General features: G+C 62.9%; 40 protein-coding genes. 9 read left to right on the forward strand and 31 right to left on the reverse strand.

From position 1 onward, the window contains the following. Positions 1–258: 258 nt before the first annotated feature. The 20 genes from PY257_RS09575 to PY257_RS09670 form a co-directional block, all read right to left on the reverse strand. Positions 259–783: a phosphoribosyltransferase gene (locus PY257_RS09575; RefSeq protein WP_275741149.1), complete on the reverse strand. Its 525-nt coding sequence runs from the start codon at positions 781–783 to the stop codon at positions 259–261. A gap of 242 nt (positions 784–1025) precedes the next feature. Next, on the reverse strand, positions 1026–2369 hold the full coding sequence (locus PY257_RS09580) for an adenylosuccinate synthase (protein WP_275741150.1): 1344 nt from the start codon (positions 2367–2369) through the stop codon (positions 1026–1028). A 17-nt stretch (positions 2370–2386) separates the two neighbouring features. After that, the gene (locus PY257_RS09585; protein ID WP_275741151.1) at positions 2387–3535 is read right to left on the reverse strand and encodes an ATP phosphoribosyltransferase regulatory subunit; all 1149 of its coding nucleotides are present in this window, start codon (positions 3533–3535) and stop codon (positions 2387–2389) included. Between the two features lie 66 nt (positions 3536–3601). Further along, positions 3602–3793, reverse strand: coding sequence for a DUF2065 domain-containing protein (locus tag PY257_RS09590; RefSeq protein WP_275741189.1), 192 nt, complete (start codon positions 3791–3793; stop codon positions 3602–3604). A gap of 2 nt (positions 3794–3795) precedes the next feature. Continuing rightward, positions 3796–4698 carry a protease modulator HflC gene (hflC, locus tag PY257_RS09595; RefSeq protein WP_275741152.1) on the reverse strand — a complete coding sequence of 301 codons (903 nt, stop codon included), beginning with the start codon at positions 4696–4698 and terminating at the stop codon, positions 3796–3798. Positions 4699–4707: 9 nt separating this feature from the next. Continuing rightward, a complete protein-coding gene (hflK, locus tag PY257_RS09600) occupies positions 4708–6096 on the reverse strand; it encodes an FtsH protease activity modulator HflK (RefSeq protein ID WP_275741153.1) in 1389 nt (462 codons plus the stop codon). 44 nt (positions 6097–6140) lie between these two features. Beyond that, entirely contained in the window at positions 6141–7325 is a 1185-nt protein-coding gene (gene hflX, locus PY257_RS09605) for a GTPase HflX (protein ID WP_472924721.1), read from the reverse strand. A 70-nt stretch (positions 7326–7395) separates the two neighbouring features. Next, a complete protein-coding gene (hfq, locus tag PY257_RS09610; RefSeq protein ID WP_275741154.1) occupies positions 7396–7647 on the reverse strand; it encodes an RNA chaperone Hfq in 252 nt (83 codons plus the stop codon). Positions 7648–7771: 124 nt separating this feature from the next. Next, a complete protein-coding gene (gene der, locus PY257_RS09615) occupies positions 7772–9121 on the reverse strand; it encodes a ribosome biogenesis GTPase Der (protein WP_275741155.1) in 1350 nt (449 codons plus the stop codon). A gap of 37 nt (positions 9122–9158) precedes the next feature. Then, positions 9159–10298, reverse strand: coding sequence for an outer membrane protein assembly factor BamB (gene bamB, locus PY257_RS09620; protein WP_275741193.1), 1140 nt, complete (start codon positions 10296–10298; stop codon positions 9159–9161). 20 nt (positions 10299–10318) lie between these two features. Then, positions 10319–10987 (reverse strand): YfgM family protein, encoded by a 669-nt coding sequence (locus tag PY257_RS09625; RefSeq protein WP_275741156.1) that lies wholly within the window; start codon positions 10985–10987, stop codon positions 10319–10321. A 7-nt stretch (positions 10988–10994) separates the two neighbouring features. Beyond that, positions 10995–12314, reverse strand: a complete 1320-nt coding sequence (gene hisS / locus PY257_RS09630; RefSeq protein WP_275741157.1) for a histidine--tRNA ligase — start codon at positions 12312–12314, stop codon at positions 10995–10997. A 52-nt stretch (positions 12315–12366) separates the two neighbouring features. Then, the gene (gene ispG / locus PY257_RS09635; RefSeq protein ID WP_275741195.1) at positions 12367–13629 is read right to left on the reverse strand and encodes a flavodoxin-dependent (E)-4-hydroxy-3-methylbut-2-enyl-diphosphate synthase; all 1263 of its coding nucleotides are present in this window, start codon (positions 13627–13629) and stop codon (positions 12367–12369) included. Positions 13630–13646: 17 nt separating this feature from the next. After that, positions 13647–14615 (reverse strand): helix-turn-helix domain-containing protein, encoded by a 969-nt coding sequence (locus PY257_RS09640; protein ID WP_275741158.1) that lies wholly within the window; start codon positions 14613–14615, stop codon positions 13647–13649. Positions 14616–14619: 4 nt separating this feature from the next. Further along, positions 14620–15450 (reverse strand): type IV pilus biogenesis/stability protein PilW, encoded by an 831-nt coding sequence (gene pilW, locus PY257_RS09645; protein ID WP_275741197.1) that lies wholly within the window; start codon positions 15448–15450, stop codon positions 14620–14622. 2 nt (positions 15451–15452) lie between these two features. After that, positions 15453–16604 (reverse strand): dual-specificity RNA methyltransferase RlmN, encoded by a 1152-nt coding sequence (rlmN, locus tag PY257_RS09650; RefSeq protein ID WP_275741159.1) that lies wholly within the window; start codon positions 16602–16604, stop codon positions 15453–15455. 80 nt (positions 16605–16684) lie between these two features. Next, entirely contained in the window at positions 16685–17110 is a 426-nt protein-coding gene (ndk, locus tag PY257_RS09655; RefSeq protein WP_275741160.1) for a nucleoside-diphosphate kinase, read from the reverse strand. Positions 17111–17239: 129 nt separating this feature from the next. Next, positions 17240–18535, reverse strand: a complete 1296-nt coding sequence (locus PY257_RS09660) for a pseudouridine synthase (RefSeq protein WP_275741161.1) — start codon at positions 18533–18535, stop codon at positions 17240–17242. Then, positions 18532–19230, reverse strand: coding sequence for an SMC-Scp complex subunit ScpB (gene scpB / locus PY257_RS09665; protein ID WP_275741162.1), 699 nt, complete (start codon positions 19228–19230; stop codon positions 18532–18534). Before scpB ends, PY257_RS09660 begins: the two co-directional genes overlap by 4 nt. Positions 19231–19369: 139 nt before the next feature. Continuing rightward, on the reverse strand, positions 19370–20350 hold the full coding sequence (locus PY257_RS09670) for an RluA family pseudouridine synthase (protein WP_275741163.1): 981 nt from the start codon (positions 20348–20350) through the stop codon (positions 19370–19372). Positions 20351–20421: 71 nt separating this feature from the next. On the opposite strand from PY257_RS09670, the gene PY257_RS09675 reads away from it, so the two are divergent. Next, entirely contained in the window at positions 20422–21228 is an 807-nt protein-coding gene (locus PY257_RS09675; RefSeq protein WP_275741198.1) for an outer membrane protein assembly factor BamD, read from the forward strand. On the opposite strand, the gene PY257_RS09680 is transcribed toward PY257_RS09675, so the two are convergent. Next, positions 21191–23236: a DNA repair helicase YoaA gene (locus tag PY257_RS09680; RefSeq protein ID WP_275741164.1), complete on the reverse strand. Its 2046-nt coding sequence runs from the start codon at positions 23234–23236 to the stop codon at positions 21191–21193. The two genes, PY257_RS09675 and PY257_RS09680, sit on opposite strands and share 38 nt — an antisense overlap. Before the next feature lie 176 nt (positions 23237–23412). Here PY257_RS09680 and PY257_RS09685 point away from each other — a divergent pair, with 176 nt between their 5' ends. Next, positions 23413–24258, forward strand: coding sequence for a PP2C family protein-serine/threonine phosphatase (locus tag PY257_RS09685; protein WP_275741165.1), 846 nt, complete (start codon positions 23413–23415; stop codon positions 24256–24258). 12 nt (positions 24259–24270) lie between these two features. On the opposite strand, the gene PY257_RS09690 is transcribed toward PY257_RS09685, so the two are convergent. The 5 genes from PY257_RS09690 to PY257_RS09710 all read right to left on the reverse strand — a co-directional run bounded on the left by PY257_RS09690 (position 24271) and on the right by PY257_RS09710 (position 31793). Then, a complete protein-coding gene (locus PY257_RS09690; RefSeq protein ID WP_275741166.1) occupies positions 24271–24951 on the reverse strand; it encodes a hypothetical protein in 681 nt (226 codons plus the stop codon). Then, positions 24948–26051: a cell division protein ZapE gene (zapE, locus tag PY257_RS09695; RefSeq protein ID WP_275741167.1), complete on the reverse strand. Its 1104-nt coding sequence runs from the start codon at positions 26049–26051 to the stop codon at positions 24948–24950. Before zapE ends, PY257_RS09690 begins: the two co-directional genes overlap by 4 nt. A 70-nt stretch (positions 26052–26121) precedes the next feature. Then, positions 26122–27555, reverse strand: a complete 1434-nt coding sequence (gene lpdA, locus PY257_RS09700; protein ID WP_275741168.1) for a dihydrolipoyl dehydrogenase — start codon at positions 27553–27555, stop codon at positions 26122–26124. A 10-nt stretch (positions 27556–27565) separates the two neighbouring features. Beyond that, entirely contained in the window at positions 27566–28840 is a 1275-nt protein-coding gene (gene odhB / locus PY257_RS09705; protein ID WP_275741169.1) for a 2-oxoglutarate dehydrogenase complex dihydrolipoyllysine-residue succinyltransferase, read from the reverse strand. A gap of 61 nt (positions 28841–28901) precedes the next feature. After that, complete coding sequence (locus PY257_RS09710) at positions 28902–31793, reverse strand: 2-oxoglutarate dehydrogenase E1 component (protein WP_275741170.1); 2892 nt, start codon at positions 31791–31793, stop codon at positions 28902–28904. Between the two features lie 260 nt (positions 31794–32053). Between PY257_RS09710 and pilB the strand changes: the two genes are divergently transcribed. The 6 genes from pilB to PY257_RS09740 are packed head-to-tail and all read left to right on the forward strand — an operon-like array spanning position 32054 to position 37494. Then, on the forward strand, positions 32054–33790 hold the full coding sequence (pilB, locus tag PY257_RS09715; RefSeq protein ID WP_275741171.1) for a type IV-A pilus assembly ATPase PilB: 1737 nt from the start codon (positions 32054–32056) through the stop codon (positions 33788–33790). A 23-nt stretch (positions 33791–33813) separates the two neighbouring features. Continuing rightward, positions 33814–35031 carry a type II secretion system F family protein gene (locus tag PY257_RS09720; protein WP_275741172.1) on the forward strand — a complete coding sequence of 406 codons (1218 nt, stop codon included), beginning with the start codon at positions 33814–33816 and terminating at the stop codon, positions 35029–35031. Then, entirely contained in the window at positions 35031–35888 is an 858-nt protein-coding gene (locus tag PY257_RS09725) for a prepilin peptidase (protein ID WP_275741173.1), read from the forward strand. The genes PY257_RS09720 and PY257_RS09725 overlap by 1 nt, the downstream gene beginning before the upstream one ends. A gap of 25 nt (positions 35889–35913) precedes the next feature. Next, complete coding sequence (gene coaE, locus PY257_RS09730) at positions 35914–36504, forward strand: dephospho-CoA kinase (protein WP_275741200.1); 591 nt, start codon at positions 35914–35916, stop codon at positions 36502–36504. Positions 36505–36512: 8 nt separating this feature from the next. Then, entirely contained in the window at positions 36513–37271 is a 759-nt protein-coding gene (gene zapD / locus PY257_RS09735; RefSeq protein ID WP_275741174.1) for a cell division protein ZapD, read from the forward strand. Positions 37272–37278: 7 nt separating this feature from the next. Further along, the gene (locus PY257_RS09740) at positions 37279–37494 is read left to right on the forward strand and encodes a DNA gyrase inhibitor YacG (RefSeq protein ID WP_275741175.1); all 216 of its coding nucleotides are present in this window, start codon (positions 37279–37281) and stop codon (positions 37492–37494) included. 28 nt (positions 37495–37522) lie between these two features. On the opposite strand, the gene PY257_RS09745 is transcribed toward PY257_RS09740, so the two are convergent. The 5 genes from PY257_RS09745 to PY257_RS09765 form a co-directional block, all read right to left on the reverse strand. Further along, positions 37523–37972 (reverse strand): NUDIX domain-containing protein, encoded by a 450-nt coding sequence (locus tag PY257_RS09745; protein ID WP_275741177.1) that lies wholly within the window; start codon positions 37970–37972, stop codon positions 37523–37525. Beyond that, the gene (locus tag PY257_RS09750) at positions 37965–38837 is read right to left on the reverse strand and encodes an ATP-binding protein (protein ID WP_275741179.1); all 873 of its coding nucleotides are present in this window, start codon (positions 38835–38837) and stop codon (positions 37965–37967) included. The genes PY257_RS09745 and PY257_RS09750 overlap by 8 nt, the downstream gene beginning before the upstream one ends. Positions 38838–38847: 10 nt before the next feature. After that, positions 38848–40077 (reverse strand): bifunctional glutamate N-acetyltransferase/amino-acid acetyltransferase ArgJ, encoded by a 1230-nt coding sequence (gene argJ / locus PY257_RS09755; protein WP_275741181.1) that lies wholly within the window; start codon positions 40075–40077, stop codon positions 38848–38850. 70 nt (positions 40078–40147) lie between these two features. Next, entirely contained in the window at positions 40148–42904 is a 2757-nt protein-coding gene (secA, locus tag PY257_RS09760) for a preprotein translocase subunit SecA (RefSeq protein WP_275741183.1), read from the reverse strand. Between the two features lie 140 nt (positions 42905–43044). After that, on the reverse strand, positions 43045–44004 hold the full coding sequence (locus PY257_RS09765) for a M23 family metallopeptidase (RefSeq protein ID WP_275741185.1): 960 nt from the start codon (positions 44002–44004) through the stop codon (positions 43045–43047). Between the two features lie 31 nt (positions 44005–44035). Here PY257_RS09765 and PY257_RS09770 point away from each other — a divergent pair, with 31 nt between their 5' ends. Further along, complete coding sequence (locus tag PY257_RS09770) at positions 44036–44359, forward strand: DciA family protein (protein WP_275741187.1); 324 nt, start codon at positions 44036–44038, stop codon at positions 44357–44359. The last annotated feature ends 99 nt before the right edge of the window (positions 44360–44458 follow it).

Consider the following 44458-nt stretch of genomic DNA (forward strand, 5'->3'; position numbering starts at 1 on the left):
GGTGGCAATGCGACTCTGTCTGCAACTTGTGGGCCAATTATCCTATCGATTCATGGTGACTGACTAGTAGCTATCGCGAGGATTTGCAACACCGCCATGCGTCAAAAGGCGCGGTTTTATGTGCTGCTTAGCGTTGAACAGTGCACTAGAAGCCGATCGTCGAATCCGTGATCGAGCGGCGCCGCGGGCATGGCCGCAGGGGAGCGGCGGCACCAGGGGCTGAGGCAAGGGCCCGGCAGGCAGCACAGCCTCAGCCTCTCAGATCTTCCACTTTTCGAGCAGTTTTTCAGGCCGCAGGCTGTCGTAGCCCTCGAAGGGCTGGTGGATCCAGGGGTTGGTGGGCAGGAACTCGACCGAGTACTCGGGCGTGAAGACGGAGACGCCCTTGGTCCAGATCACCGCGCTGCGCAGCTCGGTGATGGGTTTGTACTGGGTCCTGAGGTTGTGGATCACGGCCTGCAGCGTATGGCCCGAGTCGGCCAGGTCGTCCACCAGCAGCACGCGGCCCGCAATTTCGCCTTGCGGCGTGGTAATGAAGCGAGCGATGTCTAGGTGGCCGCGCACCGTGCCGGCCTCGGCACGGTAGGAGCTGGTGGACATGATGGCCAGCGGCTTGTCGAAGATGCGCGAGAGAATGTCGCCGGGCCGCATGCCGCCGCGTGCCAGGCACAGGATGGTGTCGAATTCCCAGCCCGACTGGTGCACCTTGAGCGCCAGCTTCTCGATGAGGTTGTGGTACTCGTCGTAGCTCACGTAGAGGTGCTTGCCGTCTTCGGTCAACATGCGTTCTGCTCCTGAAATAATAGCTGCCAGCGCTTTATCTACCTGCGCTAGTGCAGTGTTCGATGCTTGGCGGCACCAATAAAAGCGATGCGTTTTGGCGCAGGGCAAGGCGCAAACCACAGCGATAGCCGTAGCTATCGCGAGGATTTGCAACGCCGCCATGCGTCAAAAGGCGCGGTTTTATGTGCTGCTTGGCGTTGAACACTGCGCTAGAGGCCGATTTTGCTTGTAAGAATCTGGGCTCACCCGGCCAGGAACGGATGGCGCGTCATGATGGTGTGGTCGCGGTCCGGGCTGGTGGAGACGAGGTCGATCGGCACGCCCGTGACCTGCTCGATGCGCTGCAGGTAGAGGCGCGCGTTGACGGGCAGTTCATCGTAGTGCGTGACGCCCACGGTGGACTCGCTCCATCCTTCCAGCGTTTCATAGACCGGTTTGCAGCGCGCGATCTCGTCGGCGCCCATGGGCAGGATGTCGGTCTGCTCGCCGTCGAGTTCGTAGCCCACGCAGAGTTGCAGTTCCGCCAGGCCATCGAGCACGTCGAGCTTGGTGATGCACAAGCCCGACAGGCCGTTGACCTGCGCGCTGCGCTTGAGCAGCGCGGCGTCGAACCAGCCGCAGCGGCGGCTGCGGCCCGTGGTCACGCCCTTCTCTGCGCCCACGGTGGAGAGGTGGTAGCCCACGGTGCCGGGCGTCTGCCAGTCCAGCTCGGTGGGGAACGGCCCGCCGCCCACGCGCGTGCAGTAGGCCTTGGTGATACCCAGGATGTAGTGCAGCATGCCCGGGCCCACGCCCGCACCCGCAGCGGCGTTGCCGGCCACGCAGTTGCTGGAGGTGACGTAGGGGTAGGTGCCGTGGTCCACGTCCAGCAGCGTGCCCTGGGCGCCTTCGAACAGCAGGTTGGCGCCGTTGCGGTGCGCGTCGTTGAGCTCGCGCGAGACGTCGGCCATCATGGGCTTGAGCAGCGCGGCCTGGTGCATGGCCTCGTCGTAGACGGGCTGGAATTCGATGGCGGGCGCGTGCAGATAGCCGGTGAGGATGAAGTTGTGCAGTTCCAGCAGTTCGCGCAGCTTGGCGGCGAAGCTCTCAGGGTGCTTCAGATCCTGCACGCGCAGGGCGCGGCGGGCGATCTTGTCTTCATAGGCCGGGCCGATGCCGCGGCCCGTGGTGCCGATCTTCTCGATGCCGCCCTTTTCGCGCGCGGCCTCGCGTGCGATGTCCAGCGCGGCGTGGAACGGCAGGATCAGCGGGCAGGCCTCGCTGATGCGCAGGCGCGAACGCACTTCGATGCCGGCCGCTTCCAGCCCGGCGATCTCCTCGAACAGCTTGGGCACCGACAGCACCACGCCGTTGCCGATGTAGCACTTGACGCCGGGGCGCATGATACCGCTGGGGATCAGGTGCAGCGCCGTGCGCACGCCATTGATGACCAGCGTGTGCCCCGCGTTGTGGCCGCCCTGGAAGCGCACCACGCCCTGCGCGCTTTCGGTGAGCCAATCCACGAGCTTGCCCTTGCCTTCGTCGCCCCACTGGGTGCCAACGACGACCACGTTGCGGCCTGCTACCTGCGAGCTAGTCTTTTTCATCTGGGTATCGGAGAAGTTCAAATGGGTTGTACGAGCCACTGCCCGTCGCGGCTGACGAGCTCGCGGTCGCAGTGGAATTCATCGATTTCGCTGTCGTGGCCCGGCAGCATGCGGACCACGGTTTCGCCCGCGCGGCGCAGCGCGACGATGGCCGCGCGCAGGTCCGCCGCATCGTTCCAGGGCGCGCGGATGGCCGCACGCAGTGGGCGCGGCGGCACCACGCCGACGATCTGGCGCAGGTCCAGGCTGAAGCCCACGGCCGGGCGGTTGCGCCCGAACACCGCACCTACCTCGTCGTAGCGGCCCCCGCGCACCAGTGCGTCGTTGGCGTGCGGGGCATAGACTGCGAAGCGCGCACCGCTGTAGTAGGCATAGCCGCGCAGGTCGGCCAGGTCGAACGACACCTTGACGTCCTGCAGGTGGCGCGCGAGCCATTCGAGCTGGTCGAGCGCGCCGTGCAACTCGTGCGAGGGCGGCAGGCTGCGGCGCGCCTCGGCCAGCACCTGCGCATCGCCGTAGAGCCGCAGCAGGGTCTGCAGGCCCTCACGCGAGGTGGAGGGGAAGCTGCGCGTGAGCGCTGCCAGCTCGCTCGCGTCCTTGGCCGCCAGCGCAGCATGCACGCGGCCCAGTTGATCGGCATCCGCCAGCACCCCCGCGAGCAGCGAGCGCACGATGCGTGCATGGCCCAGGTCGATGATGATGCCCTCGACCTGCGCGGCGGCCAGGCAGTCGCGCGCCAGGGCCAACGCCTCGAGGTCGGCTTCGAGGCCGGCATGGCCATAGATTTCGGCGCCGAACTGCAGTGGCTCGCGCGTGGCGTGCGGGCGGTCGGGCAGCGCATGCAGTACCGGGCCGCAGTAGCACAGGCGCGCCACGCCCTGGCGGTTGAGCAGGTGGGCATCGATGCGGGCAACCTGCGGCGTGGTGTCGGCACGCAGGCCCATCATGCGGCCCGAGAGCCGGTCCACGAGTTTGAAGGTTTGCAGGTCGAGCGCTTCGCCGGTGCCGGTGAGCAGGGATTCGAGATGTTCGAGCAGCGGCGGCATGACCAGCTCGTAGCCGTAGCCGCGCGCCGTGTCGAGCAGGTCGCGGCGCAGTTCTTCGATATGCCGGGCCTCGGAGGGCAGCACATCGGCAATGTGATCCGGCAGTACCCAGGCAGACATGGAAAAGGGCGTGCTGTTAAAAAAGCGATTCTACCGGCTTGCAAAACCGCGGCCAGGCGCCGCGGCTCAGGCCAGCAGGGCCAGAAGCAGCAGCCCGAACACAATGGACAGCAACCCGACGAAGCGGATCTGGCCGTCACGCAACTGCAGGATCTGCAGGAAGACGCGGCGCCATGCCGCGGGCGACAAGAACGGCAGCGACCCCTCGATCACGAGGACCAGGGCCAGCGCCGTCCAGAAGACGTCGCTGCTGTCCAGGTTCACTTGCGGGCAGGCGCAGCGGGCACGGCAGCGCCGCGCAGGCTCTTGAAGAAATCGGACGAGCCCGGGTCCACCACCATCACGTCGCTCTTCTTGTTGAAGCTGGACTTGTAGGCTTCGAGGCTGCGGTAGAACTGGGCGAACTGCGGGTCGCGGCCGAAGGCATTGGCGTATTCGCGCGCTGCCTCGGCATCACCGTCGCCCTTGATCTTCTGCGCGTCGCGGTAGGCGTTGGCGATGATCACCTCGCGCTGGCGGTCGGCGTCGGCACGAATCTTTTCGCCTTCTGCCGCGCCAGTGGAGCGCAGTTCGTTGGCCACGCGCTTGCGCTCGGCCTCCATGCGGCGGTAGACCGCCTCGGTGATCGCCTCGACGTAATCGACGCGCGTGATGCGCACGTCCACCACATCCACGCCCCAGGGCTTGCCGCCCTGGACGGCCTCCTGCACCTCGCGCTTCACGTCGGCCATCAACGCCTCGCGCTTGGTGGAGATCAGTTCCTTGACCGTGCGGCGGTTGATTTCTTCCTGGAAGGCGTTGCGCACCACGCGGTTGAGCTGCAGGGCGCCAGCGCCTTCGTCAAGGCCCACGTTGCGGATGTACTGGGACGGATCGGTGATGCGCCAGCGCACGAACCAGTCGATGACGACGCGCTGCTTTTCCGCCGTCAGCATCGACTCCGTGTCGGTGCTGTCGAGCGTGAGCAGGCGCTTGTCGATGTACGACACGGTCTGGAACGGCGGCGGCAGCTTGAAGTTGAGGCCGGGCTCGGTCACGACCTCCTTGATCTGGCCGAGCGCATACACGACGCCGAACTGGCGTTGGTCCACGACGAACAGCGTGGAGCTCAGGAGCGCCAGCAGTACCAGCAGCGAAGAGAGGATGAAGCCTATTCTGTTCACACGAAGCTCCTAGCGCGATTCACGGTCGCGGGTGCGTCCGGTATCGCGCGTACGCGCGTCCCCCGAAGGGTAGGCGGAGGATGGCAGGGGCGGGATGATCGATGACGAAGCCGCGCCAGGCTGCACGTTGCCGGCATCGGTGGACGACGCAGGAAGCGTTTGCGCCTGTTGCTGCATGATCTTGTCGAGCGGCAGGTACAGCAGGTTGGAGCCTTGCCGCACGTCGACCAGCACCTTGGTCACGCTGCTGTAGATCTGCTGCATCGCGTCGGTGTACATGCGGTCGCGCGTGACCTGCGGCGCCTTCTGGTATTCCGCCAGCACGGAGCTGAAGCGTTGCGCGTCGCCGTCGGCCTGGGCCACGATGCGCGCCTTGTAGGCGTTGGCCTCTTCCGTGAGCCGCGATGCCGTACCGGCGGCTCGGGGCACGACGTCGTTGGCATAGGCTTGCGCCTCGTTCTTGGAGCGCTCGCGCTCCTGGACTGCCTTAAGAACGTCGTCGAATGCCGCCTTCACCTGCTCGGGCGGATTCACGCCGCCCTGCTGCAGATTGATGCCCACGACTTCGATGCCGACCTTGTAGCGATCGAGGATGGTCTGCATCAGGGCTCGCACACGCGGCGCGATCTGGTCGCGCTCCTCGGCCAGCACCGAGTCCATCTTCATCTTGCCCACGACCTCGCGCACGGCGGTTTCGGCGGCCTGCACCACGGCATCCGACGGGCTCTTGCTTTCGAACAGGTAGGCGCGCGCGTCGTTCAGGCGGTACTGCACGGCAAACTTGATCTCGACGATGTTTTCGTCCTCGGTCAGCATGGCCGACTCGCGCAGCCCCGTGGACTTGACGACCGAGTCGCGGCCGATGTCCACCGAACGCAGTTGCGTGACATAGACCAGTTCGTGGCGCTGGATGGGGTAAGGCAAGCGCCAGTTGAAGCCCGCGCCCACGGTCGACTTGTACTTGCCGAACTCGGTGATGACCGCCTGCTGGCCTTCCTGCACGATGAAGAAACCCGTGCCGAGCCAGATCAACACCGCAATGGCGGCGATCAGGCCGATGCCGTAGCCCGCGCTTTTCATGCCGCCGGGCGGGAAGCCACCGCCGGGTGCCCCACCCGCCGGACCACCGCGCCCGCCGGGCCGCTTGCCGAAAAGCCCGCCGAGCTTGCGGTTGAGGTCGCGCCACAATTCGTCCAGATCGGGCGGCTGCCCGCCCGGACCGCTATTGCGGCCACGCGGGTCGGGCTGCTGGGGCGGCTCCCCTTCGGAGCGCTGGCCGCTACCAGGGGTAGGGGTGTTGTCATCACTGCGCCCCCAGCGCGGATCGTTCAGATTGAACATGCCCCGAAGCCGCCGTGGGAGCACAGCCCACCGATGGGCCGGTAAATGCAGGTTCATGCGCTTTTGGTCTCTTTGGATTGGTTGCCGGGGATTGTGCCCAATCAGGACAGCACCTCGCCCAATTCAGCAGTATGCCCAAGGGGCATATCCGCCTGCGGCGCAATATGCATGGCCTGCGCAGCCAGGGCTTCCCGCAGCGCACCCAGGCCGTCGCCCGTGCGCGCGCTCACGAAAACCCGCGACACGGGCTGGCCATCGAGGTCATACGCGTCCCGCAGCACGAGCGGGCGCTGTGCCTCGGGCATTGCGTCGAGCTTGTTGAACACCAGCATTTGCGGCACGCGTGCGGCCCCGATCTCCGACAGCACGCGCTGGACTTCAGCGATCTGCTCGGGAAACGAGGGATTGGAGGCATCCACCACATGCAGCAGCAGGTCGGCATCCACCGCCTCCTGCAGCGTAGCCTGGAAGGCATCCACCAGCATGTGCGGCAGGTCGCGAATAAAGCCCACGGTGTCCGACAGTGACACCTTGCGCCCGTATCCCGCAGCATCGCCCAGGTAGAGTTGCCGCGTGGTGGTATCGAGCGTGGCGAACAACTGGTCCGCCGCGTAGGCCCGCGCCTTCACCAGCGCATTGAACAAGGTCGACTTGCCGGCGTTGGTGTAGCCCACCAGCGAGATGTTGAAGGTTTCCCGGCGCTCGCGCTGGCGGCGCTGGGTGCCGCGCTGCCGCCGAACCTTCCCTAGCCGCTCCTTGGTGCGCCGAATGGCATCGCCGATCATGCGGCGGTCCAGTTCGATCTGCGTTTCGCCAGGACCGCCGCGCGTGCCGATGCCGCCACGCTGGCGCTCCAGGTGGGACCAGCGGCGGACCAGCCGCGTGCTCAGGTACTGCAGCCGCGCCAGCTCCACCTGCAGTTTGCCATCGTGGCTGCGCGCGCGCTGCGCGAAGATTTCGAGAATCAGCAGCGTGCGGTCGTTCACCGGCAACTCCAGGTGGCGTTCCAGGTTGCGCTGCTGCGCGGGGCTCAGCGACTGGTCGAACAAGACCTCGACGGCGCCGTGCATCTGCGCCAGCGTGCGGATCTCGTCGGCCTTGCCGCTGCCCACGAACAGGGCGGCATCCGGGGCGCGACGCTTGCAGGTCAGGCGTGCCACCGGCTGCAGGCCTGCAGTCTGGGCCAGAAGGCCCAGCTCTTCCAGATCGGCATCGAAATGGGGCAGACCGAAGTCGACCCCGACAAGCACCACGGGTGCAGGAAGGGAAATATCGGACGAACTCAAATCGGGGAAACCAGGTGAGGCGCTACGCCCGAATACCTCGTCAGCATGCCGACGGGCTGCGCGGATGTAATCAGGCGCCGCCCTCTGCGTCGGTCGCGTCGGCGGTGGAGAAACTCACCGCGCGGCCAGGCACAATTGTGGAAATGGCGTGCTTGTAAACCATCTGCGTGACGGTGTTGCGCAGCAGGACGACATACTGGTCGAAGGATTCGATCTGCCCTTGCAGCTTGATGCCATTGACGAGGTAGATGGAGACCGGGACATGCTCGCGGCGCAGGGCGTTGAGGAAGGGGTCTTGAAGAAGCTGGCCTTTATTGCTCACGATATTCTCCGTGTTCAAGAAATGTTGTTGTAAAGCGTCACCTTACCACAGGCCGCCGGCGGCGCAATCGAACTGGCGGGCAAAGTCCTTAAAGAACGGCGGGGCGAAACACCCCCAACAGTGGCTACTGTCCGCCCTTGTCGGCATAAGGGTTGTGGGATGTCTTCATTTCGATGCGCAGGGGTGTGCCGACCAGGTTGAATTCCTTGCGGAAACGCGCCTCCAGGAAGCGCTTGTAGGCGTCAGTGACATGCTCGAGCGAATTGCCATGGATGACAATGACCGGAGGATTCATGCCGCCCTGATGTGCATACCGCATCTTCGGCCGGAACATGCCCCCGCGCTGGGGTGCCTGGAACTGCACCGACTCCAGCAGCAGGCGTGTGAGCACCGGCGTGGACATCTTGCACATGGCGGACTTGTAGGCCTGCACGATCGAGAGCCACAGCGGCCCCAGCCCCAGCCGCTTGCGCGCCGAGATGAAATGCAGCGGCGCGAACTTCAGGAAAGCCAGGCGGGTTTCAATCGCCCGCTCGACCAACTGGCGCTGGTATGCGTCGACGGCATCCCACTTGTTGATGCCGATGACGACCGCGCGTCCGCTTTCCAGGATGTACCCGGCGATGTGGGCGTCCTGGTCCGTCACGCCCTGGGTCGCATCAAGCAGGAGCAGCACGACATGGGCCGATTCGATGGCCTGCAGGGTCTTGACAACGGAGAACTTCTCGATCGCCTCGAACACGCGGCCCTTGCGGCGCAACCCCGCCGTGTCGATCAGTTCGAAGCGCTGGCCGTTGCGCTCAAAAGGCACACTGATGGCGTCGCGCGTAGTGCCCGGCATGTCGAAGGCCACGAGCCGTTCCTCGCCCAGCCAGGTATTGATGAGCGTGGACTTGCCCACATTGGGGCGGCCCGCGACGGCAAGCTTGATGGCGCCGCGCTCCGCGCCGTCGATTTCAACGTCATCCTCGGGCTCGGGCAGGTTCAGTGCCTGCAGGGCCAGTTCCACCAGGCTGCGGATGCCCTGGCCGTGGGCTGCCGAAATGGGATGGACATCGCCGAGCCCCAGTTCGTAGAACTCGCCCAACTGGGCTGCGTCGCGCATGCCCTCCGCCTTGTTGGCCACGATCAGGCAGGGCTTGCCAAGGCGCCGCAAGTAGTTCGCGATGTCATGGTCCTGCGCGGAAAGTCCGCCGCGCACGTCGACGATGAAAAGCACCACGTCCGACTCCGCCACGGCCTGCTGGGTCTGCCTGGCCATTTCGCGGTAGATGCCGGCGTCGGCATCGGGTTCGAAACCGCCGGTATCGATGACGATGTATTCGTGCTTGCCCTGGCGACCATTGCCATAGTGGCGGTCACGCGTGAGCCCTGCGAAATCGGCCACGATGGCATCGCGCGACTTGGTCAGGCGATTGAACAATGTCGACTTCCCGACATTGGGACGACCCACGAGGGCGATGACGGGTTTCATGGCGATGGGCGGCGCATTTCCAGCGACGGCTCGGGCTTCATCCCGGGCGGAACCCGTAGACATTGCCGTTGCGCGTTACCACCACCAGCGTATCGTCGGCTGTCACGGGCGCAGAGGCAATAGGCGAGCCATCCGTGGTCAAGCGATTGAGCGGCGCGCCATCCTCGCGCGACAGCAGATGAACCAGGCCGGCGTTGTCACCGATCACGACCGAGCGCCCCAGCAGCAGCGGCGCGGTCAACTGGCGGTACTGCAGACGCTCGGAGGACCACGCACGCTCGCCATCGGTGCGCCGCCATGCCACCACGGTGCCATTGTTCTCCGTGCCGAAAACCATGGCGGCATCGCCGTCGATGCCGCTGAAGCCATTGGCCGGCTTGGTCCAGAGCATCATCCCGCGCGACGTGTCGACACAGCCGATCGCCGCCTGGAACGCCCGGGCGCAGACACTCGAGCCGACACGACTGACTGGGGCGACCAAATCGACCAGGCGCTCGACATCGTTGGTTCCGCGCGGACTGGCAATCGGCACTTCCCAGCGCACGGTTCCATTGCCGGGGTTCAAACCCGCCAAGCGGCCCGAAAGCCCCGTCACCAGCGTATCGCGCACGGCCATCAGCACACCAGCCTGACGCAGCACCAAGGGCTCGCCCGGTCGTTGCTGGCTCCACAAACGCCGCCCGGTCTGCCCGTCGAAGGCGCTGACAGAACGGTCCGCCGTCAGCACGAAGACGCGGTTGCCTGCGACCAGCGGCGCCGCATACGCCTGCGCCGGCAGTTTTGCGCGCCACAGCTCGCGTCCAGCCTCGACGGCGACGACATCATTGCCACGCGTGACGACCGCCCCGATCTTCCCATCGCTGCCCACACCCGCTGCGATCGGTGCGCCTACGTTCAGGCGCCAGAGATCGCGCCCAGTGCGGGCATCGACCGCGGCCATGGTGCCATCGCTGGATGCCAGGAACACCACCGGGCCGTTGACATGCACTTCCAAGGGGAATTGGACTTCGCCGCCGATACGGGACGACCATGCCTGGCGAATGCCAAAGATGGGAACGTTGGCACCCAGTTCGGCCGGCTTGGGCTTGGACGCGCCACCGAACAATGAGCACCCGGCAAGCGACAGTACCAGCATCGCCACCGCGAAGCGTGCAGTGGCATTTCCCCAGGCGTTCAAAGTCGAAAAGGACGGCTTTCTCACGATTGGGCTCCCGGAATTGCGGCCTGCGGATCGACGCCCAGCGCGTTGAGCTTGACTTCGACGAGGCGACGGTATTCGAGGCGGTCATCCAGGTCCTTGTAGGCCTGCGTGAATGACTGGATGGCCTCGGCCTGCTTGCCTTGCAGCAGATAGATGTCGCCCTTGCGGTCGGCCACCAGGGGCGCGAACGAAGCGGGCACGCTGCCGCCCAGTTGGGCCAGGGCCTGGTCGTAAGCCTGCTGTTGGATCAGCACGCCAGCCAGACGCAGCCGGGCCAGCGCCGCCAGCCCGTCGTCCCCCGACTTCTCCGCCACCCAGCCCAGCGTAGCCTTGGCAGCGTCGAGTTGGCCCTTCTCGAAAAGAACCTTGCCAGCCAGCAGGCCGGCTTGGTATGCGTAGGCAGTGCTCGGGTATTTGTCCTTGATGTCGCCGAAAGCCTGTTCAAGGCGCGCAGTGTCGCCAGCCTTGGCCGCCGTGTCGATCGCGTCGAAGAGGGCAGATGCCTGCACGGCCTGCCGGTTCTGCCAGAACTGGTAGCCGTTCCATGCTGCAAGGGCGCCGAAAGCCAGCACAAGCAGCGCGGTGATCAGCGTGCCATAGGTATTCCAGAAATGCTTGAGCTGGTCGATCTGCTCTTGTTCTTCAAGGTCTAGATGTTGTGCCATGGCGTAATCAGTTGGAAGCGGGCGATTGTAGGGTGGCGGCCCAAGACCCGACATCCGCCAGCGGGTATGTGGTCTGCACGCCGCTGCCGTCGCGCAGCGCTTTGACGGACACTTCGCTGCGCAGCAGTTCGTCGGGGCCGAAGATCAGGCCGAAGGCAGCGCCACTGGCATCGGCCTTCTTGAACTGCGACTTCATGCTGCCCATGCCTTCCGCTCCCGCCGCGTGCATCTGCACGCGCACACCAGCCTCGCGTAGGCGCTGCAGTACCTGGAGCACCACGGGCATGGCCACCGCGTCGGGCACGATGGCATACGCATCGGGCGTCGGCAGGGGGACGGGGGCACCGAGTTCCTTGACCAGTTCGAGCACGCGCTCGACGCCCAGGGCCCAGCCCACTGCCGGCGCGGGCTTGCCGCCGATCTGTTCGATGAGATAGTCGTAGCGCCCGCCAGCGCATATCGTGCCCTGGGCGCCGAGCCGGTCGGTGACGAACTCGAAGACCGTGAGGTTGTAGTAGTCCAGGCCGCGGACCAGCCGCGGGTTGACGGTCCACGGCACGCCATTCGCATCAAGGATGGCTTTCAGCGCATCGAAGTGCGCCAGGGACTCCTGCCCCAGGAAGTCGATGAGCCGCGGCGCGCTCTCCACCACCATCTTCATCGCGGGGTTCTTGGTATCCAGGATGCGCAGCGGATTGCTGTGCAGGCGCCTGCGCGCCTCCTCGTCGAGCAACGCCGCATGTTGCTCGAAGTGCGCGATCAATCGGGCGCGGTGCTGCGCACGCTCGGCAGGCTGGCCGAGGCTGTTGATTTCGAGCCGCCAGTCGGCCAAGCCCAGCCGCTTCCATAGAGCCACCGCGAGCAGGATAAGTTCGGCATCGACATCAGGCCCGGCGAAACCGAGAGCTTCCGCACCGATCTGGTGAAACTGGCGGTAGCGGCCCCGCTGCGGCTTCTCGTGACGGAACATGGGGCCCATGTACCACAGGCGCTTGCCTCCGTCGTAGAGCAGATTGTGCTCGGTCACCGCGCGTACCACGCTGGCCGTGTTTTCGGGGCGAAGCGTAAGGTGTTCGCCATTGAGCCTGTCCTCGAAGGAATACATCTCCTTCTCGACGATGTCGGTCACCTCGCCGATACCACGCACGAAGAGCTGCGTATGTTCCACGATGGGGGTACGTACGTTGCGGTAAGCATAGGCCGCCATCAACTCCCGCACGATCGCTTCCAGCCACTCCCAGCGGTAGGACTCGGCGGGAAGTACGTCGTTCATCCCCTTGACCGCAGCCAGCTTCTCCTGCCGGGCAGCGTCTTTCTCTATCGTCATAGTGTTCTCATGATGAGGAAGCAGCGGCGGCGCGCGGGACGCCCCTCGCCGCTCAAGCCGTCTCGCTGCCGAAACGCTTCTGGATGTATTGCTCGACAAGCTGGTGAAATTCGGCGGCGATATTGTCGCCGCGCAGCGTCAGGGCCTTTTCGCCGTCGATGAACACCGGGGCTGCAGGCGCCTCGCCCGTGCCGGGCAGGCTGATGCCAATGTCGGCATGCTTGCTTTCCCCTGGCCCATTGACGATGCACCCCATCACGGCGACCTTGATTTTTTCCACACCAGGGTACTTGCCACGCCATATGGGCATCTGCATGCGCAGGTAATCGTCGATCTGCTTGGCCAGTTCCTGGAACGTGGTGCTCGTCGTGCGCCCGCACCCCGGGCAGGCCGTGACGCTGGGCACGAAAATCCGCAGGCCCAGCGCCTGGAGGATTTCGGAGGCGATCACCACCTCCTGCGTGCGGGCTTCGCCCGGCTGCGGGGTAAGCGATACGCGGATGGTGTCGCCTATGCCTTCCTGCAAGAGAATGGACAGCGCCACGCTAGATGCGACCGTACCCTTGGTGCCCATGCCCGCCTCGGTCAGTCCCAGGTGCAGGGCATAATCACCGCGGCGCGCCAGTTCACGGTAGACCGAGATCAGATCCTGCACGCCGCTCATCTTGCACGACAGGATGATCTGCCGCTCTTCCATGCCCATCTCCTCCGCGCGCTGCGCCGATGACAGGGCCGAGGTGATCAGTGCTTCGTACATGACCTGCCTGGCATCCCATGGCGCAGCACGGCGGCTGTTGGCATCCATGAGCCCGGCGAGCAGTTCCTGGTCCAGGCTGCCCCAGTTGACGCCGATGCGGATCGGCTTGCGCCAGCGCATGGCCGCCTCGATCATCTGACCGAACTGCCGGTCGTGCTTGTCGCCCTTGCCCACGTTGCCGGGATTGATGCGGTACTTGGACAGCGCCTCGGCACACGCGGGGTGTTCGCTGAGCAGCCGGTGGCCGTTGTAGTGAAAGTCGCCCACCAACGGCACATCGATGCCCATGCGGTCGAGCTGGTCGCGGATATGTGGCACTGCTTCTGCGGCCTCTGGCGTGTTCACGGTGATACGCACCAGTTCCGAGCCCGCCTGCGCCAGTTCTTTGACCTGGATGGCGGTACCGATCACGTCCACGGTATCGGTGTTCGTCATGGACTGCAAGCGTATCGGCGCATCCCCCCCCACCGTCACCGTACGCGCCCCCCATGCCACCGATGCCTGCCGGCTGCGCCGCGGACGGGGCGATGCAGCCTCGACGGGCTGCTGCGGGAACATGGACTGATTCTCCACTTTCACTTCACCTCGAAACGGGCTACGTTCTCGCGCATCACGGGCGCCAGATCGAACGCCTTGCCGCGCACCTGCACATCGGTTACATCCGCGCGACCGATAGTCACAGCCAATGGCGGTGCAACAGCCACGTCTGCGCTTTCTCCCGCACCCAGGGTACGTTGCAAGGCCACCGCACCCGTACCGTCGACGACCTTGATCCAGGAATCCGCGCGCGCCTTGAAAGAAAGCGTCGGCGCCGCGGCAGCGGCACCGGCATTCGCGGCGCTATCGATCTTGGCCGGCGTCGCACTGTCTGTCGTTTCAACTCGCCCATCCGCAACAGCAGGCGATGCAGCCCTGGCGACCTGGTGCGCTTCAGGCATCGGCGGCGAGACGTCTGCAGGAGAGGCTGCAACAACTGCAGGCGGTACTGGCGCCGCTTCGCCCGCCACGCTGCCCTCTGAAGCACTGGCGCCCGGTGCAGCAGGCTTTTCCACGGTCGTTCCGCCAAGCAGCGTCTGCGCAGCGCCGCTGGTAACCGTCAATTCAGGCTTGACGTACGGCCACACAACCAGAACGGCCACACCTATGAGCAAAAACAGCACCGCCCACACCATAGGTTTGGACGACGGTTCAGCCAAGGCGCTTTTGGAAAGCATCTTGTCGGACTTGAAGGGTGCGTTGAGGCCTGCATAGTCGGAGGAAAGGCGCGGCACTGGCGTCTGCGGCAAGAGTTCCAGTATGGGGCGCCCATCGATCTTCAGCGTGCGGGCCACGCTGGAGGCCAATGCGCGGACGAAAACGGCATCCGCCGATTGCGCAAGCCGATCATGCTCAAGAGCCTCCAGTTTGGAAACCGGCACCTTGAGCGCAACGGCAAGCGCGGCAATGTGCACTCCTGCAGCTTCCCGGGCCTGTTTCAGCAACTGCCCTGCCGTCGCCGCACCCGGAGCCAAGGCAGCCGCCGAGGAAGACCAGGACTCGGACACGGAATCATTCATCGAAGGCCCCACGGTCAAAAGACGCCAATTCCTTGGAATCAGGAAAGCGCTTGCGCAATTGATCGACTAATTGCTGCATGGCAACGCGATCACCCACACTGCGCTCCACCTTGACACCCAGCCAAAGCGTCTCCGCGTTCGCATATTCGCTGTTGTTGATCCGCCGGATATAGAACTGGGCCCGCGCGTTCTCCTGGCGCTCGAAAAGCAGCAGCGCCAGATTGTAGCCCGTAATGGGATTGCCGGCATCAAGCTCATAGGCTTTGGACAACGTGCGCTCGGCTTCGGCCCGCAAACCGGCGCGCATCTGGCACAGACCCTGCGTCATGAGGGTCTTGGGCCGCGACCCGTATGTCGGATTGGACAACGCACGCTGGAAGAACTGGTCTGCCTCGCTGTAGCGTTTCTGCTCGCACAGCAGCCAGCCGTAGTTGTGCTCCGCGTCCGCATCGGATGCGTTCAACGCGATGGCGCGCTTGAACCCCTCCTCTGCAGAAGGAAAGTCGCCCAATCGCATATAGACTAGGCCACGGAGGTTGTAGGCCTCGCCATAGCTCGGGTCGATGGCCAGCGACTGCTTCACCTCGTCCAATGCCACTGAAGTCTGGCCATGGTCGAAATAGCTCGATGCCAGCTCCAGACGGATGCGGGCGCGCCTGCGCACATCGGGCTCGTCCGAAGGTGTCACGATCTGCGACTGCGGCGCCGGGCCTTGCTGCGTCGTCACGGCGCATCCCGCCAGAAACACTCCACATGGCAATGCGCTCAGGAAGAGCAATGCCCACTTGCCCGAGCATTCCCAACACCTGGGGAACCACACCATATTCACGCCCCTTTGATTTCGGTTGTGACTGCCACAGGCCGGAGCCTCACGCTCCGCTGCTGCGCCATGCGCTCGACAACCCGCGTGCGGTCTTTGACGTCGCCGGCCAATTGCCCGCACGCCGCATCGATATCGTCGCCGCGCGTCTTGCGAATCGTCGTCACGATACCAGCATCGCCGAGGATTCTTGCGAAAGCCGCAACGCGATCAAGGGGTGAACGGCTCAGGCCCGAAGCGGGAAATGGATTGAAAGGGATCAGGTTGAACTTGCACCAGACACCCTGGCCCGCATGGGCGCGAACCAGCGCGATGAGCTGCTGCGCGTGCTCGATGGAGTCGTTGACGCCATCGAGCATGCAGTACTCCAAAGTGACGAAGTCGCGCGGCGCATGAACGAGGTAGCGGTTGCAGGCGTCGAGCAGTTCCGCCAGCGGGTACTTGCGGTTCAGCGGCACGAGTTGGTCGCGCAACACATCATTGGGTGCATGCAGCGACACCGCAAGGGCTACGGGGCAATCCTGCGCCAGCCGGTCCATCATGGGCACCACCCCTGATGTGGAGACCGTCACCCTTCGCCGCGACAGGCCGTAGCCATGGTCGTCGAGCATGCTGCGCAAGGCCGGCACGAGCGCGCCGTAGTTCTGCAGCGGCTCGCCCATGCCCATCATCACCACGTTGGAGATGACGCGTTCGTCTCGTCCCAGATGCTGGCGCAGGAAATGCTCCGCGAACCAGAGTTGCGCGATGATTTCACCGGTGGACAAATTGCGGCTGAAACCCTGGTGGCCCGTCGAACAGAACCGGCACCCCACCGCGCAGCCCGCCTGCGAGGACACGCACAAGGTGCCCCGGTCGTCTTCAGGGATGAACACCGTTTCGACGGCATTGCCATCACCCACGTCGAACAGCCACTTCATCGTGCCGTCACCCGAGGCGTGCTGCGAGATGACAGGCAGCCCGCGTATGAAGGCCGTTGTTTTCAGCTTCTTGCGCAACGATTTGGCAAGATCGCTCATCGCGTCGAATTCACTGGCGCCGCGCTGATGAATCCATCGGAAAAGCTGCGTCGCACGGAAGCGCTTCTCGCCCAACTGCTCGCAGAAGGCTGCGAGCCGCTCAAGATCGAAGTCAAGCAAATTGACGAGCTGGGACATGCCGCCTCCGTGCTGTGCCTTGCGCCCTTTTCCCTCTCAGCCCGCACTGCTGCGCAGCAGCCGTCCGAAGGGAACGGGCCTCAGCGCGAATAGACGTCCAGAGCAGGAAAGAAAAACGCCACCTCGACCGCCGCCGTCTCAGTCGCGTCGGAGCCGTGGACAGCATTGGCGTCGATGCTGTCGGCGAAATCGGCGCGGATAGTGCCGGCAGCAGCCTTCTTGGGGTCGGTCGCCCCCATCAGTTCGCGGTTCTTCAAAATGGCGTTCTCGCCTTCGAGCACCTGCACGAACACCGGGCCGGAGATCATGAAATCGACGAGATCCTTGAAGAAAGGCCGCTCCTTGTGCACCGCATAGAACTGCTCGGCCTCCAGGCGCGAAAGCTGCACCATGCGCGCCGCGGCGACCTTCAGTCCTGCAGCCTCGAAACGGGAAACTATCTGACCGATCACGTTCTTGGCGACGGCGTCTGGCTTGATGATGGAGAGCGTGCGTTCGATTGCCATGGTGGATCTTCCTCAACTTTTTGGATGAATACGGAACTTGCGCCCTGTGGGAGCAAAGTCTTTGATTTTATCTTGAATGCATGGCCGCTTTACGGCTTGCCCGAGATGCCCGGGCCAGCAAGCAGGCGCTTACCGTCCCCAACCGCCCCGCCGGGTGCCATTGCGCCGCGCGCCGCCACCCTGGCCATTCTGGCGCTGGCGCGAAACCCCATCCGCACCGATATAGCCCAGCGAGGTCTTCATGGGGTCGGGCTGCCCACCATTGGGCTGCCTGCCCATGCTGTCACGCTTTGCATCGCCTGCCGGTTTGCCCCCCCGGGGAGGCTGTCCGTTGCCCGCAGGGGCCCCGCGAGGACTGCGGCTGCTACGGTGGTCATCGCCCATCGTCTCCTGGAAGCGGCCTGCATCCAGGCCAACCGCCTGCATGAGCGCACGGATCTCGCGCTCGTTCAACTCGATCCAGAAGCCGCGCCGCAAACCGCGCGGCAGCGCCATTGCCCCATAGCGTATGCGGATCAGACGACTCACTGCATGTCCGACAGCTTCGAGCATGCGCCGCACTTCGCGATTGCGCCCTTCGGAGATCGTCACGCGATACCAGCAGTTCGCACCCTCCCCACCGCCGTCTTCGATGGAGCCGAACTGTGCCATGCCGTCGTCGAGCGCGATGCCGTCGAGCAGGCGCTGCTTTTCCTCGTTGCTGAGCGCTCCCAGGACGCGCACCGCATATTCGCGCTCCAGGCCGAACCGCGGATGCATCAGGGTATTGGCAAGTTCACCGGAACTGGTGAGCAACAGCAGGCCTTCGGTATTGAGGTCGAGCCGACCGACCGACTGCCACTTTCCTTGCGGCAGGCGCGGCAGCTTGCGGAACACGGTCGGACGGTTCTGCGGGTCGTCGTGTGTAACAACCTCGCCAGCCGGCTTGTGGTAAGCGATCACGCGCGGCGGCGGCGGTGCGATGCGCAACCGGATCGGCTTGCCGTTGACTTTGACCTGGTCGCCGAACTGGATGCGCTGGCCGATATGCGCAGGCTCGTTGTTGACGGAGATGCGGCCCTCGATGATGAGTTGCTCCATCTCGAGCCGCGAACCCAGGCCGGCCTGTGCCAATACCTTGTGCAGCTTCGGCGTTTCGGTTTGCGGCGCCAGCACGCGCTTGGGCCGAGCAGTGGCATCGGCACTGGTTTCATCGGCATCGAACCGGCCCGACACCACGTCGACAAACCTCGTGGGGGGCGAAGCATCTGGAGGAGAATCGACCAACGCATCGTCCGGGCCTTGCGCATCCGGATTCGAAAGCAATGGCACAGCCGGAGCGCCCTTGGCCTGCAACTTGTGCTTACGAGGCGCGTCCACCGAGGGTATCGGCTCCGGATCGGTCCCATCAAGGGGCACTGCATTGTCTGTCGTGGATTCGTTCATGAATGGATTCCGTCATCGGCGTGTCCGGCGCCGTCGGTCGTTGATGCGGGAAGGTCTGCAACCGCATCGCCCGGACGCGCCTCCTCAGAAAGCACAGCCGCTTCAGCCATGGGCAGACCCTGCTGCGCTTCGTCGGCAACGGGGAGTTCCTCCTGCAGCACATCGAGCAAGGCACCTTGTTGCGCAGGACTATCCAGTTCGGGCAATTGCTCCAGCGATTGGAGCCCCAGATCGTCTAGGAACTGGCGCGTGGTGGCGAACAGGGCCGGCCGGCCCACCGTCTCGCGGTGGCCGATCACCTCGACCCAGCCGCGGTCCTCCAATTGCTTGACGATCAGGCTGTTGACCGTCACGCCACGGATGTCCTCAATGTCGCCCCGCGTCACCGGCTGGCGGTAGGCGATGATGGCCAGGGTCTCCAGCGTGGCCCGCGTATAGCGCGGCGGCTTCTCGGGATGCAGCCGGTCGAGGTACTCGCGCATCTCGGGCCGGCTCTGGAAGCGCCAGCCCGATGCCACCTGAACCAGTTCCACGCCGCGCAGCGTCCACTCCTGCTGCAGTGCAGCCAGCATGTCCTTTATGGTGTCGGCACCCAGCGCATCGTCGAAAAGCACGCGCAAATCCCGCAGCGGCATGGGCTGGGCTGCGCAGATCAATGCGGTTTCAAGGACGCGCTTTGCGTCCGCGGTGTTCATGGTCGATGACTCGTAAAGAAGCGCCGCTGGCGCGGTACGGCACGGTGGAGTAGCTCGAAGAGTACGGCGCGGGAGGCGGAAAACGCCTTGCGCGGAACCGGCGCAACCAAGCGGAAGCCGGCAAAACCGGTTTGCTCAGTCAGCCGTCATGGCCATTGTAGCGCACGCCCCATGCCGCCAAGGCATTGGCAAAGTCCTGCGGCAAGGCAGACGCGAAAACCTGCGGCGCACCGGACACCGGATGCGTGAATGCCAGCCGGTATGCATGCAGCGCCTGCCGCTGCATACCTGCCAGCGCAGCGCCGCCGTACAGCGCGTCGGCCAGCAGTGGATGTCCTATGTGCGCCATGTGCACCCGTATCTGGTGGGTACGACCCGTGTGCAGCGTGCAGCGCACCCAGCACCCCTGCGCGGCGTTCTCCATCAGCTCGATATCGGTGCGGGCAGCCTTACCCGCATGCCGCAGCGGGTCGACCACGGCCATGCGCAGCCGGTTGCGCGGGTCGCGCCCGATCGCAGCGTCGACCCTGCGCTGGACCGGCCCGGTCCACGGGCGGTGCGCCAGCGCCATGTATTGGCGACCCACCGTGCGCTCGCCGATCATGCGTACCAGCGCATCCATGGTGACGCGGTCGCGCGCCACCACCATGAGGCCACTGGTGTCCTTGTCCAGCCGGTGCACGATGCCCCCGCGCGGCAGTAGCGCGGCACGGGCATCGCGCGCCAGAAGCGCATTGAGCAGTGTGCCGCTCCAGTTGCCTGGCGCCGGGTGGACGACCAACCCAGCCGGCTTGTCGACGACCAGCAAATGGTCGTCCTCGAACACCACGGAAAGCGGTATCGGCTCAGGGCGGAAAGCCTGGCTTTGCGGCGTGGGCCGCAGCGAGACCGCCACCTCGTCGCCGAGCTTGATCCGCACCGCACTCTTGGACACAACGGCGCCGTTTAAGCACACAGCCCCTTCCTCGATCAGTTTCTGCAAATAGCTGCGCGAAAATTCGGGCACCGTATCGCCAAGAGCCCGGTCCAGGCGCTGGCCATGCTGGCCTTCGCCCATGGCGACGACCCGCCGCTCCTCGTCTGTGTCCGGGGGGCCGTCGTCCTCGGGGAATGCATCCATGGCAGCATGTAACTGCATCGCAGGGGGCGTCGATATAATCGTCCGGCTCGTTTTCAAGAAGGTTGTCCGTGATGCTTCGCGCGAAATTATCGGCATTGTCCACCGTGGTCGTAGCATGCGCCGCAGTGCTCTTGGGCGGCTGCTCCACCACCGATGTGGACAAGACCGCCAACTGGAGCCCGAACCGTATCTACTCGGAAGCCAAGGACGAACTGAGCAACGGCTCCTACGACAAGGCCGTTCCATTGTTCGAAAAGCTCGAAGGCCGCGCTGCCGGCACGCCGCTGGCCCAGCAGGCACAGCTCGAAAAGGCCTATGCGCAATACAAGGGCGGCGAAAAGGCGCAGGCGATCGCCACGCTGGATCGTTTCCTGAAGCTGCATCCAGCCAGCCCGGCCGTGGACTATGCGCTCTACCTCAAAGGGGTCGTCAACTTCAACGACGACCTGGGCTTGTTCTCTGCGTTGTCGCGCCAGGATCTGTCGGAGCGCGACCAAAAGGCTGCGCAAGAATCCTACGAGGCATTCCGCGAGCTGACGAACCGTTTCCCTGAATCCCGTTACACACCCGATGCCCGCCAGCGCATGGTCTACATCGTGAATTCGCTGGCGCAGTACGACGTGCATGTGGCGCGCTACTACTACCGGCGCGGGGCCTACGTGGCGGCCATCAGCCGGGCGCAGTCGGCGCTGGCGGAGTACCGCGACGTGCCGGCGCTCGAAGAGGCGCTCTACATCCTGATCCAGTCCTACGATGCGCTCGGCATGGCGCAGTTGCGCGACGACGCGCGCCGCGTCATGGATGCCAGCTACCCCCAGAGCCAGTACCTGACCCGCGGGTTCAGGGCCAATTCGGATCCGTGGTGGAAGCTCTGGTGAGCATATCCAGCGCCGCGTCGCTTTCCTCCTCGGTCTGAATCCGCCGCATGGGCGGTAGCGCCGACAGCAGGCGCTGCCCATAGCCCATCGTCAGCAGCCGGGTATCGCCGATCACCAGCATGCCGCTGTCGGTTTCGCGCCGTATCAGCCGGCCAGCGCCCTGTTTCAGCGCCACGGCGGCTTCTGGCAACGCATAGTCGCGAAAAGCGCTGCGGCCTGCCTGCTCCAGCCGCTGGGAGCGCGCCTCTACCAATGGATCGCCCGGCGGGGGGAACGGCAATTTGTCGATGACGACCAGTTGCAGCACCTTGCCTGGCACGTCGAAGCCTTCCCAAAAAGAGGCCGATGCCACGAGCACGCACCCGGGCCGACCTTGCGTAGCACCTTCGCGGAAGCGCTCCATCAGCCGGCGCTTGGGCCACTGGCCTTGCAGCAGCACATCGACACCCCCTTCCCGGAAGGCATCCTGCAGATAGTCACCCATCGTGCGCAGCGCCTTCAGCGTGGTCGTGAGCACCAGCGTACGCCCCCCCAGGCGCCGCACCGCGACGGCAATCCAGCGGGCCAGCGCCTGGCTGTGGCCAGGGTCTGAGGGGAGCGGCAGGCCGCGCGGAATATAGAGGCTCGCCTGTCGGGCATAGTCGAAGGGACTTTCCACGCGCAGTATCTGCGCCTGGGTCAGGCCACAGGGTTCGGTGAACCAGCGCAGTTGCGCATCGCCTCCCAGCGTGGCCGAAGTGAATATCCACGACTTGCCGTCACCCTCGGCGCTGCCAGCATCCGTCGAAGACGCAGCGCTGTCGGACGGCAGCCGCAATAGGCGCTCGTGCATGGCCTGCGCGATGTCCAGCGGCGACTCGACAATCCGCAATTGCGGATTGCCGACATCCAGCCACCGCACGGCATCCGTAGCGCATGGGCCCGCAAAGCGCGCGAGCTTCGCCAGCAGTTCACGCGCCCGCTCGCGCAGGCGCACGAAGTCCGGCGCCAACTCCGATACCGTGTCCAGCGCAACCTGCACATGCTCCAGCGATTCCTGCAGGGCCTGCAGGGCCGTGTGCCACGCGTCGGCATCCACGTCGTCGGGTACCGCGCCGGTCCACCGCAGCTTGGCGCCATTCGAGGCCCGCCCGACGGCCAGCCGCAGGTCGCGCGCAGCCCGGTCACATTCTGCCGCCAGCGCATTCCATGGCGCCAGGCCGCGTGCGAGTTGCAGGCCCGCGCCGAGCAGGTCGCGCGCAAAGTCCAGCAACTGTCCCGTGGTCAGTTGCGCACCGAGAAACTGCACGCCGGTTTCATTGATCTGGTGGGCCTCGTCGAACACCACGACGCGCACACTTGGCAGCAGTTCGGCCATGCCGGACTCGCGCACGGCCAGGTCCGCGAAAAAGAGATGGTGGTTGATGACCACCACGTCAGCGGCCAGGGCCTCGCGCCGCGCGAGGTTGACGTGGCACTGGCGAAACCGTGGGCATTGGGAGCCCACGCAGTTCTCGCGCGTGGAGGTCACCCAAGGAATCACGGGCGAGCGTTCGTCCAGCCCTGGCAGTTCGGCCAGGTCGCCGGTGCGCGTGGTGCGCGACCATTCTTCGATCCTGGCGAGAGCGCGCAGGACGGCGGTCTCAGGCACACCCATGGCCTGGCGCGCGGCTTCCATGCGGTGCAGGCATAGATAGCTGCCGCGCCCCTTGAGAAGCGCCGTGCGTACCGGCATGCCCAATACCTGAACCAGTTGAGGCAGGTCGCGCGCAAAGAGTTGGTCCTGCAACGCCTTGGTCGCCGTGGACAACAGCACGCGCTCGCCGCTCAGCAAGGCAGGAACGAGATACGCGAAGGTCTTGCCGACACCCGTGCCTGCCTCGACGACCAGGGCACCCCCTTGCTCGATGGTGCGCGCAACCGCCTGCGCCATATCCGTCTGTCCCTGCCGGGGCATGAAATGGACATCGGCACGCGCCAGCGGGCCATCGGCGGCGAAGGCCGCACACACCGCGGCTTCGAGTGTCATGCGGCCCGCCCGGCCCGGCATGCAAAGCGGCAGTGAAAGTCCTGACGCCTGCGTGCGGGCGAATGAAACAGAGATGTCAGGAAAAAAGCCACGATAAGTAAACGCGCTGAGCGTATGTTCGCACCCATAATACGGCCTTCTCCCCTCCATCCAATCGAAGCAGCCGAGCGGCCCGCATGACTCTCGCTTACCGACTCATCGCATCGACGGGAATCCACAAAGGTGACCGTGACTACCAGCAGGACCAAGTGGCCCTGCTCAGCCATCCGCGCATCAATGGCTGCGTGCTTGCCATAGTGGCCGACGGCATGGGAGGCCGCAGCGGAGGGCGCAAGGCATCCGACCAGGTCATGCTGACCGCGCGCCAGTTGTTCGACCGCTACGACCCGGCCACCGACGACGGCTCCAGCATGCTGGAGCAGATCGTCAAGGAATCCCACATGGTCATCAAGCTCACGGCGATTTCGTCGGAGCAGGAGCCGCACAGCACCATCGCGGCGTTTCTCATCAACCCCCTGGGCGACTGCCACTGGGCCCATGTGGGTGATTCGCGCATCTATCATTTCCACGGCGACAAGATGGTGCGCCGCACCAGCGACCATTCCTACGTGCAGGCGCTGGTAGACCGGGGCGAGATCACGCCCGAGCAGGCGCTCACCCATCCGCGCTCCAACATCCTGATCGGCTGCCTGGGCACCGAGGAAGATCCGCCCATCGCCATGCACCTGATCCCGCAGCTCCAGGCGGGCGACACGCTGCTGGCCTGCAGCGATGGGGTCTGGCATTATTTCAGCCCCGAGGAAATGGCCTCGGTCGTCAGTTCGCTGACGCCGCGCGAGGCGACGGAGTTCCTGATCGAGAAAGCCCGCTCGCGCAGCCGCGGCGGCGGCGACAACCTGTCGCTGGCGATCGTCCACATCGAAGCCATGCCCGACACCCGAAACAAGCCGCCCCATGGCGCGGCGCCCGGCGCACCGCCTCCAGCCGCCGGCGGCCAGCCTTCGGGCAGCGCCGCGTCCTGAGCGGCCGCCGCATCACGGCGGCGCGGGCAGGGGTGGCACCGCTTGGTCGCTTTTTTGGCGCTTTTCGCGGTTGCGCGCATTCTGCGCACGACGTTCTTGCGCGGCGCGTAGTTTTTCCTCATAACGCTGGCGCTGCACAGGCGCATTCGCGGCCTTCTCGGCGCGTGCAGCCTGCTCCTTTTGCTGCGCCTCGATGCGGTGCTGTTGCTGCCCGGCGCGCGCTGCGGCGTCCTGTTCGCGCACCGTGGTACGTTCGGCGGGATCCACGCGCGCAGGCGGTTGTTTCGGTCGCTCTGCGGCAGCGCGCTCTTGCCGTTCCTGCTGCTCGCGCATGCGCTGATCGACCAAGCCTCGCTGGGCGGCACCCTTCTCGCGCCGCTCCTCGTCGTTGAGCGACAGCTCCTGCCGGCGCAGGTCCGCCAGCACACTGCGGTGGCGCGCACGCGCATCGGCCAGGCAGTCGTTGACCGCGAACTTGCCATAGCAGGCGGCCTCTTCCGCCGCCTGCTGCGCCTGCACCGCCTGGCGCTCCTGCACGATGCGGCGGCGCTCGACGGCCCGGGCCGCCGCCACGTTGGCGGCAGGGGCCGCGACAGGCGTATCGACAGCGGAGGATGGCTGGGGCTGGGGCTGCGCCTCCACCGCCGCTGCGCAGACCAGACTCATCAGCAGGAAGGCGGCACGGGTGCTCATGTGAGGCGCGTGTCCACGGTACGCCGCTCCAGTGCAAGGAACTCCTTGGACTGCATTTCGGTGAGGCGCGACACGGTGCGCGGAAACTCGTGGGCCAGCGGCCCTTCGGTGTAAAGCTCTTCCGGCGGCACGGCTGCCGACATGATGAGCTTGACGCGCCGGTCGTAGAGCACGTCGATGAGCCAGGTGAAACGGCGCGCCTCCGATGCCCTGCGCACCGGCATGTGCGGCACGTCGGACAGCAGCAGCGTGTGAAACTGGCTGGCGATCTCGAGATAGTCGTTCTGCGAACGCGGGCCGCCGCACAGCGTGCGGAAGTCGAACCAGATCACGCCGCCGGCCTTGCGGCGCGCGCGGATTTCCCGCGCCTCGATGTGCAGCACCGGATCTTCGTCCTGCGTCTCGGCCAGCCGATCGAAGGCCGCAGCCATCTCGGCATCGGCCTGCGGGCCCAGCGGCGTGTGGTAGAGCTTGACCTGCTCCAGCGTGCGCTGGCGGTAGTCGGTGCCGTTGTCGACGTTGACCACTTCCAGCCGCTCCTTGAGCAAGGCGATGGCGGGCAGGATGCGGTCGCGGTGCAGACCGTCGGGGTACAGATCGTCGGGGGCGAAATTGGAGGTGGTGACGAAGCCCACGCCGTTCTCGAACAGCGAGACCAGCAGGCGGTGCAGGATCATCGCATCGGTCACGTCGGCCACGTGGAATTCGTCGAAACAGATGAGCTTGTAGCGCCGCGCGATGCGCCGCCCCAGTTCGTCGAGCGGGTTGACCGTGCCCTGCAAGCCAGTCAGTTCGCGGTGCACCTCGCGCATGAATTCGTGGAAGTGCAGCCGCGTCTTGCGGCGCAGCGGGACCGCGTTGTAGAAGCAGTCCATCAAAAAGCTCTTGCCGCGGCCCACGCCGCCGTACATGTATACGCCCCGCGGCACTTCGGGATGGTTGAGCAGCTTCTTGAGCGTGTTGGAGCGCTTTTCCTTGTACGCCGCCCATTGGGTGGCGCAGCGCTCCAGCGCGTCGACGGCGCGCAGTTGAGCGGGGTCGCTGGCGAAGCCACGGGCGGCAAGCTCCGCCTCGTATGCCTGCTTGACGCTGTCAGTCACTCTATTGCTATCATTTAAATAGCTATCAGCGCTTGATATATAAGCGCTGGAAGCCATTTTCATGCATAAATCAGAAGTTCAGCGTACGCTTGTCGACGGCAAGCGCTGCTTCCTTCGTGGCTTCGGAGAGGGACGGATGGGCGTGGCAGATGCGCGCAATGTCTTCGGCGCTGGCCTTGAACTCCATCGCTACCACGGCCTCGGCGATCAACTCGCTGGCCAGGGGGCCGACGATGTGCACACCGAGGATTTCGTCGGTCGCGGCATCCGCCAGGAACTTGACGAAGCCGGTCGTGTCGCCCAGCGCACGGGCGCGGCCATTGGCCAGGAACGGAAAGCTGCCGGCCTTGTAGGCGCGCCCCGCGGCCTTGAGCTGCTGCTCGGTCTGGCCGACCCAGGCGATCTCGGGGTTAGTGTAGATGACCCACGGGATGGTGTTGAAGTTGACGTGCCCATGCTGACCGGCAATGCGCTCGGCCACGGCCACACCTTCCTCCTCGGCCTTGTGCGCCAGCATGGGGCCGCGCACCACGTCGCCGATGGCCCAGACGTTGGGCAGGCTGGTCTTGCAGTCGCCGTCCACGACGATCGCGCCGCGCTCGTCGAGCTTCAGCCCCACTGCCTCGGCATTGAGGCCAATGGTGTTTGGCACGCGGCCGATAGAGACGATGAGCTTGTCCACCGCCAGTTCCTTGGCTTCGCCCTTGGCGTCGACGTAGGCTACGCTCACGCCCTTTTTGCCGGCCTTGATCTCGCCGACCTTGACGCCGAGTTCGATCTTCAGGCCCTGCTTGGTGAAGGCCTTGAAGGCCTCCTTGGACACCTGCTCATCGACGGCACCGAGGAACGTGGGCAAGCCTTCGAGGATGGTGACTTCCGAGCCCAGGCGGCGCCAGACCGAGCCCATCTCGAGCCCGATGACGCCCGAGCCGATCAGCCCCAGCTTCTTGGGCACGGCGGCCACGCGCAGCGCGCCGTCGTTGGAGAGCACGCTCTCCTCATCGAACGGCACGCCCGGCAGCGCGCGGGCGCTGGAGCCCGTGGCCACGATGACGTGCTTGCCCGCGAGGCTCTCCTCCGTGGCGCCGGCCACCTTGATCTCGTAGCCGCCATCGACAGCCTTCACGAACGATCCGCGGCCATGGAAAAATGTGATTTTGTTCTTCTTGAACAGGTAGAGGATGCCATCGTTGTTCTGCTTCACAACGGTGTCCTTGCGCGCGAGCATCTTGGCAACGTCGATCTCCAGCCCCTTCACCGCGATGCCGTGGTCGGCGAAGTGATGGTTGGCCTGGTCGTAATGCTCCGATGACTGCAGCAGCGCCTTGGACGGGATGCAGCCCACGTTGGTGCAGGTGCCGCCCGGCGCCGGGCCGCCCTTGTCGTTCTTCCACTCGTCGATGCAGGCGACGTTGAAGCCGAGTTGCGCGGCACGGATGGCGGCGATGTAGCCGCCGGGGCCGCCGCCGATCACGATGACGTCGAATAGTTTGGTATCAGCCATGTGCCGCTCCTCAGATGTCGAAGAGGAGGCGCGCCGGATCTTCCAGCGCTTCCTTCATGGCCACAAGGCCGAGCACGGCTTCGCGGCCGTCGATGATGCGATGGTCGTAGCTCATCGCCAGGTAGTTCATCGGCCGGATGACGATCTGGCCATCCTCCACCACGGCGCGATCCTTGGTCGCATGCACGCCCAGGATGGCCGACTGCGGCGGGTTGATGATGGGCGTGGAGAGCATCGAGCCGAAAGTGCCGCCGTTGCTGATGGAGAAGGTGCCGCCGGTCATCTCCTCGATGCCGAGCTTGCCGTCCTTGGCCTTCTGGCCGAATTCGGCGATCTTCTTCTCGATGTCGGCAAAGCTCATCTGGTCGGCATTACGCAGGATGGGCACCACCAGGCCGCGCGGGCTGCCCACGGCGATGCCAATGTCGAAGTAGCCGTGGTAAACGATGTCGGTGCCGTCCACGCTGGCGTTGATCACGGGGTACTTCTTGAGCGCATGCACGGCAGCCTTGACGAAGAAGCTCATGAAGCCGAGCTTGACGCCATGCTCCTTGGTGAAGCTGTCCTGGAAGCGCTTGCGCAGGTCCATCACCGGCGCCATGTTGACCTCGTTGAACGTGGTCAGGATGGCATTGGTGGATTGCGACTGCAGCAGGCGCTCGGCGATGCGGGCGCGCAGGCGGCTCATGGGCACGCGCTGCTCGGGGCGGTCGCCCAGGTTGACGGCGGGCGCCGCCACCAGGGGCAGTGCGGCCTTCGGCGCAACCGTGGGAATGGCGACGGGTGCGGCGGCAGCGGGCTTGGCGCCGCCAGCCACGGCGGCCAGCACGTCGCCCTTGGTCACGCGGCCATCCTTGCCGGTGCCGGGAACGCTGGTGGTGGCAAGGTTGTTGTCGGCCAGCAGCTTGGCCGCGGCGGGCATGGCCACATCGGATTTGGAGCCGCCGGCAGCGGGTGCGGCAGCAACCGCCGGTGCCGGCGCGGCTGCGGCAGGTGCAGCCGCGGCGATGGGCGCGGGGGCCGGTGCAGCCGCACCCGCCTTGCCCTCGGTATCGATCTTGGCGATGACCTGGTCGGACACGACCGTGCCCCCATCGCCTACGACGATTTCCGCCAGCACGCCCGCGGACGGCGCGGGGACCTCGAGCACGACCTTGTCGGTTTCGATCTCGATCAGGATTTCATCGACGGCCACGGACTCGCCGGCCTTCTTCTTCCACTGCAGCATCGTGGCTTCGGCCACGGACTCAGACAATTGGGGGACTTTGACTTCTACGATAGCCATTGCATTCTTCCGGTGGTTCTTATGTCAGTGAACGCCGCCGCAGCGGCGTCCATGGGTGGTTTTACTTGGACAGGACGAAGCCCTTGAGCTTGCCGAACGCGCCGTCGACCAGCGCTTTCTGCTGCTCCTGGTGCAGGTGCGAATAACCGACTGCCGGCGATGCCGAAGCAGCACGCCCCGAGTAGCCCAGGCGCTGGCCCTCGATCATGTTTTCGTGGATGTAGTGCTGCACGAAGAACCAGGCGCCCTGGTTCTGCGGCTCGTCCTGACACCAGACGATGTCCGATGCATTCGGATAGCGCTTGAGCTCCGCGGCGAACGCCTTGTGCGGGAACGGATAGAGCTGCTCGATGCGGACGATCGCCACGTCGTCCACGGCCTTTTCGGTGCGCTTCTTGACCAGGTCGTAGTACACCTTGCCCGAACAGACGACCACGCGCTTGACCTTCTCCGCCTTGCGCACCACGTCCTCGCCATGCTCGGGAATCACGGTCTGGAAGCCGCCATGGATGAACTCGGACAGCGGCGACGTCGCATCCTTGGCCCGCAGCAGCGACTTGGGCGTCATGATGACCAGGGGCTTGCGCAGATTGCGCACCATCTGGCGGCGCAGCAGATGGAATATCTGGCTGGCCGTAGTGGGCTGGCAGACCTGCATGTTGGTGTCGGCGGAGAGCTGCATGAAGCGCTCCAGGCGGGCCGAACTGTGCTCCGGGCCCTGGCCTTCGTAGCCGTGCGGCAGCAGCAGCGTCAGGCCGTTGACGCGGCCCCACTTCACTTCGCCCGACGCGATGAACTGGTCGATCACCACCTGGGCGCCGTTGGTGAAGTCGCCGAACTGCGCCTCCCAGATCACGAGCGTGTTCGGGTCATTGGAGGCATAGCCGTACTCGAAGCCCAGCACAGCTTCTTCCGAAAGGATGGAGTCGATGACGACGAAGGGCGCCTGATTCTCCGCAACGTTCTGCAGCGGGGTATAGGTGCCGACATCCCATTTTTCGCGGCTCTGGTCATGGATGACCGAATGGCGGTGGCTGAAGGTGCCGCGCCCGGAATCCTCGCCCGAGAGCCGCACGGGATAACCGCTGGCCACGAGCGAGGCATAGGCCATGGTCTCACCCATGCCCCAGTCCACGTTGATGTCGCCGCGGCCCATGGCGGCGCGGTCGTCGTAGACCTTCTTCACCAGCATGTGCGGCGTGATGTTGGCGGGAATGGTCGTGACCTTTTCGGCCAGGCGCTTCCATTCGGCCAGCGGAATCGCGGTGTCGCAGGCGTCGGTCCACTTCTTGCCCAGGAACGGGCTCCAGTCGACCGCGTACTTGCTCTGGAAGTTGGTCAGCACCGGATCCACGGTGTGCGTGCCCGCATCCATGGCTGCGCGGTAAGCCTTGACCATGTCGTCGCCCAGGGACTCGCCAAAACCCTGGGTCGCCAGCTTGTCCGCGTAGAGCTTGCGCGTACCGGGGTGGGCCGCAATTTTCTTGTACATCAGCGGCTGCGTGAGCGAGGGGGTATCCTGCTCGTTGTGGCCGAGTTTGCGAAAGCAGATGATGTCGACCACCACGTCACGCTCGAACTCCATGCGGAAATCCAGCGCCAGTTTGGTTGCCAGCGTCACGGCTTCGGGATCGTCGCCATTGACGTGCAGCACCGGCGATTCGATCATCTTGACCACATCGGTGCAGTACAGCGTGGAGCGACTGTCGCGCGGGTCGCTGGTGGTGAAGCCGATCTGGTTGTTGATGACGATGTGCACCGTGCCGCCCGTGAAGTAACCCCGGGTTTCGGACAGCGCCAGCGTCTCCATGATCACGCCCTGGCCCGCGAAGGCCGCATCGCCATGCACTAGCACCGGCAATACCTGCTTGCCATGCTCATCGCTGCGGCGGTCCATGCGGGCGCGCACCGAGCCTTCCACGACGGGATTCACGATCTCCAGATGGGAGGGATTGAACGCCAGGCTCAGGTGGACAGGCCCCCCCGCAGTGGATACGTCCGAACTGAAACCCTGGTGGTATTTCACGTCGCCGCTCGGCAGGTCTTCGGGCGCCGTGTGGTCGAACTCGGCGAAAAGGTCCTTGGGCATCTTGCCCAGCGAATTCACGAGCACGTTCAGGCGTCCACGGTGGGCCATGCCAATCACGATCTCCTGGATGCCGCGCAACCCAGCCTCTTGGATCAGCGTGTCCATCGACGCGATGAAGCTCTCGCCGCCCTCCAGCGAAAAGCGCTTCTGCCCGACGTATTTGGTATGGAGAAAGCGCTCGAGCCCTTCGGCGGCCGTCAGCCGGTCCAGCACGCGCCTCTTCTGGTCGGCACCGAGGTTGGGCTTGCTGCGAATCGTCTCCAGCTTCTGTTGCCACCATCGCTTCTGGTTCTGGTCGGTGATGTACATGTACTCGGCACCAATCGTGCCGCAGTAGGTTTCGCGCAAGGCATTCAGCAGCTCGCGCAGCGACATCGTGTCCTTGCCGAAGAACGTGTTGCTGGTATTGAACACGGTCTCCTGGTCGGCGTCGGAAAAGCCGTAGAACGCGGGCTCCAGTTCTGGAATCGCCGGCCGCTCGGTGCGCTTGAGCGGATCCAGGTCGGCCCAACGGGCACCTACGTTGCGGTACGCCGCGATCAGTTGCTGCACCGCCGTACGCTTACGGCCCAGTTCTGAGTCGGCGCTGGCAACCACGACTTTGGTTTGCCCCTGCTTGGCACGCTCGGCAAAGGCATTGACCACCGGCAAGTGCGGCACATCGCGCGCCTGTGAACCGTCGGCCGCCGGAACATGCTGCAAGGCGTCGAAATAGTCGCGCCAGTTGTCAGGCACGCTGCCGGGGTTTGCGAGGTAGTTTTCATACATATCTTCGACGTACGGCGCGTTGCCGCCGAAGAGATAGGTGTTGGCCGAATAAGCTTGGTAGATGGAGCCGGCCGGCGCCGAAAATTGTTCACTCATGTTCCGCTAACCTCCGCCTTCCTTTGGAAGACATTAGTTGGTAAATAAACCTTCCGCGACACGGCTGAACCGAATGGCGGATGCGACTGTGGCTGGGAAGGACCCGTGTGCAGGCGGCATTGTGCCACTGATCCGGGAAACGATGAGACCGCCGATACAACGCCGGGTGGCAGGCGCTTTGTTTTTTGTTTTACAGTCCATCAGAATGATGGGATGATAGGATGGGTTACCTAAATACTTAACATTACATTCCCGGTTACATGGCTGCAGTCGATTCCGCCAGTAAAGAAACGTCCACGATAGCCCTGCCCGGTTTGGGCCGGGCGCTGATTCTGGCCGGCAAGCTGCAGCAGAAGACCGCCGACGACCTCTATCGGAAGTCACAGGCGAACCGCAGCAGCTTCATCGCAGAGCTCACGGGGTCTGGCGCCGTATCCGCCTATGACTTGGCGCACACAATGTCGGCGTCCTTCGCAGCGCCGCTGCTGGACCTTGATGCCATCGATCCGCTACGCCTGCCGAAGGATCTTCTCGACACGAAGATCTGTCAGTCCTACCGCGTACTGGTGCTCAGCAAGCGCAACAACCGGCTGATCGTCGCCACCGCCGATCCGTCGGACCAGGAAGCGGCAGAAAAAATCAAGTTCTCCACCCAGATGGGGGTGGACTGGGTCATCGCGGAATACGACAAGCTGTCCAAGCTCGTGGAAAGCAGTACGGCCAGCACGGCCGCGTCGATGGACAACATCATCGGCGGCGAATTCGAATTCGACGAAGGAGACATGGGCTCTCCGGTCGAAGCGGCGGAATCGAATACCGGAAACGACGTAGAAGATGCCCCGATCGTCAAGTTCCTTCACAAGATGCTGCTCGATGCAGTGGGCATGCGCGCATCCGATCTGCATTTCGAGCCTTATGAGCACCAGTACCGGGTGCGCTTCCGCATTGATGGCGAGTTGCGGGAAATAGCCTCTCCCCCTATCGCGATCAAGGACAAGCTGGCATCGCGCATCAAAGTCATTTCCAGGATGGATATCTCGGAGAAGCGGGTTCCGCAGGATGGCCGGATGAAGCTCAAGATCGGCCCTGATCGGGTGATCGATTTTCGCGTTAGTACGCTCCCCACGCTTTTTGGCGAGAAAATCGTTATCCGTATTCTCGACCCGAGTAGCGCCAGGCTGGGGATCGAAGCGCTAGGTTACGATCCCGAGGAAAAAGAGCGATTGATGCATGCCATCGGCCGCCCCTACGGGATGATATTGGTCACGGGGCCGACAGGCTCCGGCAAGACGGTTTCCCTCTATACCTGCCTGAACATCCTGAACAAGGCCGGTGTCAATATCGCCACGGCCGAAGATCCATCGGAAATCAACCTTCCCGGGGTCAATCAGGTCAATGTGAATGAAAAGGCAGGCCTCACATTTGCCGTGGCGCTGAAATCTTTTCTGCGCCAAGATCCTGACATCATCATGGTGGGCGAAATTCGCGACCTCGAAACCGCGGATATTTCCATCAAGGCCGCCCAAACGGGCCACCTTGTGCTTTCCACGCTGCACACGAATGATGCCCCGACGACATTGACGCGCATGCGCAACATGGGCATAGCCCCATTCAATATCGCATCCAGCGTTATCCTGATCACAGCGCAGCGCTTGGCTCGACGGCTCTGCCCGCTGTGCAAGGCGCCTGCCGATATCCCCCATGAGGCGCTTGTGGAAGCAGGCTACACGGAGAATGATCTCGATGGCTCCTGGGTGCCCTATAAGGCCGTGGGTTGCTCCAGTTGCAATAATGGCTACAAGGGCCGCGTAGGGATATACCAGGTTATGCCCATTTCCGATGAGATTCAGCGCATTATTCTGCGTGATGGGAGCGCCATGGATATCGCGGAGCAAGCCCGCAGAGAAGGTGTCCGCTCTTTGCGGGAATCTGGCCTGCACAAAGTGAAGCAGGGCATTACCTCGCTGGAAGAAGTCCTTGCCGTCACCAATGAATAGATTGCGAACGAGTTAGAGGCACCATGGCAACTGTGGCATCCAGGGATATCAAGGATTTCGTCTTTGAATGGGAAGGCAAGGACCGCAACGGGAAACCTGTGCGCGGAGAAATTCGCGCCGTGGGTGAAAACCAGGTTCAGGCGACCCTCCGGCGCCAAGGTGTGCTGCCCAGCAAGATCAAAAAGCGCCGTATGCGCTCGGGCAAGAGGATCAAGCCCAAGGACATTGCCATCTTCACACGACAACTCGCGACGATGATGAAGGCAGGCGTGCCACTGCTCCAATCGTTCGACATTGTGGGGCGCGGCAATCCCAACCCCAGCGTCACCAAGCTACTCAATGAGATCCGTTCCGATGTCGAGACAGGCACGTCGCTGAATGCGGCCTTTCGCAAACATCCCCTGTATTTCAACAGCCTCTATTGCAATCTGGTGGAGGCCGGCGAAGCCGCCGGTATTCTGGAAGCCCTGCTTGACCGCCTTGCGCTTTACATGGAGAAGACGGAGAACATCAAGTCGAAGATCAAATCAGCGCTGATGTATCCGACTTCCGTCATCATCGTGGCCTTTGTCGTCGTCGCAGTCATCATGATCTTCGTGATTCCTGCCTTCAAGGATGTATTTACCTCGTTTGGCGCCGATCTTCCTGCGCCCACCTTGTTCGTGATCGGCATGAGCGAGATTTTCGTGAAATGGTGGTGGCTTATTTTTGGCGGCATCGGCGGCGCCGTTTTCTTCTTCATGCAGGCTTGGCGGCGCAATCAGAAAGTGCAGATGTTCATGGATCGCCTGCTGCTGCGCGTCCCCATCTTCGGGGCTCTGATCGAGAAAGCTTGTGTGGCCCGTTGGACCCGCACGCTTTCCACCATGTTTGCCGCAGGGGTTCCATTAGTGGAAGCTTTGGACTCCGTAGGTGGCGCCGCCGGCAATTCAGTGTATTCCAGCGCTACCGAGAAAATCCAGCAGGAAGTATCGACCGGCACGAGTTTGACTGCCGCAATGACAAATGCCAACATCTTTCCTTCAATGGTGCTGCAGATGTGCGCCATTGGCGAGGAATCTGGTTCGATTGACCATATGCTTGGCAAAGCCGCGGACTTTTACGAAGCTGAAGTGGATGATATGGTTGCCGGTCTATCCAGCCTGATGGAGCCGATCATCATCGTTATTCTGGGCGTCGTGATTGGCGGCATCGTGGTTTCGATGTACCTGCCAATTTTCAAGTTGGGCCAAGTGGTTTGATGGCCGCATCTTTGCTGGATGCTGCGCTTGCCGGCACGGTGGGGTTGCTGATAGGCAGCTTTCTGAATGTCGTGATATACAGGCTGCCGAAGATGCTGGAGGCGCAATGGGCTGCGGAATGTAGCGAATTCAGCGGCCATGCCACCGGAGAACACCCACCCCCCGCCTTCAACCTCATGGTCCCGCGATCAGCCTGCCCTCACTGCAGGCATGTGATCCGATGGTATGAAAACATTCCTGTCGTGAGCTATGCGCTTCTGAGGGGCCGCTGCTCTGCGTGTGCGCAAGGAATCAGCATTCGCTATCCCCTTGTGGAAATAGCAACGGGGGCTCTTTTCTTTTTCTCCATACGACGTTGGGGCATTACGCCGGAAGGGGTGGTGTGGTCCGCATATGCAGCGACATTGCTGGCATTGGCACTGATCGACTGGGACACGACCCTGCTTCCCGACGACATCACACTGCCCCTGCTGTGGGGGGGGCTTCTCGCATCTGCCATGCACTGGATTCAGACCCCGCTGTCCTCATCGGTATGGGGTGCTGCAGCGGGATATATCTCCTTGTGGCTTGTGTACTGGCTTTTCAAGCTGGCAACCGGCAAGGAGGGAATGGGGTATGGCGACTTCAAGCTGTTCGCAGCACTTGGCGCCTGGTTTGGATGGCAAGCCCTTGTCCCCATCATTCTGATGGCATCCGTCATTGGTGCTTTGGTAGGTATCGCCATGAAGTTCAGTGCAGGTTTGCGCGAAGGCAACTACATTCCTTTCGGCCCATTCCTAGCGTTTGCGGGGTTGACTGCCATGTGGGCAGGGCCGCAAAACATCCTGCAATTTATCTTTTCCATGCTGGGGCTCTGACTTGGCCCGCCGCGCTGTCTGCAGAATGGGGCTTACAGGCGGCATCGGCAGCGGCAAAAGTACCGTCGGGCACATGTTTGCACAAGCAGGTGCCGTCCTCGTGGATGCAGATGCCATTGTGCGCAGCCTTACGGCCCCGGGCGGAGATGCCATCCCCTTGATCGCCGAGAGATTCGGCACTGCATTCATCGACGCAATGGGGGGGATGGACCGCCAACGCATGCGCAGTCTGGCTTTTTCCGATACCGATGCTCGCCACGCACTAGAAGCCATCATCCATCCCCTTGTGCAATCGGCAACAATTGCCGCTGCCGCTGCATGGGAGGATCAAGGAAAGCACTGGATCGTATTCGACATTCCGCTCCTTGCAGAGTCGGCACGGTGGCCTAGCGTTTTCGACCTCATTGTCGTCGTGGACTGCTTGCATGAAACACAGATAGGTCGGGTGATGACACGCAGCAGGCTGCCAAGACAAACGGTTGAAAGCATCATTGCCAGCCAGGCAACAAGAGCCCAGCGACGCTTTTGCGCGGATGCCGTCATCTTCAATGATGGCGTCACATTGGATGCCCTGCGGAGCGAAGCCTTGCAGACGGCCGCGTGGTTCGGGCTATGATGGCACGTGTGATTTTGTACGAATATCCATTCAACGAGCGAATCAGAACCTACCTGCGCCTCGAACATTTATTTCGGCGCTTGGGGGAGTTGCTGGGCCGCAGCCATCCTCTCGATCATCATTTTGCGCTGGTGACTATTTTTGAGGTCATGGACGTTGCCGCCCGTGCCGATCTCAAAGCCGATGTGCTCAAAGACCTGGAAAAGCAAAAACTCGTTCTAGATGGCTATCGTGGCAACCCATCGATTTCAGAAGACGCACTGGAAGGCGCTCTAAGCCAGATCGAGCGCAATTTCACGGCCCTCAATGCACAAACCGGCAAGGCCGGGCAGTCTCTCACTGAAAACGAATGGTTGATGAGTATCCGCAGCCGCATCGGCATTCCGGGCGGGACATGCGGTTTTGATCTGCCTGCCTACTTTGCGTGGCAGCATCAGGATGCGGCCTTACGCCAGCAAGATCTCCAGGCATGGACGGCAACGCTGGCACCGCTGGCGGAGGCCATATTTCTTTTGCTGAAGATGCTGCGAGACTCAGGCGTGCCGCAAAAAGTCATTGCCGAACGGGGGCATTTTCAGCAAAGCCTTCCCCAAGGCCGTACCTTCCAGTTGCTGCGGCTGCGGATGGACCCCATGCTCCACTTGGTGCCAGAAATCAGTGGCAACCGGCTTATCGTATCGGTGCGCCTTATGCAACAGGAAGCCGATGGCCGCCTGCATGCGGCTACAACATCCGACACGGGATTTGAATTGACTCTTTGCGCATAACCCGCCCATGACCAGTTCCGGCCAAGACCCGCAGGCAAAAATCGTGACATGCCCCACCTGCCGCGGCCCCGCCGTCTTTACGGTAACCAATGCACATCGTCCATTTTGTAGCCAACGATGCAGATTCACGGATCTTGGTGCCTGGGCAAATGAAACGTTTCGCATGCCTAGCGAAGCGCCGCCCGTCGATGAGACTTACGGTGATCCACGCCTGCAGCACTGACAACGTGCCTCGCATGGCGCACCACGCCTTATTCCAGACGATGGGTGAACCCGATGAAGCCTTGTTCCGCCGCCAGCCATGCAAGCACCGGATATGCCCCAGGTAAAACCGGAAAGACATCCAGCGGAAGCGTTTGCCAGCGCATTGACTGACCTTCTCGCATTTCCAGCGCACCTGACCATCGCGTCACCTTGCACCAGTGCAGTCGAACCAGTGCATGGGGATACTCATGTTCAGTAACCCTCCATGCTTGTGCTGCGGCGATTGTGATTCCGAGTTCTTCATGGAGTTCACGGCGCAGTGCCTGCTCAATGGTTTCGCCAGTCTCGACTTTGCCGCCGGCAAATTCCCAATACCCCGCATACGGCTTCCCCGCAGGGCGTGAAGTCAGTAGCATGCGGCCTTGCGGGTCCAGCAAGATACCGACAGCCACCTCGGTATGCTTTCGCGAAGGCGCAACATCAGGCATGTCACCCATGGGCCCGCCCCGCGAAATCCTGTGCAAACTGGTACGCCACCCGGCCACTGCGCGACCCTCGCTCCAAGGCCCATACCAGCGCCTCCGAGCGTGTGGCTTGGGACAAGGGGACTTTTGCACCCAAGACGTGCAGCCATTGCTCGACAATGCGCAAGTATTCTTCCTGGCTGAATGGATAGAAGCTCACCCATAACCCAAACCGCTCGGAGAGGGATATCTTCTCTTCCACGACCTCGCCCGGATGGATTTCGCCATCCTCGGAAGTGGTATAGGAAAGATTGTCCTTCGTGTGTTCAGGCAGCAGATGCCGTCGGTTGCTCGTCGCATAAACGAGCACATTGGGCGTTGCGGCCGCCACGGATCCGTCGAGAATGGACTTCAGCGCCTTGTACCCCGATTCCCCATCTTCGAAGCTGAGGTCGTCACAAAAGACGATAAAACGCTCCAGGCGCGACGCCACGACATCCACAATGTCATGCAGATCCGTCAAGTCGGCCTTGTCCACTTCTATCAGACGCAATCCACGAGTGGCATATTCATTCAGGCAGGCCTTGATGAGGGAGGATTTCCCGGTGCCACGTGCGCCAGTCAACAGCACGTTATTGGCCGGACGGCCCTCGACGAACTGCAAGGTATTGCGCTGCAGCTTGTCTTTCTGGATATCGATGTTCTGCAAGTCGCTGAGCCGCATTGCAGCAATATGTCGGATGGGCTCCAATACTCCACGCCCTCCGCTGTGCTTGCGGTAACGCCAAGCAATGGCACTAGACCAATCCGGCGCTCCCAGGGGTTTCGGCAGGATTGCTTCGAGTCTGCAGACGAGCTGATCGACACGCTCCAGCAGTCTCTCGAATTTCTCGTTCATCACAGTCGGCCTAGGAACGGTAGTCAGCATTGATGCTGACATAGTCGTGGCTCAGGTCGCAGGTCCACACCGTATCCAAGGCCTGCCCGCGCCCCAATTCGACGCGAACAGTTATCTCGCTTTGCCGCATCACCCTCTGTCCGGCCTCTTCCCGGTAAGCCGGATGGCGTCCACCCGACGTAGCAACATGTACGTCATCCAAGAAAAGCTCAATGCGGGTCTGGTCGAGATCGAGAATGCCTGCATACCCCACCGCCGCCAGGATTCGCCCAAGGTTGGGATCACTGGCGAAGAATGCGGTTTTGACCAAGGGAGAATGCGCGATGGCATAGGCCACCTGCCGGCACTCTGCCGTCGTTCGCCCTCCCCCGACGTGGATGGTGATGAACTTCGTCGCGCCCTCTCCGTCGCGCACAATGGCCTGCGCCAGCTGGCGAGCGACGTCAAGCAACACTTGTTTCAATGCCTTGGCCGAAGGGGCATCCGCATCGGTAACTTCGACGTTGCCGGCCTGGTTGGAGGCCATCAGAACGAACGAATCATTGGTGGATGTATCTCCATCAATCGTGATGCGATTGAAAGACCCCTCGGCCAGTTCCGCAGCCCATGCCTGAAGGACAGTTGGCGCAATGCACGCATCGGTCGCCAGAAAACCCAGCATGGTGGCCATGTTGGGGCGAATCATTCCTGCCCCCTTGCTGATCCCGGTGATGGTCACCATGGCCCCATCAACCACGATCTGGCGGCTGTAGGCCTTGGGAAGGGTGTCCGTGGTCATGATGCCTTCTGCCGCACGGAGCCAATGCGATGGATCGACATCGGCCAAGGCAGCGGGCAAAGCCGCTTCGATACGCTCCACAGGAAGCGGCTCCATGATCACCCCCGTTGAAAACGGCAGGATCTGGGTCGGCTCGACGCCCAGTTGACGCGCCAATGTGGCACATACACTCCGGGCCCGGGCAAGCCCATCGGCACCTGTGCCAGCATTCGCATTTCCTGTATTGATGACCAGCGCACGAATGTTCCGCCCTCCAGCCAAATGCTCGCGACAGACTTGGACAGGCGCGGCACAGAAACGATTCTGCGTAAAAACACCCGCAACGTTCGTACCCTCATCAAGCAAAAAGACGCTGAGATCCTTGCGCCCAGCCTTGCGAATGCCCGCCTCCGCGACACCGATGCGCACTCCTGCCACCACATGCAGATCTTCAGAACGGGGAGATATCAATTGCACGGCCATAGCACCTCTACCTCAACATGAAATGAATATCAGGCAGGCCCCCTCGCCAAAAAAGCCAAGGAGCCGCACGTCACGCAAGCTTGCCGTGGCAATGCTTGTACTTCTTGCCACTTCCGCAGGGGCATGGATCGTTGCGGCCCACGCGCACAGCAGCCTCGGGCGCCGTTTGCGGCGCAAGCGAACCAGCCCCATCCTCCGGTGTGCCAGGTTCACTGGGCGCGGAGTACGTGATATTGGCGATCTTCTCGCCACGGCTCTCCAATATCTCAGCCGCCTCGCCTAATGCCTCGGGCGATTGCACCTTCACCGTCATCAACACCTTGGTGACTTCATTCTTCACCTGATCGATCAACTGGCGGAAAAGCTCGAACGCCTCGCGCTTGTATTCCTGCTTGGGCTGTTTCTGCGCATAGCCCCGCAGGTGAATCCCTTGGCGCAGATAATCCAGTGCGCTCAAATGGTCGCGCCAATTCGAGTCAAAGCTTTGCAGCAGCACGGCACGCTCGAAGTGCGCGAAATTCTCTTGCCCGACCAGCGCCACCTTGGCCTCGAACGCCTCGCGCGCGGCCTGGAGCACTTTGTCCAGCATGTCTTCGTCCGTGATGCTGGAAGAGCTCTCGACTATTTGGCGTAGCGACAGATCAAGCTGCCAATCGTCGCCTGCCAGCACCTTTTCCAGGCCTGCGACATCCCATTGTTCCTCGACGGACTCCTCTGGAACGTACTGGCGCACCAAATCGGTCAATGCGCTATCGCGCATGCCGTTGATGACGCCGTTCAGATCGACGGCATCCAGTATCTCGTTGCGCTGCTGGTAGATCACCTTGCGCTGGTCATTGGCAACGTCGTCGTACTCCAGCAATTGCTTACGCATGTCGAAATTGCGCGCTTCCACCTTGCGCTGGGCGGACTCGATACTGCGCGTGACGATACCTGCCTCGATGGCCTCGCCATCGGGCATCTTCAGGCGCTCCATGATGGCCTTGACACGGTCGCCGGCGAAGATGCGCATCAATGCATCGTCGAGACTCAGATAGAACCGTGACGAGCCCGGGTCGCCCTGCCGGCCCGAACGGCCACGCAACTGGTTGTCGATACGCCGCGACTCGTGCCGCTCAGTCGCGATAATGCGCAACCCGCCCTCCTGCGTCACGAACGCATGGTCTTTCTCCCATTGCGCGCGCAGTGCCGCGATACGCGCCTCCTTCGTTGCATCATCGACGGATTCGTCCTGCTGCAGCGCGGTGATTTCCTTTTCGACATTCCCACCCAGCACAATGTCGGTACCCCGGCCTGCCATGTTTGTGGCGATGGTGATCATCTTGGGGCGGCCGGCCTGCGCCACGATGTCGGCTTCACGCGCGTGCTGCTTGGCGTTCAGCACCTGATGGGGTAGCTTCTCCTCGTCGAGCAGATGCGAGATGATCTCGGAATTCTCGATCGAGGTCGTGCCGACGAGCACCGGCTGACCCCGCTCGTAGCACTCCCGAATATCCTTGATCGCGGCCTCATATTTCTCCTTGGTGGTCTTGTAGACGCGGTCGAGTTGGTCGTCGCGACGACTGGGACGGTTGGGCGGAATCACTACCGTTTCGAGCCCATAGATTTCCTGGAACTCATAGGCCTCGGTGTCCGCCGTCCCGGTCATGCCCGAAAGCTTGGTGTAGAGCCGGAAGTAGTTCTGGAACGTGATTGACGCCAGCGTCTGGTTTTCCGCCTGGATGGCAACACCCTCCTTCGCCTCGATCGCCTGGTGCAGGCCATCGCTCCAGCGCCGCCCACTCATCAGGCGTCCCGTGAACTCGTCGACGATGACGATCTCTCCGTTCTGCACCACGTAATGCTGATCGCGGTGGTAGAGCTGATGGGCGCGCAAGGCGGCATAAAGGTGGTGCATCAGCGAGATGTTGGCGGGGTCGTACAGCGATGCGCCTTCGCCAATCAGTCCCTTGCCGGACAGAATGCGTTCGGCGGTTTCATGCCCCTGCTCGGTCAGGAAAACCTGGTGCGATTTCTCGTCCACGGTGAAGTCTCCAGGCTTGGTGACGCCTTCACCCGTGCGTGGATCCGCCTCGCCCTCCTGCCGCACCAGCAGCGGGGCCAACTGATTCATCGCAAGATACATAGCCGTATGGTCTTCGGCCTGCCCACTGATGATGAGCGGCGTACGCGCCTCGTCAATCAGAATCGAGTCCACCTCATCGACGATGGCGTAGTTGAGCCCGCGCTGCACGCGATCGCGCGGTTCGTAGACCATGTTGTCGCGCAGATAGTCGAAACCGTACTCGTTGTTGGTGCCGTAGGTAATGTCGGCGGCATAGGCGGCCTGCTTTTCCTCGCGCGGCATCTGCGGCAGGTTGATGCCCACCGTCAGGCCAAGAAAGTTGTACAGGCGCCCCATCCATTGGGCATCCCGGCTTGCGAGGTAATCATTCACCGTCACGACGTGCACGCCCTGACCTGCAAGCGCGTTCAAGTACACCGGCAGCGTAGCGGTCAGCGTCTTGCCTTCGCCGGTGCGCATTTCGGCGATCTTGCCGTTGTGCAACGCCATCCCGCCCAGCAACTGCACATCGAAATGCCGCATCCTCATGATGCGCTTGGATCCCTCACGCACCACAGCAAATGCCTCAGGCAACAGGGCATCCAGGGATTCACCGCCACGCACGCGTGCCCGAAATTCCTGCGTCTTGGTGCGCAATGCTTGGTCGTTCAGTTTTTCGTACTCGGGCTCCATCGCATTGATGCGATCCACCGTCTTGCGATATTGCTTGAGGAGCCGGTCGTTACGGCTGCCGAATAGTTTGGTGAGAAAATTGGTGGCCATGCAAGCGTGAACCGTTTTGAGCAGGCTGCGCCTCAAAACGATCAAAAATTCTAGAAGTGATGCCCTGCGGGCAAGCGTCAACGCAAATGACAGTCGCACGCGGGCGGCGGAGTGCCGCGAACTTAAGCAAGCGGTGGATTTTACCGTTGCTGCATCGCCCGGGGTGGCGACTGTGCCCGCGCCATCTCAGGCATGCCACGCCCCATGGCCAGGAACTTCTGGGGATCCTGCCAAATACTGTCAACCAGCACCTCGAAATGAAGGTGAGGTCCGGTCGAACGGCCTGTCGTGCCTATCTGCGCGATCACCTGCCCGCGCTTGACGAGATCGCCCTGTTTGACAAACACTTTGAAGGTGTGGGCATAACGTGTGATCAGGTGGTTGCCATGATCAATCTCGACCATGTTTCCATATTCCGGATGGAATTGCTGGGTCACGACGACGCCGCCAGCTGCGGCCAAAATAGGCGTGCCGACTGCACCGGGGAAATCCAGCCCCGTGTGCAAGGCAGACCGTCCCGTGAAAGGGTCGATGCGCCACCCAAAAGACGATCCCGTCATATGACCTGGTACAGGTTCCTGCGTAGGAATCATCATGCTGCGGACTTTCTGGTCGAACAGCCGCGATTCAATAACTGTCAGCAAATCCACGCGCTGATCGGTCAGCTTGTCCATTTCAGCCAATGTGGCCTGCAACTCCTCCAGCGACAAGGAATGCCCCATGATCAAGACGCCTCCCTGCCCCGATGGTGCCTTGAAATCCCCTGCACCGATGCCCGCCAGCCCTGAAACGCGCTCGCCCAATGAGTCAAGCCGTACCAGCTTCGCTTGCATTTCTCCCAGCTTGCGCGCCATCGCATCCAGATTGGCACGCATGAAGCGATCACGCTGGTCGAACTCGTCCTTGACGACCAACCGGACCAGAGAGCCAATCACAGGCCAACCTTCGCGGGCGCCTTTCAGAAAGACCCAGTGGTATAGCGCCGCAGACATCAACATCAGGACGAAGGACGACAACAACCCGACCAGCACCAGTTTGCCGCCGCTCAGATGGATGGCATGGCTTCTTGCAAGCCGGGCATCCGTAATAATGAGGTGCACTGAAGTTCCTATCTAGTTCTTCGGCATCGCCTTGAATCGCACCCGATCCCCCGTCACACTCATACAGGCCAGTCAAGCATCCCCCGCGTTGGCCAGACTGACTGAACTCGTGCGCGATTCGAACAGCCGGCTTCAGAGCGTGCAACCGCTCGTGCCTCGCGGACTGCACCAAGCCATTCAGGCCGGGCCTATCGAGGGCAACACTTGGTGCCTGCTTGTCAGCAATGCCGCTGCCGCCGCGAAGCTGCGGCAGCTATTACCGACGCTGGAAGCGCATTTGCGAAGTCGGGGTTGGGAGGTTAACGCAATTCGGATCAAGGTTCAATCGAAAAAGCCCCACCGCAGTGATGTATGAAATCGGCATAGGGGGCAGCCTTCACAGGCTGCGCCCCTGCCACACCACCCGGCATGCGGGTCCGCACCGGGCGGTTCGAGAGCTTGAGGTCACGACAGC

Origin of the sequence: Curvibacter soli, assembly GCF_029211125.1 — a bacterium.
GTDB lineage: Bacteria > Pseudomonadota > Gammaproteobacteria > Burkholderiales > Burkholderiaceae_C > Curvibacter_A > Curvibacter_A soli.

What these genes read in the sequence shown, in the direction of transcription:
- PY257_RS09575 (WP_275741149.1), bottom strand. Translation starts at nt 783, where the DNA reads ATGTTGACCGAAGACGGCAAGCACCTCTACGTGAGCTACGACGAGTAC.
- PY257_RS09580 (WP_275741150.1), bottom strand. Translation starts at nt 2,369, where the DNA reads ATGAAAAAGACTAGCTCGCAGGTAGCAGGCCGCAACGTGGTCGTCGTT.
- PY257_RS09585 (WP_275741151.1), bottom strand. Translation starts at nt 3,535, where the DNA reads ATGTCTGCCTGGGTACTGCCGGATCACATTGCCGATGTGCTGCCCTCC.
- hflK (WP_275741153.1), bottom strand. Translation starts at nt 6,096, where the DNA reads ATGAACCTGCATTTACCGGCCCATCGGTGGGCTGTGCTCCCACGGCGG.
- der (WP_275741155.1), bottom strand. Translation starts at nt 9,121, where the DNA reads ATGAAACCCGTCATCGCCCTCGTGGGTCGTCCCAATGTCGGGAAGTCG.
- PY257_RS09625 (WP_275741156.1), bottom strand. Translation starts at nt 10,987, where the DNA reads ATGGCACAACATCTAGACCTTGAAGAACAAGAGCAGATCGACCAGCTC.
- hisS (WP_275741157.1), bottom strand. Translation starts at nt 12,314, where the DNA reads ATGACGATAGAGAAAGACGCTGCCCGGCAGGAGAAGCTGGCTGCGGTC.
- ispG (WP_275741195.1), bottom strand. Translation starts at nt 13,629, where the DNA reads ATGTTCCCGCAGCAGCCCGTCGAGGCTGCATCGCCCCGTCCGCGGCGC.
- pilW (WP_275741197.1), bottom strand. Translation starts at nt 15,450, where the DNA reads ATGGTGTGGTTCCCCAGGTGTTGGGAATGCTCGGGCAAGTGGGCATTG.
- rlmN (WP_275741159.1), bottom strand. Translation starts at nt 16,604, where the DNA reads ATGTCCCAGCTCGTCAATTTGCTTGACTTCGATCTTGAGCGGCTCGCA.
- ndk (WP_275741160.1), bottom strand. Translation starts at nt 17,110, where the DNA reads ATGGCAATCGAACGCACGCTCTCCATCATCAAGCCAGACGCCGTCGCC.
- PY257_RS09660 (WP_275741161.1), bottom strand. Translation starts at nt 18,535, where the DNA reads ATGAACGAATCCACGACAGACAATGCAGTGCCCCTTGATGGGACCGAT.
- scpB (WP_275741162.1), bottom strand. Translation starts at nt 19,230, where the DNA reads ATGAACACCGCGGACGCAAAGCGCGTCCTTGAAACCGCATTGATCTGC.
- PY257_RS09670 (WP_275741163.1), bottom strand. Translation starts at nt 20,350, where the DNA reads ATGGATGCATTCCCCGAGGACGACGGCCCCCCGGACACAGACGAGGAG.
- PY257_RS09675 (WP_275741198.1), top strand. Translation starts at nt 20,422, where the DNA reads ATGCTTCGCGCGAAATTATCGGCATTGTCCACCGTGGTCGTAGCATGC.
- PY257_RS09680 (WP_275741164.1), bottom strand. Translation starts at nt 23,236, where the DNA reads ATGACACTCGAAGCCGCGGTGTGTGCGGCCTTCGCCGCCGATGGCCCG.
- PY257_RS09685 (WP_275741165.1), top strand. Translation starts at nt 23,413, where the DNA reads ATGACTCTCGCTTACCGACTCATCGCATCGACGGGAATCCACAAAGGT.
- PY257_RS09690 (WP_275741166.1), bottom strand. Translation starts at nt 24,951, where the DNA reads ATGAGCACCCGTGCCGCCTTCCTGCTGATGAGTCTGGTCTGCGCAGCG.
- lpdA (WP_275741168.1), bottom strand. Translation starts at nt 27,555, where the DNA reads ATGGCTGATACCAAACTATTCGACGTCATCGTGATCGGCGGCGGCCCC.
- odhB (WP_275741169.1), bottom strand. Translation starts at nt 28,840, where the DNA reads ATGGCTATCGTAGAAGTCAAAGTCCCCCAATTGTCTGAGTCCGTGGCC.
- PY257_RS09710 (WP_275741170.1), bottom strand. Translation starts at nt 31,793, where the DNA reads ATGAGTGAACAATTTTCGGCGCCGGCCGGCTCCATCTACCAAGCTTAT.
- pilB (WP_275741171.1), top strand. Translation starts at nt 32,054, where the DNA reads ATGGCTGCAGTCGATTCCGCCAGTAAAGAAACGTCCACGATAGCCCTG.
- PY257_RS09720 (WP_275741172.1), top strand. Translation starts at nt 33,814, where the DNA reads ATGGCAACTGTGGCATCCAGGGATATCAAGGATTTCGTCTTTGAATGG.
- PY257_RS09725 (WP_275741173.1), top strand. Translation starts at nt 35,031, where the DNA reads ATGGCCGCATCTTTGCTGGATGCTGCGCTTGCCGGCACGGTGGGGTTG.
- coaE (WP_275741200.1), top strand. Translation starts at nt 35,914, where the DNA reads ATGGGGCTTACAGGCGGCATCGGCAGCGGCAAAAGTACCGTCGGGCAC.
- PY257_RS09740 (WP_275741175.1), top strand. Translation starts at nt 37,279, where the DNA reads ATGACCAGTTCCGGCCAAGACCCGCAGGCAAAAATCGTGACATGCCCC.
- PY257_RS09745 (WP_275741177.1), bottom strand. Translation starts at nt 37,972, where the DNA reads ATGGGTGACATGCCTGATGTTGCGCCTTCGCGAAAGCATACCGAGGTG.
- PY257_RS09750 (WP_275741179.1), bottom strand. Translation starts at nt 38,837, where the DNA reads ATGAACGAGAAATTCGAGAGACTGCTGGAGCGTGTCGATCAGCTCGTC.
- argJ (WP_275741181.1), bottom strand. Translation starts at nt 40,077, where the DNA reads ATGGCCGTGCAATTGATATCTCCCCGTTCTGAAGATCTGCATGTGGTG.
- secA (WP_275741183.1), bottom strand. Translation starts at nt 42,904, where the DNA reads ATGGCCACCAATTTTCTCACCAAACTATTCGGCAGCCGTAACGACCGG.